Here is a 57,671-nt window from a genome sequence, read left to right on the forward strand (position 1 = left end):
AAAAATGGCTTGGTTAATTCAGTAAACACTGTGATTAACCAAGCCATTTTTATATAAACTTAATAGCAAAAATTGTTATTAACACTCTATCCCCGATAAGAGATGCGGGTCACTTATCTGGTGTACTAATCGTCGAGCCATCGTGATCAACATTATCACTAGTATTCTGACTATCACCCATCGCTTCACTTGTTTGTGCTAATGCATGTAAATCTTCCATCGCCACGTTAATATCACTCTGACCCGCATTAATTAACTCTTCGGCTTGCTCAGCAAATGAAGTCTGTTGATCTATGTCGTGTAATAGCGCTGCTGCATTTTCTTCTGTCACGTTCGATTCTGATAGTGGGTATTGCTGGGTGTTTGCTTGATTCATATCAGCAGATGGTGCTTGACCGCGATTTAGCGCGGAGCTAATTGTCGGCTGCATAACCACTGCCGTAATAATCACAATAGCAGCTACCGCCACCAAGCTAAGTTTTCCCCTAGACATCGGCGTTTTGTTATCTGACATTGAAGGCGTTTGCTGCTGACTGTTTACACGTTCGCTATCAACTTGAGGTAACCCCGACGATTCAGGCCCTTTAGTTCGCATCCCTATAAATTGACCGCCATCATAAATTTCCATTTGATGACTGGATACTTCACCTTCAACAATACCCGAACTGACAATAATGAGTTTATTGCAATGTAGCTTGCCTTTAAATAAACCAGAAACTCGCAGCTCTTGACAAAAAACTTCACCTTCAACCACCCCACCTGGTTCAATTTTTATTTGATCAGTTGAACTGATTTTACCCTTAGTTTGGCCCGCTATCATTGCAGGGCCTTGAATATTCATATCACCTTCCAACGCCATATCGACACCAATATAGGTCATGCCCTTATTTTTATTATTCATTTTGGGTCCTTGTTAGGATTAATGCTCTGAGTTAATGCTCTGGGTTAATAGATTGTTATTTTTATCACAAGAGCTTAAAGGAAAAACGCAGCATAATAAAGTAAGTCGTTAATGGTATACTACCCAGATCAACAATTTACCCTAAGTGCTATGTCGCCATTACAAGCTTACCAACAACGTCTTCAGCACAATATTGTTGAGGATCCTGCCCAGCAGCAAGCAATACTCGCGCTTGATTTGCTTTATCAGCAATGCCTATCGGTTAGCACAAGCAGCTCAGGCTTATATTTATGGGGAGATGTGGGCCGAGGGAAAACCTTTTTGATGGATCTATTCTATCAAAGCTTGTGTGATCAAATTCAGTGCGACCAGATTCAGTGCAACCAGAGCATGAATAGCTCACAGCATCAAACGAATAAAACCGTATTACGCCTGCACTTTCATCGCTTTATGGCCATGATCCACCAGCAACTCAATCAAACATCGGGAATACGAGATCCATTAATTCACATTGGTAAACAGATAGCGGCGAAATATTCTGTTATATGTTTTGATGAGTTTTTTGTCGCTGACATCGGTGATGCCATTTTACTTGGCCGATTATTTGAAACATTATTTCAGTCAGGCGTTGTATTAGTCGCAACCTCCAATGTACCAATCGTCGACTTGTATAAAAATGGTTTACAACGCGATCGATTTTTACACACTATCGATCTGCTATTACAATACACTCAATCGATCCATTTAGACGGTCAGATCGATCATCGTTTACACTCTAACGCCGTAACGTCAACAACATCAGCCCATTGGTTAATATTGCCGTCTGTAATAAAGCCTCAAACGGTGTTTTCACTACTGTGTCAACAGTACCCCCAAGCTAATGCCAGCATAATAAATCAACCCGATCCAATTGAGATTTGTCAGCGCGCTATTGCCATTGAAGCTCAATATGGGCAACTTGCTTGGTTTGAATTTTCAGCGTTGTGCCAAGGCCCGCGATCGGCATTGGATTACATTGAATTAGCGGGGAGATTTAGCCATATATTACTCAGTAATGTACCAAAATTAGGCGGTGAAGTACGCAGTTGGATTAAAGCTCGCGGCACTGAAGACGGCGCACTAGCAACGACCACTGGCGAGAGACAACTGGCATATGCCAGTGAAGACGATCCGACTCGACGCTTTATTAGTTTAGTAGACGAACTGTACGATCAAAAAGTGATGTTAATCCTCAATAGCGACTGTAACTTAGAAGATTTATATGTCGACGGGGCATTACAGTTTGAGTTTAGGCGCACTTATAGTCGTCTTATAGAAATGCAACAATGGGCCTAAATAGACCTGCAGCAATGGAATAAACCGCTAAACAGGCCTGTTTGTGCAGTGGATTATGATGCTTGATAGTTTTCTACGTCAGTAAAGAGACGTAAAAAGTTGTCAAGAGCATCACTAGTTGAGTAATCGAATTGGTACTTATTGTGAAAAAATACCGTCAAGCTAACCTGAGCATCAGCTAAAGTAATGGTATAACCATCGTGATCCGTTTGCGCACTAATACCGCATAACCAATAATCATGACCATGATGACCGTCTTCCAGCGCCCTCTTTTCACCATGTTGTGTGATTTTGTTAAACACTTTCAACGCGCGGTGAATATCAATTTCATTTTTCATATCATGCTCTGCTATTAATTTTTTGTATTATCATTCAAAGATACTATACGCCAATTGCACTTAATAGATCAGCGAAGTACGACATGATAGATCAGCAAAGTACAACACGATAGATCACCCCAGAATGAATAAGCCTAATACGGCAGTATTTTTTCGCTAAAACATTTCCCTTTGTTAACACAACAAGGCAAAATCGCGATACTTTATAACAGACAGAACCTATACCATGCCTGATATTGTGATTGCCTTTTTTGCCCTCGGTTTGCTTGCCGGGTTGATAAAATCAGATTTAAAAGTCCCTAAAGCGACCTACGAAACCCTATCTATCTTGCTTATGCTGACGTTGGGACTAAAAGGTGGCATGGCACTGCATGGTGAAACAGCCAATTTGGCTGTCACCGAATTACTGTCTGTTATCGCACTTGGGTTCATAATCCCGCTTAGCCTTTATCCTCTACTTCGAAAATTGATTCAATTACCGCAAAAAGAAGCGATTAGTATTGCTGCCCATTACGGCTCAGTAAGTGCGGGGACATTTGCCGTAGTGATGACCATGGTCGATCAATCTCAGTGGCCTTTACGACCAGAAACAACACTGTATCTAGTACTACTCGAATTGCCTGCGATTATTATCATGTTATGGCTCCACCGCTACTTACAAGCAAAAGTAGCAGGTGATAGCGAACACTCTTCGGCTGGCAGCGTATTGCACGAGGCACTGACAAGCCGCGGAGTCGTATTGCCCTGTGGAGGGGTGATCATAGGCTGGATATATGGCACTAGTGGCATGGCACCGCTCACACCAATGTTATTGGGTGGTTTTAAAACGTTATTAGCACTGTTCTTATTAGAAATGGGAATTAGCACCGCCAAGGTGTGCTTCCCTATCCCTTACAAACAATGGCGCTTATTGGTATTTGCTGCGGTAATTCCATTTGTTTTAGCTTGGGCAGGTATCGGCTTAGGGGTGTTACTTGATTTGCCATCTGGCAGTATATTGGTGCTTGCTGGCCTCAGTGCAAGTGCGTCTTATATTGCAGCACCGGCCGCAATAAAGGCTGCAATACCAGATGCTAATATTGGTTTAGCGATGTTGGCATCACTCGGAATAACGTTCCCGATAAACGTATTAATTGGTTTACCTATTTATCAAATGTGGATAGAAAAGATACTAAACTGATACACCAATAAACTATTGATTATGAAAATAAATTGATGTTACGGGTGTTGTTAACAATGATTTATTTCGCTGCGGCTAGGTAAATGGATGAGCGTTACGGTAGGTGTATTATCTTTAGCCGCTCAACATTCTTACCACAGGTAACTTATAAAATGAGTTACCTGTGGTAAGAATGTTGAGCTAAGTAAACCAATGTTTTCAGGCAAATAAGTATTATGTAACATCAGTTTATGTTCTCTGATGATGCGTTGCTGTATCAACAAACATGGCCTTATCGACCTTGACCAAATAATCATTTAACGATAATGGCTGCCTGGTTTGTCGATGTCCCACACCCTTACTGTATTTTAAAGGGTATGTTTTACTTTTTTGCAGATTATGTTGATTAACGCACAGTTGAAAACTGTTGTAATACATTATTAACACTGACGTCATCACTTTGGCTCAAAAGTGCCATAAATTCATCACCAGCAAAGCGGGCAATAATATCCGATTCGCGAAAGCTGTCGATCAATAAGCCAGCAAAAGTCTTCAAGATGGTATCACCTGCTTCATGGCCAAACTTGTCGTTAATTGCTTTAAAATAATCTAAACCAAAGAAAATTAAACACGTTTCAAAACCAAGTCTATCACCGTAAGCAATTGCCTTATCCGTCAGTAATTAAAAGCCGCGACGATGAGAAATACCGGTAAGCGCATCTAAGGTATTTTGCTGAATTGACAGCAGTTCTTCTGCAACAATTTTACCTAAGTCTTCTAAAGCAGCTTCATCATCTTTAGAAAATGATCTCGGCTTATCATCGATAAGGCACAAGGGTGACTACTCTCACACCGTTAGGCATCGTTCACGGATAACCGGCGTAAAATCGAATATTAGGAGCCGCCAACACAAGAGGGTTGTCAGCAAAACGTTCATATTTTAGTGTGTGTCGCACAACTAAAACATGTTATTGATTAATAACATGGCCACAGAATGAAATATCACGCTGCGTTTCACATTTATCCAACCCCTGCACAGACTTGAACCATTGGCGTTCGAAGTCGATTAAACTCACCACACTAATTGACACTGAAAACAATCGTTTTGCCAACCGAGTGATACGGTCGAACGTTCCTCAGCGATCGTATCCAGTACATTTAGGCCTCGAAGCGTTTCGAGTCGAGTGTATTCATTGTCAGGTATTGGTGCCAGAAGCATTAAACAAGCCACTCAATAAAAATAACAATGCTCTAAATCAAAGCAGTTAAGTAACTAAGTAACTAAGTATCAACCTAGCCTATTTTTATTAGTGGTTAGTCCGCTAAAATTTCATTATAAATTTCAATTACGCTGTCGATTTTTTGCTGCACACGTTGTACGGGTAATTTGCCGGGCAACTGTTGTAAGGTCAGTTCATGATTCTCGTCACGCAGCCAGCAATAAGTTTGGGTTAAATGTTGGGCTTGCATGATGGGCAATAACTCCAACTCCGCCAACACCTCAAAAATGCGTACATTATCAGACCAAATGGTTAATTCATGATATTGATGAGCATTCGCTAACACTAAGTACTGAGCAATAAACTCTATATCGGCAATACCACCAGCACTCTGTTTTAAATCAAACTGTCCTAGTTCCACTTGCAACAAATGCTCGCGCATTTTTATGCGCATGTCCTTTACTGCTTTTGCTAAAACCCCTTTATCACGCTCTATTTGCAATACTTGCGCGCGTAAATCGCTAAAACGACCGGCAAGCGAATAATCACCAAACACAAAACGTGAGCGCACTAATGCTTGATGCTCCCAGGTCCACGCTTCTTGTTGTAAATAGGCACCAAAATGCTCAATCTCACTCACTAACAAACCAGAAGCACCTGACGGACGTAAGCGCATATCCACTTCATATAACTCACCGGATGTTGTGCGGGTAGCAAATAAATGCACAATACGCTGAGCAAGCTTCAGGTAGAAATGGCCATTATCAATAGGACGCTTACCATCGGTTGCGCCAGGACCTGTGTGGCCGTGTAAAAAAACCAAATCTAAATCAGAACCGTAACCCAGCTCAATGCCACCGAGCTTACCGTAGCCAATCACCGCAAAACCCATGTTACTTGGGCTGGTTCCTGCCGGTATACCATGGCGAGATGCCATCTGATGCCAAGCTTGCAGCACCACTTGCTCTATAATAGCTTCTGCTAAAAAGGTTAAATGATCACTAACCTGCATTACCGGCAATACCCCAGTAACATCAGCAGCCGCAATCTTCAGCTGCTGAGACAATTTAAACTGTCGCACCGCTTCCATCTGCTGTTCCATGTCATCTTCGGGCACACGTAATAAGTACTGGCGTAATTCGCTAGGGTAATCATCAATCGAGGTAATGTCATACAGCTGCGACGGATCAATCAACTCATCGAGCAGCATTGGGAAATTCGCCAGCTCGCGGGCAATCCAAGGGCTTGCACAACACAAACTCACTAATTGCTGTCTGGCACCTGGGTTTTCACATAAAAGCTCTAGATAGGTGGTACGGGTTAATATTTTATCCAGCACTTTGGCTACCGGTTTAAATGCTTGGCTTGGTTTAGTTTGAGTGACTAATTCTTCAAGCAACTTAGGCATTAATTTATCTAAAGTCTCACGCCCTCGCGGTCCGATAGAACGTTTAGACACTGTTTGACGCCACTCACTTAACAGTTGCCATAATTCAGCATCATCGACTTGTTGTTCTTGCAGCAATGCATTTGCGTGTTCATCTTGCTGAACATTCCAAAATAAAGCAGTCCAATGATCATTGTGCTCATGGCTGTCAGTACCACCCACGGTGGCATTGAAATGACCATGAATAGTCGACATTGCTTGGTTTATTTTCTGACGAAGTTCGGCTTCATCTGCCATACCTAACGGATAACATAAACGCTGCCAATCGAGCTCGTTATTAGGCAGGGTTTGCGTTTGTTTATCGTCAATCGCTTGCAACAAGTTTTCAACTCGGCGCAATATAATGTAACTGTGTTTAAGCTCATCAACGGCTAAGTATTCCAACTGCCCTAAGCTGTATAAGGTATCAATAGCACCAAATAAACTTTGCTGACGCAATGCAGGCTCACGTCCACCACGGATCAATTGAAAACTTTGCACCACGAATTCAACTTCACGGATCCCGCCGGCACCGAGTTTAATATTATCGGTTAATTGTCGACGCCTGACCTCTTGAGCGATAAGTTGCTTCATTTTACGCAATGATTCAATCGCAGAAAAATCGATATAACGGCGATAAACAAACGGCCGTAGCAGGTCATGCAACTCATCACAATAGCCAGACCAAGGCCCAAGCACTCGCGCTTTGACCATGGCATAACGCTCCCAATCACGACCTTGTTCTTGGTAATAGTCTTCTAAACCACCAAAACTGACCACCAAAGGACCACTTTCACCGTAAGGTCGAAGACGCATGTCTACGCGGAAAACGAATCCATCAACGGTGACTTGGTCGAGTAAATTCACCAAGCGTTGTCCCATACGGATAAAAAATTGCTGATTGGCCTGAGTCCGACGACCACCTACGGTCTCACCATGTTCTGGAAAGGTAAAAATTAAGTCGATGTCTGATGAAAAATTAAGTTCACGGCCACCCAGTTTTCCCATGCCTAAAATCAGTAACGGTTGTGGCTTACCTTCAGCACTTGTTGGCGTGCCGTATTGCTGACACATCTCTTGATATAACCAATCTCGCCCAGCGATAACCAATGCTTCAGCCAGTGCTGATAAGTCGAGAAGAGATTCTTCTACTGGGGTGTAATTTAAAAAGTCTCTCCATGCTAAGCGCACCATTTGCAAATTACGATAACGACGTAAGGCAGACTTGACCTGCTCTTCTTGAGTCAACTCCGCTAACAGCACATGTAACTGAGCATCAAACTCACTGCGCACCACATCATCTAATAGGCCATCAAATAACTGCACAATCCATTCTGGATGGCGGCAAAGTTGCTCACCCATATAGTCACTTAACCCAAACACGGCCGTTAACTCTTGCTGTTGCATGGCTGTGAGTGCTGTTTTAGCTTCCGGCCAAACGTCACAGAGTCTTAACCAGTAACGATCTGCGCTGTCTAACATCGCTGCAGATAATACTTTGTTACCTTGGTTTTGCATGGCAATAATGACCCCTAAAGAAAATGAACGTTGGACATATTATGTCGTGAATGTTATATCTATCAGTCAGTCCAATGATCAGATTAATATCATTGACACTAAGATTACTATAACCTGTGTCATATTGAATTAGCACATGAAAAATCTACATTTTGGAGAAAACATGGTAGGTCACCTCCCCCGTGTACTCACATTGATAACGGTATTGTTTGTCACACTAGCCCTTGGCGGTTGCGGTGACGACAGACCGGAACAAATTGCTAAGTACCAGCAACTGACCCAACAACGACTTGATCTGTTGGCTAGTTCGCTCGACAACAATCAGTTACGCAATGCGACGTTACTCGAACAATACACTCGAGTTCTCGCTCAGCGTCAATCCGACTTAACCCCATTACTAGAAGAATTGGCTAAAGATGCCAGCACTGAAGGACCAATGTTTAAGTCATTAACGCGTCGTTACAAAGACTTAAACGACAGCGCTAATTTTATTGATTTAGACCAACAGTTAGCTGAAGCACAGAATATTTATCAAGCCGCTGACACCAGCTTGTATAACGATATGCTGTCCGACCCAGTCAATGTTGTTGCCGATATGTCTAAAGGGCAACTCGCCAGAGTGAATGCGATCAGTCGTGAAGCTGAAGCGCTTGCTAATGGGACCGACGGTAGCGGTGCAGGCAGCCAGCTTGTGGGTAATCCTGCTTATGGTAGCTGGCAAAACAATTCAAGTGGCACGTCGATTTGGGCTTGGTATGGCATGTATGCGATGTTTTCTAACTTCACTCGCCCAATAGGTTATGACCGTTGGTCGGGTAATCGTGGTTACAGCTATTATAATGATGTAGGACGTTACCGTTATACATCACCTAAACAAGCGACATCACAAGCCAAAACCTTTGAACAAACCAAGAAACGTTTTAGCAGTCAGGGGAAACGATTCGACAGCCCTTATGCAAAAACTCGAACAGGTTCTACAAGCTTGTCGCGTCAAAGTGCTAGCGCACCTAAAGCCAGTAGTACCACTCAGAGCGCGAGTCGTAAATTCCGTTCGAGCTATTCAAAAGACAGCAGTTTCCGTAACTCAAGCAGCCGCACTAGTCGCGGTGTTAGCCGTGGAAAATAGGTAAGGACTCACCATGACATTTTTTCAAGAATATGGCTTAACTCAACATTTGGCGATTATTTTAGCCATTGATTTAACCATCGCTATCGTTTTACTGGCGCTAATGCGTTATTTGCAAGGCTGGAGTATTAAAGTCAACAGCAGTGCCGAGTTAGCAGAGCGTGATAATTTTGCATTTGGTATCAGTACTGCAGGTGCAATTGCTGCGCTAGGTATTGTGCTTACAGGCGCCATTACCGGCGAGGCTGCACCGTCTTATTTAACCGAAGCCATTGGCATGTCGGCTTACGGCTTGTTTGGCTTAGTATTGATTAAATTAGGTCGCTTTTTGCATGATAAAATCGCCTTAAATGAATTTGCTAAAAACGCTGAAATCCTTAAAGGTAACGTGTCGGTTGCCGTGGTTGACGCCGCTGCAGCCATTGCTACAGCAATTATTATTCGCGCGGTATTAATGTGGGCTGAAGATATTACTTTAGATACCTTCATTGCTATTTTTAGTGCCTTTCTAATCTCACAACTGATGTTAGTGATACTCACTCGATTACGTGAAAAACGTTATGCTAAACGTAATCAAGATGCCTCAATGCAACAAGCCTTAACTCAAGGTCAAACGGCATTAGCATTGCGCCATAGCGGCTACATGATAGCCATGGCGTTAAGCTTCAATGCGGCAAGCCATTTTATTGTTTATGACCCAACAGCCTATGTAACCAACATTATCGGTTGGTGTGTATTCTCATTGATAATGCTAGTGGTGTTATCGCTGCTGATCGCCTTAGTGAAAAAACTGGTGTTAGCCGGAATTAATCTTGCTGAGGAAGTCGAAAAGCAACACAACATAGGTATTGCAGCCGTTGAAATGGCGATTAGTATTGCTGTTGCTCTTATTCTTACGGCGTTAATGGCTTAATTTATGACAACACCTTTGCTCGATGAACTTCCCACCAATACAACACCGGGGGACTCGCAGCAAAGTCCTCTATCATCCCGTCAAGTATCGAAGTTTGATGATGCCTTATTACTCGGCATCATGGCTTCGCTGGCGGGATGTGGCCTTATCTATGAATATTTACTGTCACACTATGCAGGTCGAATTCTCGGCGCACTAGAAGCTGCCATTTACACCATGATTGGATTAATGATTGTGTCTATGGGTGTGGGCGCATTTGCTGCACGTAAAATAAAATGCGCGTTTACAGGCTTTGCCATGCTCGAATTAACCGTGGCACTGTGTGGCTCATTTGCCATTATCGTTACCGCTGCCGTGATTGGATTTGGTCAACAACTGCCATTAACTATCGCCAATACATTGGGCTTGCCGCCCGATCATTTACCCAATGGTGGCTTTATTGCCAGCCTGCAAACCCTGAGTGAATTCTTACCTTATGTGTGGGGAGTATTGCTTGGGTTAATGATTGGCATGGAGATCCCACTTATTGCTCGAGTTCGGCAATCCTTATCTGAAGCACACTTACTGCATAATGCCGGCACCATATATGGTGCCGATTACATTGGTGCTGGTATCGGCGCCGCTATCTGGGTTGGTTTTATGTTGTCGATTGATATTCAATTAGCAGCGGCATTAACCGCCAGTGTTAATTTACTCGCTGGGCTAGTATTTATTTGGCGATTTTGGGCACAGATCCGTCATGCTAAGTGGTTGCTAATAGGCCACATTATTGCCAGCGTTGTGATTGGCTTACTCGCGGTTAAAGGCCCTAGCTGGGAACAGCATTTTAATAATCTATTATATAAAGATCATGTGGTTTACGCTAAAGCAACACGGTTCCAGCAGCTCAACTTTACTGAACGTTTGCGCGGTGGCGAATTGCCTCCAGTTTATAATTTATACATTAATGGTCGTCTGCAATTTTCGAGCAGCGACGAGCATATTTATCACAGTTTCCTAGTGCATCCCACACTGGCTGCCAGCGCACGTCACGATAACGTGTTAATTATTGGCGGTGGTGATGGCTTGGGGCTAAAACAAGTGCTCAAATGGCAACCAAAAGCCGTGACCTTAATGGATTTAGATAAAGACTTGCTGGCACTGTTTAAATCGCCTCCTGCAGATATGCCCAAGCACTTAAGAGATGCATTACTGACGTTAAACGGTGATGCGTTAAACGATCCTCGCTTAACGCTTATGGTCGACGATGCGTTTAACGGTGTCGATAAGCTAATTCAAAATGGCAAAATGTTTGATGCCATCATTGTTGACTTACCCGACCCAAGTCATCCAGACTTAAATAAACTTTATTCAGATTTATTTTATCGCAAGCTCAACGAGTTACTCAGCGCTGATGGCGTGATCACGGTGCAATCAACCTCACCTTATCATGCACAAAAAGCATTTATGTCGGTCGGAAAAACACTGACTGCGGCTGGATTTAATGTAAAGCAGTATCACCATAATGTCCCTAGCTTTGGTGAATGGGGCTGGAGCATTGGCAGTAAAATGGGTAAAAACCCGCAGCAACGATTGGCTGCAATAGATGAAATTCCGGTACCAGAAGAGTGGCTTACCCCAGGGCTTATCCACGCTTCATTTGAGTTTCCAAAGCACTTCTATGGCGATATAGACAATATTAAAGTGAATGAAATTGGTTCACTACAGCTGTATCACTACCATTTAGCGGCTTGGTCAGAAAACGAAGTAATTAATCTTTTTTAATTGGATCAGATAGCGCTTGACATATTATGTCTAGATGCTATCTTTACTCACAGACATAATATGTCAATTAAGGACGAATATGAACATCCATACTATTGCAGGTCACTTAAACGGACTATGCGATCAAAGCAAAACCGGTTTTCAGTTTGATTGTTATCCAATTGACGGTGATGTTGAAGTGTTACAAGTCAATATTGTCGGCCGAGAAGAAATTCCGGTGTTTGTATCAGTAACTGACAACCAAATATTGTGTATCAGTTATTTGTGGGGCGAAAACGAAGTAAACCAAACTCGCCGCGCTGAAATGTTTGAGACCATGTTAGAGCTCAACATTCCAATGCCATTATCATCGTTTGCCAAAATCGATGATAAATATGTGGTTTACGGTGCATTGTCTGTGCAATCAAGCATGGAAGAAATTGAACAAGAATTAGCAGTACTGTCAGACAACTGTCTGGAAGTCATCGACGAACTCGTCGAATTTTTAATTTAAGGAGCCAATTATGGGCATTCTAAACAAGATTCTTACAGCGTTTCGTGGTGGTGCAACTGAAGTTGGCCAAAATATCGTTGACGCAAACTCAACCCGAATTTTTGAACAAGAAATTCGTGATGCAGAAAAACATTTAACCCGCGCTAAACGTGAATTGACTGACGTTATGGCTAAAGAAATGCAAGCCAGCCGCGAAATTGATCGCCTAAAGCGTAGTGTTGTTGAGCACGAGGGTTATGTAACCCAAGCGTTAGATAAAGGTAATGAAGCTTTAGCGATTGAAATTGCTGAAAAGATTGCTCAACTAGACGAAGAATTAGCTGAACAACAAACCGCCAATGACAGCTTTAGCTCACATGCAGTGCGTTTAAAAGATTTAGTGAAGAAGACAGAGCGTCAGTTAAATGATTACCAACGTCAACTTACTATGGTTAAAACCACTGAAAGCGTGCAAAAAGCTACTGCGACTATCACAGACTCATTTGCATCAAGCAATTCAAAACTGCTTAACGCTAAAGATTCACTAGAGCGCATTAAAGCACGTCAACAGCAGTTTGATGACCGCCTAAAAGCGTCAGAAACATTAGCTGAAGAGAATAGCGATAAGTCATTACATGCCAAGTTAGCTGAAGCAGGTATTGGCGAGCAAAAATCAAATGCTAATGCTGTGCTAGATCGCATTAAAGCACGTAAAGGTTAAGCTATTATGGGATTTCTTAGCGGCCTATTCGGCAAAAAAGAAGCCCCGAAGCGTCAGCTTGACCATCCTAATAAACTGCTCAAGGGTGATATGATCACCTTTGATGACAGTTTTGCTTTGCCTACGCAATTGCGTGGGCAACAGCTTAAGGTTGAAGCTATTCATACCTATGAATACCAACGCTCGCAGCTTTGTGAATTCTTATTACGTGGCCATAGCGGCACCGCAATCTATTTATCCTACGTGCAAGAAGACGAATCCTACTTAAGTATTTCAATGAAAATCAATCGCGCTGTGGTTGAACAATTGTTTGATCTTGACGCATTTGCTGAAATATTTGAAGAACCAGGCAAAGCAACGCTGACATTGCAGGCGCTTCCAGCCGAGTTAGCCACTGAGTTCGATAAATGGCTCAGTGATGAATATCATCAAGTTGAATTTGCAGCTTTTGGTTACTTCCACCGTCAAGATTATCGCGATCTAAAGCCGCCTCAAAACGACGATGATGCTCGCGGTGAAGGTTTTGAAGGTTACAGTTTAGCCAATTCGGATGACTCTCACGCACTTGATGTTGAAGTTTACGAAAGTGGAGACACTGAAGTGATGTTGACTTTATATCGCCCACTGACCGATATTAGAGAGTACTGGCCAGCAAGCTGATACAGGTAGGAGACGATTTTCTAATGAGTTCAGGCAAACCGTTACCAGATAAGTGGCTTAAAAACCAACAAGCTGCAAAAGCAACCCAAGTGGCTTTTGATCTGGATGAGAAGTTTCAATACTCAATCCGAAAAGAAGCCCTAGACAAAGGCGTCAGTCCCTCAGACCAAATCAGGACAATACTTGGATTATCAGTATCCAAACGTCCTAAGCGCCCCCGTTTAACGGTGTCATTAAATGCTGAAGATTACGTTATTTTAGCCCAGAAATACGGCTTAGAATCAGAGTCGCAGCTGGAAATCAAAAAGCGCGTATTAGATGATTTGGTTCACTTCGTAGATACTAAATCGTCAAAATAAACACCGTTGTCGGCACATTACCTCAACTAAAAACAACGCACTAGACACTTGTCTTGTGCGTTTTTTGTTATGATAAGCTCAATATCTTACCAAAGCCTCTCGGCGAACGAATGTAAACGGACTTAATATATGCTCGAATCTAAACGTTGGTCGATCAAAAATGTCGATGGTCCAAGCCCATTTGAACTCGCAATGATGGTGTTATCATTGGTCTCCGTGGTGATTGTACTCACCATTACGTTTGGTAAATTAGATGCTGAAACCAACAAAGTGTTGCTGTATATCGACACGACTATCTGCATGATTTTTATGACCAAGTTTTTCCATGGTTTATTCAAAGCACGTAATAAAGCCTTTTACTTTAGGCACCATTGGATAGACTTTGTTGCCAGCATTCCGGCCATTGAAGCACTGCGTATCGCCCGTATATTCCAAATATTAAGGGTTATTCGATTAATCCGCATGAGCCGGTCATTATTAATCCCGTTATTACGTCAGCGAAAACAATCTACATTAGCCAGTTTACTGGTGGCGATGGTATTAATTTTAGCCACTGCATCTGTACTTATTTTATTGGTAGAAAGCACAGAGCCTAGCGCCAATATCCAAACAGCAGAGCAAGCCATTTGGTGGGCATTAGTGACCATATCAACCGTCGGTTACGGTGACTTCTATCCCGTCAGTACTGTAGGACATATTATTGGGGGATTAGTGATCATTAGTGGTGTCAGCTTTTTCGGGGTGATATCTGGTTATATGGCATCTGTTTTCGTCGCACCAGATGAGCAAGAACGGAACGAAGCACAAGAGGCTCAAGCAGCGCATAAAGCGGAAATCAATACCAAGCTAGAACAAGCACTTGAGCGCATGGAACAAAATCAGCAGCAAATGATCGAAGAAATTGCCACTTTACGCAATCAACTCGGTAAACGTAAATAGCATTAGAAATATTGCACTACGATTTTAATTGCGACCAAAGGCAGTCACTTATTTTAGCTGTGTGGATGGTTGGTCTGTTACTCGTTAACGCAACATCGTTAGCGGGAAAAAGATGGTTTTAACATGGTTTATTATCCAAAATAAGGTTAAAAATAAGCCCAAAGTAAGTCATTACTTTGGGCTTATTGTTGGCAACTATATAATGGTTAAGCTAACGTTTTACTCTCCCACCAGCTTCTGCCACCAAGATAATGATTTGCCACAATTGGCTACAGGATGATAGCTTGCGTCTAATGCAGGTAGGCCGATAATGTTGTCACAATTACCTTGTTTAGCCATACCTGTTGTACGATCAAAATAGCCATTAATCACCCCATTTACAGGCATCATTCGTAAACTAAGCGGTGGACGTTCATGTAAAAAGGCTTGATACACGGCCATTGCACCGCTGCTGCCATACAGGCCCGTTTTACTGTTATCGTCTTGACCGACCCAAATAGCCGCTACGTTACGCTCATCAAATCCAGCAAACCAAGAGTCACGGCTATCATTACTGGTGCCGGTTTTACCCGCTAAACGAACCCCAGGAAATGCAGCGCCTAAACGCTTAGCCGTACCACTGCGCACCACTTGGTTCATTGCATATTGAACTAAGTAATCGGTTGCCGGATCAATCGCCATCGACGATGGCACCCGAGTCACTTCCAACGCTTGGTTTTGACTGTCTAATACCGCTGTAATAGATGATAACTTACGATAGCGACCTTCATCAGCAATGGTTTGATAAACTTGAGCCACCATTAATGGTGAGCCATTCACCGCACCCAGTAACATCGATGGATAAGGGGATATATCATCCTCCCAACCCGATTTTTTCAATGTAGCAGCAACCGTTTCAACGCCAACAGCCAAACCAACATTAACCGTTGGAACGTTCATTGAATCTTTAAACGCGTTTAATAAAGGCACTTGACCACTGAATTTTTTATCCACGTTTTTAGGAGACCACGTTTTACCTTGCTCATTTTTAAGAGTGATCGGTTTGTCCTCTACGGGTGTGGCTAAAGTGAACTTATCTGCTTGGCGTAATGCGCTGGCATACACAAATGGTTTTATTAACGATCCAATTGGACGTCTAATTTCAACCGCGCGGTTAAACCCTTCATAACTTGGTTGTTTATCACCCACCATCGCAGCAATGCCGCCAGTATATTTGTCGGTAACAACCATACCAACTTGAACGTTTTTAGCCCGTTTATCGAGTGATGCCATGGTAGACAGCACTGCTTTTTCTGCAGCTTCTTGGGCCATTGGATCGAGTGTGGTATACACTTTTACGCCCGACTGCTTCAGTAACGAATCGCCATATCGGTCGCGCAACTCTTGTTTTACCACAGCAAAAAACGCTGGTAACTTCTGGTGTACCGATTTTGTAGCACTGCGTAAACCTATCGGTGACTCTGCTGCAGCTTTATATTGGGCAACGGTTAATTTATCGCTTTCCATTAGCAGACGTAACACTAAATCACGGCGCTCTTGGGCTCGTTCCGGGTAACGCCACGGGTTGTAATAAGAAGGTCCTTTAATGACCGCAACTAAAAAGGCTTGCTGCGACACGGTCAGCTCACCAATAGGGCGACCAAAGTAGAATTGTGACGCTAACCCCATACCATGCACACCACGAGCCTTGTCTTGGCCCATGTACACTTCATTAAGATAAGCTTCAAGAATCTCATCTTTGCTATAACGAAAATCAATAATCAATGCCATTATGGCTTCGCGAGCTTTACGAACAAGAGAACGTTCACTGCTTAAAAAGAAGTTTTTGGCTAACTGCTGGGTTAAGGTAGAACCACCTTGCACTGTACGGCCAGCAGTAATATTGACCACGGCAGCACGTGCAATAGCCAATGGGTTAACCCCAAAATGCTCATAAAAACTGCGATCCTCAACCAAAATAAGCGCATCGATGATCATCGAAGGCATCTCTGGTGTTCGCACAAATAGACGGTCTTCACCATCGCCGGCAATAATGCGATCAAGTAATACCGGTTCTAAATGAAATACTGCTAATTCACGTTTGTCAGACATCCGCTTAACTGAGCTAACGCCTTCTGAGTCAAAGCTAATCATCACTCGTTGCTCGGCTTGATTGCCTTCGGGATGCAAAAAAGGTCGACGCCATAATTCAATGCGAGTGCTCGAAGCAGAAAATTCGCCAACTTGTCGTGGTTCGGACACTTTACGATAACCCAGTAACTTAAGCTCAGCCATTAACTGCGGATGGTTTATCGCAGCTCCGGGGTATAAAGCCATTGAACGACTAAACACTTGGGCAGGTAAATGCCACTTTTGGCCTTCAAATTTCTGTGCAATAATCTGGTCTAAATAAATCGCATAAAAGCTCACAACTGCAATACCAACGATTGATAATTTCCATGTGAGCGACCACAGTTTTTGCCACCAAGATGAGCCACTTTTTTTTGTGCTGGCTGAAGACTTTTTGGTTTTTTTAGTCATAAATAATGGTTTCGTTTTCCATATAACGCTGAAATAATTGCATGTTATTAATAAGCTAAATGGCTTATTTACACGCCTGGAGTTTTCTTTTTAGTAAATTTTGTTGCCACAGTATTCACTGGGTCGTCAGGCCATAAATGCCTAGGATAACGACCGCGCATTTCTTTTTTTACATCAATATATGGCCCTTGCCAAAAGCTGGCTAAATCTGCCGTGGCGGCTAATGGTCGTTGTGCTGGCGACAATAGCTCCATAGTAACCGTCATTTTCCCGTGTAATATTGTCGGGCTTTGCGCCATCCCTAATGCTTCTTGTAATCTTACACTGAGCAACGCACGACCTTGTTGTTCATTGTTATGGTAAAAGTGGCCGCCTGCATCTAGTGGCATCTGGTAACGGATTGGTGCACGAGTGCCTGTTGCCATCGGCCAATGTGTCGGCACCAGTTGATCTAAGACTTGTTGCTGTTGCCAATTTAGTAAGTTTTTAACTAATCCATAAGCGCCTACTTTAGCCAATGCGGCCAATGAACGAATGTTGTCTAAATGCGGCCCCAGCCAAGCTTCTAATGTAGCCAGCAAGTACTCATCGCTTAAACAAGGCCAATCATGCTCTGGCGCAAAGTATCGAGCTAATTCAACCCGATATTGTAACTGGATTAACAGATCATCACGATTAAGGATTGTTAACCCTTTTATACGGATTTGCGCTAATAATGCGGCGGTAATGTGTGCTCGTTCAGGTGTAATACCGGTGTCGACTTTAATGATAACCTCACCGATTTTGGTGTGTTTTTCAGCAAAGAAACGCCCTTTTGTTTCATCCCAACCACCGTGAATGTGAGTCGTCACTAACGAGGCAAGTTCTGCAGTAAACAAGCGTTCATCTAACCTTGCCGCAAGGTAAATTTGCCCAGCATTACGACCTTGAGTCTCTTGAAAGTCAGCAACCACTAACCAAGGTTCATGAGCCAAGGTATCATCAGCACCGATCACCACGCCAGTTCCATTGCTTAATTGAAAACCTTCATGACCACGTGCTTTGGCAATACGGTCAGGGTAAGCGAGTGCTAACAAATAGCTAATATCACGAGTGGATGCATTACGTATTGCTTCATTTACCTGACCTGATATCGCTAAGGATTGCTGCCATTGTCTAACTTGCTGCTTAACCTGCCCCTGCAGAGCCTCGGTCAAGTAATGATGAATATCAGCGCCTTTTTTCGGTAATCCACGAGCTTCAATAATGCCTGCTAATACACACGCAAGCAGACAAAGTTGCGGCTGATTGTCTTGCTGCCCCTGTTGTTTAGCTTTAAGCAGCATATGCGCTAAGCGTGGATGGCAACCTAATGAATAGGCATCGCGGCCCAGTGGCGTTACCTCACGTTTTAGATCAATTAATTCAAGTTGAATAAGTAATCGCCATGCGACTTGTTCGTGGATCGGAGGTGGCGGTGTGAGTAGCGATAATTCAGCAAATGATTTAACCCCCCAATTGGCACAATCAAGAGCCATCGAAGTCAGTTCTGCTTGCGTAATTTCAGGCTCATCCACTTTACGCATTCGCCCTTGTTCTTCTTGACTCCACAAACGTACGCAATAACCCGCAGCTAAGCGCCCAGCACGACCACTACGTTGAATAGCTGATGCCTGGCTAATGCGCTTAAGCCCTAAGCGTGTCACGCCTGTTTTAGGGTTAAAACTCGCTTCACGTCGATAACCGCTGTCTATAACAAGGGTGATGCCTTCGATGGTTAAACTCGATTCAGCCACATTCGTCGCGAGAACGATTTTACGTTTACCCGGTTCGGCAGCTCGAATGGCTTGATCTTGCTCCGCTGACGACAAGTCGCCATACATAGGACAAATAAGCCATGATGCATCTAAACGCTCACGCAATAATCCAGCTAATTTACGGATCTCACCTTTACCGGGTAAAAACGCCAAAACGCTGCCTTGTTGATATTGCGCTAGATTGGGATCTGAAATGGTATCGATAATCACGCGGGACATGTGTGTTAGCCACAACTGTTGACTAGGGCAAGGCTGATAAGCAATCTCAACCTCAAAACTGCGGCCATCACTGTGTATTTGCGCAGCATCGGGCATTAACGTGGCTAGCGGTAAGCCAGACAAGGTGGCAGACATAGCAATAATGTGTAAATCGTCACGTAATGATTGCTGCACTTCCAATGCTAAAGCCAAGCCTAAATCAGTCGTAAGATGACGTTCATGTATTTCATCAAAAATAATCACATCAATCCCACTAAGCTCAGGGTCTTGTTGGATCATGCGGGTCAGAATACCTTCGGTGACAATTTCTAATCGCGTATCTGCACTGACTTTTGACTCACCACGAACACGATAACCCACTTGCTGGCCAACTGTTTGCCCCAATTGTTGGGCAATAAATTTAGCGACATTGCGGGCCGCGACACGACGAGGTTCTAACATCAAAATTTTGCCACAAATTTCGGGCCAAGCTAACATCGCTAAGGGTAATGCCGTTGATTTACCCGCACCAGTAGGGGCTTCGATAATAATGTGTGAATGGGTAGCAAACTGGACACGCAACGAATCGAGTACCGCGTGAATCGGCAATGTCGTGGTCTTCAATGATGGGTGCTGCAATACTTGTTTTGAGGTCAACACGATTAACTTTTACGGCGATTTTCTGCGGCTCATTTTACCCACATTGTATCAAGGTGTCATTAATTGCTGATATCACTTGCCAACGGCTTAGCCTCACCGAGTTAATCATGGCTATAATAAACATTTATATTAACCAAGGAGTCCGTAAACCATGTTGTAATTCAACTAATCGAGTCGGTTTATTAATGGCATAGCCTTGAGCATAATCGACACCAATATTTTTGAGATATAAACCTATATCTGTGTTTTCAACAAATTCTGCAATAACTTCAAAACCCATATCTTGACCGAGCTTACAAATAGCCGACACAATGGCCTTATCATCGTTATCTTCACATAAATTTACTACAAATTGGCCATCAATTTTAACGTAATCCACATCAAGACATTTTAAATAAGCAAAACTAGAAAAACCGGACCCAAAATCATCTAAAGCAACCTTACATCCAAAAGGTTTTAATAAATCAATTAATCCTGTGGCTTGATCTAACTGACTTACAGCTGCTGTTTCAGTAATTTCAAAACATAATTTACTGACCAATTCAGGCTCAACCATCAAGCGCATTTCTAGCCAAGTCATGAACTTTTGATCGGCAAGTGACATCGCAGATAAATTCACCGACACCATAGAAAGCTGTTCCCATATGGCTAAATTATTTCCGCCCCATTTCAATAAATTATCGATAACCCAACGATCTACTCTAGGCGCTAAGTTATAACGCTCAGCAGCAGGTAAAAATACCCCTGGCGATACATATTGACCATCGTCTTGTACCATGCGAAGTAGAATTTCCATGTGAATGCCAGTATCGGGCTTATCTAGCGGCTCGATTAATTGATAAAAAAGCTCAAACTGGTTTAACGCAAGTGCGCCTGTAATATCCACAGATGCGAGCATTTGGTTATACATCATGTGCATTCGTGGGTCGTCAGGATTATAAAAATGCCAACGATTACGGCCTTCTTCTTTGGCTAATCGGCAAGCTGCATCAGCCTTACTCATTACACCGTAAATATCAGAGTCAACATAATCGACTTTGGCAATGCCAATACTGGCACTAATATTATGTTTAACGCCCTTCCACACAAATTCATGTCCAAACAATTGCTGACAAACTCGTTGAGCGACTTGTTGTGCAGATGAGATATCAGAGTAATGCATCAATAAGCCAAACTCATCACCGCCTAATCGAGCGACCACATCTCCTTTTCGCAACAATTGTTTTAATCTTGTGGCCACTTGCTGTAGGAGCAAATCACCTGCTTGATGACCACTTAGATCATTCACCACCTGAAATTGGTCAAGATCGATAAAAGCAATGCAAGCAGGAGAATGCTCTTCGTCATTTAATAACTCTTCAAGCATGTTTTCAAACTGTAACCGATTGGGCAGCCCGGTCAAAACATCATGATTTGAATGAAAAGATAATTCATCAGCAAGCCGATAGCGTTCGGTGACATCTTCAATCATTAACAGTAACTGTTGTTGTTTATTGAGTGCCTGGCAAAAACTAAACTTATACCAATTAATTTGAGCATCATTGCGCAGTGGTACTTCACACCAAGCTTGACGTAAAATGCCTTCCCTAACTATATGCAATGTATCGGTCAACAGTGGATGATCTTCTTCACGTAACAAATTAAATAAACTCTGCCCTATATTAATAGTCAGACCATCTTTACTAGCATCATTTTGCAGTACCACATTATTGTGTAAATCAATCAACGTACATGCGACTGGCAATAGATGAAAAAGCTCTTGATATTGTTTATCTTTATTATCAAGTAGCACTGCTAAACGACGTAACTCAAGTGAAGATGCCAGTTGGTATGCGGTATCTTCCAATAACTTTTGTACGAATAAACAAGGGTCTTCATGCTGACTCACAATAGGATTAGTATCAGATCCACACAGAGTGCCTAACACAACTTTGACATTGCCTACCTGTAAAACGGGACTTAACGCAAGATGCTTACAATCAATATTTAGATCATTAAAAATACCTAAAAGTGGCATTAATATTGAGTTTCCATCGGCGATAAAATACTGTTCTGGTGAGAGGGGGTAAATGATAGCTTGTTGATTACAAAGTAAAGATTCGCACAGTGCTAAATTGTCTTGTAAGTGTTGCTTAAATAATGGGTCAATTAATGGTGAAGCACCAAAATGACTGACGCATTGTTGCTCTAAAGTGTCGATAATATCAGTATCAATCGCAAATGATTTATCATATTGGCTCGTCAGTACAAACGCTGCAGTACATTCTAGCCTTTGACAGACTATCTGTAGAGCTTGATTAAGCAGTGATAACACCGAAGTATCATTACCCTCAATAGGTCCATTTGTAAAAACACTTTTCATTAGTTGCTGGGTACTGTCGGCCATTCATCAACTCATTCAAGGTTAGCAATTCAATTTGCTTGGGAATAAAAGCATACGCTATATTAGCGTTAACATTAACTTGAGTGTAGTTTAGTCACTCACAAATAACGATATTTTTTATCTCGTGCTTTATTATTAATCTATTCGAGATAGGGTTTCAACTTATTACCCATACAGGATTACCGAATGCAAACTGCGTCTTCGCGAAGATTGTTTGTCGGTTTTAGTTTAAAAAAATCACAGATAGAACAAATATCTTTGCTACAACATAGGTTTAAGCCATTGTTAAATGATGGCGCAATAACCATAGATAATCACAATTTACACATGACGCTCGGATTTTTAGGTCAAGTTAATCAGACCCATTACACCAGTGTCGTCGAAGCAATTGAATTGATGCCTAAATATATTTTTAATCAACAGTTGAATACCGTAGCGTTATGGCAATCAGCACAATTAATCTGTTTAAAAGGGCAAGCAAGCGAGTCACTAGATGCGATGAACCAATCGCTGATATCAATAGCAAAACACCATGGTTTATTCATCAGTGAGCATCCATACACACCACACGTTAGCTTATTTCATCATGTTAACATGGCAAATTCATCTATACTGAGATGGACCACAAACTTACAGTTAACACCAACACACTTACATTTGTACCAATCTACAAATACTCAGCAAAAAATGCACTATTCCATCCTCAAAAGCTGGCCATTAATTGCAGACAAAAAAAAGCCGTCATTATCTGATTAGCCCATCTCTTAACTCGAGTTGAGATCAAATAATAACAGCTAGGTATAAACCGCAACGGGTAACGTTATCGGCTAGTCGTTCAATAACTCAGCGATGGTTAATACGCCATGCGTTGTAGCACCAGCCGCCCATAATCCCGATGCAGAAGATTCAAAAGCTGCCGCTAAGTCAACGTGCAACCAATTTGCTTTTGGTGAAACAAAACGCCATAAGAAACCTGCCGCATTTGATGCACCGCCACCGCCACCACCTTTAACTGGGCGACTGTTGGCTGTATCTGCATAAGCTGATGGGCACATATCTTTATGCCAAGCATCTAACGGTAATGGCCATACATTTTCAGAAACGGCTGCCGCACACTTCTGAGCTAGTTGTAATGTCGCCATTTGTGGTGAAAAAATCGCATTATAATTTGACCCTACGGCCATAACAGCTGCACCAGTTAATGTTGCAGCATCGATAATTAAATCTGCACCCGTTTCTGAAGCTGCTTGTAGACCATCGGCTAGCACTAAACGCCCTTCCGCGTCAGTATTAACGATTTCAACTGTTGTGCCATTTTTATAGGTTAAAATATCACCCAGTTTAAAAGCTCGACCACTGACTAAGTTTTCCGCACAACATAAAAATAGTTTAACGCGTTTATTCAAGCCAGCCTTTATGGCTAATCCCAATGCTGCTGTTACCGTTGCAGCACCGCCCATATCACACTTCATCGCTAACATGCCCTCTGACGACTTCAAACTATATCCGCCAGAGTCAAAAGTAATTCCTTTACCCACTAAAGCCACAGAGACGGGTGCATCAGGACCTAACGGATTAAAATCAAGCTCTAACAATGCAGGGGGACGCTCACTTCCACGACCAACAGCATGAATACCGACCCATTTTTTGGCTAATAATTCTTGGCCTTCAATAATATTAAAACTGACACGATCACCACCAATATCTTTTAACCAAGTCGCGGCTTGATTAGCTAACGATAAGGGCGATAAATCCTCAGGGGTATCATTAATTAATTTACGGGCAAACTGCGCCGCTACGGCACGTTGATTCAACGTTTCTTTGTCGGCGTCACTACCACACCAATCCACCTGGTATCCTGCTTTAGCCGTGGCAAAACCTTGTGCAAATGCCCACTGTGAATGCAAGTTCCATAAACCACCATCTAGTTGAACATAATTGATGCCCTGATTGCGGATTTTTCTTGCGGCCATCTGCACCTGGCGCAACTCATCGTTACCCGATAGATGAATCGTTGCCTGAGTACCTTGATAAGTCACATCAGCTTTACCCCAATGCTCTGCAGCGGTTTCTGTGGTGAGCGTAACGGTCATAATATTCATAATAATCCCTTTAGTAAGCCAAATAACACCAACGCTCGAACATAATCACGAGCTAATGGCAGTAGTGTAGACAAAACATAATCGATAAACCACGCTAAAGTTTGTTAGCATTGTTGTAAATCTACTTATTAGATGAGTCATCGATGAAATTTACTCCCGAATTAGAGTCCGGTGTATTAATTAAACGATACAAACGTTTTCTTGCCGATATCATGTTACCAAACGGGCAAGAAATCACTATTCATTGCCCTAATACTGGTTCAATGAAAAATTGCTTATTCCCTGGTGAGAAGGTGTGGTTTTCCACCTCCAACAATCCTAAGCGTAAATACGCCCACACATGGGAATTAATGCAGACAGATCAGCAACATTATATCGGGATTAATACCGGACGAGCTAATGCACTTGCAGAAGAAGCCATTAATCGGCAAGTGATTACTGAATTGTTAGGTTACGATGATTTAAAACGCGAAGTGAAGTATGGCAATGAAAATAGCCGAATCGATATTTTGCTCACTAGCCAAAACCAGCCAGAGTGCTATATTGAAGTGAAGAGTTGTACTTTACTAGAAGATAAAATGGGTTACTTCCCAGATGCCGTAACAACCCGTGGACAAAAGCATCTACGAGAATTAATCCACATGGTGGAATTAGGCCATCGTGCAGTTTTATTATTCGTGGTGCAGCACAGTGGCATCAAGAGTGTTAAACCCGCGCGGCACATAGATCCACAATACGCAGACTTACTTGAACAAGCCGTAGCAAATGGCGTTGAAGTGCTAGCTTATAAAACAGCGCTTTCGCCACAGGGAAGCCTGATCACTTCAGCTTGTAAAGTCATGCTGTAGATCAAAATAAAAATTAAATAACAGGTAAAAAATTTGCCACGCTATAGAGTTTCTGGTATAGATAGCGGCCATAAATTTAAGACGTCCTTAAAACGCAAATGATTACAGGAGATGCGTAATGCCTCAAGGCACGAAAAAACTTGGCGTACTCGCTATCGCTGGAGTAGATCCTTACCAGGAATCGGCTGGTGAAGAGTATATGAATACCAAGCAACGTGGTCACTTTTCATTGATCCTCGAAGCATGGCGTAACCAATTGCGTGAAGAAGTCGACCGTACGTTAACTCACATGCAAGATGAAGCTGCAAATTTTCCTGATCCTGTCGACCGTGCAGCACAAGAAGAAGAATTCAGCTTAGAATTACGTGCTCGTGACAGAGAACGTAAATTGATCAAAAAGATTGAAAAGACTTTACAGCTGATCAAAGAAGACGATTTTGGTTTCTGCTTCTCATGTGGTGTAGAAATTGGTATCCGTCGACTTGAAGCCCGTCCTACTGCCGATCAATGTATCGATTGTAAAACGCTAGCTGAAATAAAAGAAAAACAAATGGCGGGTTAACCCGTTATTGATTAGGGCGAGGTTATCTCGCCCTTTTTATTTTACTTTATTACCCACTAAAATATTAACAAGACTATTGTGTTGTCGCATTAACTGTCGATAATAACAATACGATGTTAACGAAAAACAACGCTATAACATGATCTCCCCACCCTATATCGGGCGTTTTGCACCATCACCATCTGGCTCACTGCATTTTGGCTCACTCATTGCTGCATTAGGCAGTTATCTTCGCGCGCACAGTCAACAAGGCCAATGGCTTGTCCGAATAGAAGACATCGATCCGCCACGCGAAGTCCCCGGTGCAAGCGATAACATCCTTAGAACACTCGATGCCTACGGCTTACATTGGCATGGAACCGTACTATTTCAACAGCAACGATATCAAGCTTATCAAGATCAAATTGAAGAATTTATCGCCAGTGACCATGCATATTATTGCCAATGTACGCGTAAAATAATTCAAACCAGCGGCGGAGTGTACGATGGTCGTTGCGGCCGCCTTCAGCCTAGACTTACACACGGTGCGATTCGAATACGTAATCACGTCAAAATTGATCGTTTTATTGATAAACTTCAAGGCCCGGTGATGGTTGATAAAGCTTTCGCCGAAGAAGACTTTATTATTAAACGCAGCGATGGTTTGTATGCTTATCAGCTCGCCGTTGTACTCGACGATGCGTATCAAGGCATAACTGAAGTGGTTAGAGGTTGTGACTTACTTGAGGCCAGCTGCAGACAAATTAGTTTGTTTACTGAATTGAATTTTACACCACCTGATTGGTTACATTTACCGTTGGTTTGTGCAAAAAAAGGCTTTAAATTATCCAAACAGAATCATGCTCCAGCCATCGATGTCATCCACCCTCAAGCCAGTATTAATGCAGCCCTTACATTTTTAGGCCAAAAAGCGGTCGATGTCGATTCGGTAGAAGTGATGCTTGAACAGGCAGTTGAACAATTTGACCTAAGCACTATTCCTGCACAAAAAGAAATTGTCTTATCGACAATAAACAACTAGGTATCATCATTAATCGACATAAGTTATTGCATTAAGCTCTTTTTAGCGCAACTGCACGTATACTCATTCGGTCACATTTAATGTATTATACCCGCCAGATTTTTAATCAAATTATTCTAGCATTTCGAGGTGTATTATTTTTCGCCGTATTAGCCAATTCTGTAAACAGCTATTTGAAAATAACAAAGTAGCTCCAGTCCTTGAAGAACCCATTCAAGAAGATGGCTTACGTCTGGATATTATCTCCAGAGATGGTCACTCAATTTCTCGTCGCCAAATTAGTGAAAATGCACTAAAAGTCCTTTATCGTCTTAATAAATCAGGCTACAAAGCTTATTTAGTTGGCGGTGGAGTGCGTGACATTCTATTAGGTCTTGAACCGAAAGATTTTGACGTCGTTACTAATGCCACCCCAGACGACATTAAAAAGTTGTTCCGCAATTGTCGATTAGTGGGCCGTCGCTTTAGACTGGCGCATATCGTTTTTGGTCGTGACGTTATTGAGGTTGCCACTTTCCGCGGTCACCACAGTGAAAGCAATGATAAAGTGTCGAAATCCAACGCCGAAGGTCGTCTATTACGCGATAACGTCTACGGTGAGATAGACGAAGACGCTGAACGTCGTGACTTCACCATTAACGCGCTATATTACGATATTAGTGATTATTCTATTCGCAGCTATGGTGGTGGAATAAACGATCTTAATGCTAGAACGATTAAGCTTATTGGCGACCCAGACACACGTTACCGCGAAGACCCAGTGCGTATGCTTCGAGCGGTTCGTTTTGCAACTAAACTTGATATGCAAATCGATGCCGTTACTGCAGATCCCATCAAAGCACTTGCACCATTGCTAACTGATATTCCAGCTGCGCGGATGTATGAAGAAGTATTGAAACTCTTCTTCGCAGGTAAAGCTGAAGCCAATTACCACATGATGCAACGCTTTGGTTTATTCGCTCCCTTGTTTCCGCAAGTTGGTGCTTTAATTGATGAGTCGCCTAAAGGGCATGCAGCTAAGATGCTGCAAGTCGTTATGCGTAATACAGATCTCCGTGTTAGCGAAGATAAAACCGTTACTCCGGCATTTTTCTTTGCGGCCATTTTATGGTATCCCGTTAAGCAACGTGCGGACGACATTGCCATTGAAAGCGGCTTGACTCATTACGATGCTTATGTTGCTGCAATGGGTGATGTGCTTGAAAAACAGTGTCTGACAATTAGTTTACCACGCCGATTTAGCACTCCAGCACGCGACATTTGGCAGCTGCAGCTTCGCTTAGAACGCGGTCAAGGCACGAGAGCATTTAAACTGCTAGAACACCCAAAATTCAGAGCTGCTTATGACTTACTGTTATTGCGCGGTGAAGTTGAAATGGGGAATATCGCCAAGATTGCTGAGTGGTGGAAAGCGTTTGTAGAAGCTGATGAAACAGACCGTAGTGACATAGCTAAAAGTATCAAAAGCAGCAATAGTCGCAACCGAAATGCACCACAGCGTAAACGTCGCCGTAAACCAGTAGCCAAGCCTGCAGAAGAATAATATTGATGGCTGTTCAAGTTTATATCGCCATAGGGGCTAATTTAGCCGAACCAATACAACAACTCGATGTTGCTGTATTGGCGCTAAAAGCATTGGCAATAAACAATACTTTTACGGTGTCAGCTTATTATGGTTCCAAGCCCATGGGTGACGTTATTCAGCCAGACTATGTCAATGCTGTCGCGGGGTTTCAAACCTCGCTATTGCCCATTGAATTACTCGATGCTTTACAAGACATCGAGCAACAACAAGGGCGTGTACGACTTGAACACTGGGGACCTCGTACCTTAGATTTAGATTTGTTACTCTATGGTCAACAACACATCAACGAACCTCGACTTTGTGTGCCTCATTACGGCATGAAGCAACGCAGTTTTGTGTTAGTTCCATTAGCAGACATTGCACCAGCGTTAACATTGCCTTGTAATACAAGCCTTGAAAGCCTTATAAATGTAGCAATGCGTGATGAATTGCAAAAGCTTATCGATTAAAGTTGATCTTAACAGACAGAACATTAAGCTCAGCTTTTAGTATTTCAATATTGTTTTAAGAGTCTACTATGTCAAAAGTCACCAGTTCGACCCTAATCAAGTTCAAACAAGAAGGTAAAAAGTTCACCGCACTAACGGCTTATGACGCTAGTTTTGCCGGCGCATTTGACAGTGAAGGTGTGGACGTACTTTTAGTGGGTGATTCACTCGGTATGGTGCTTCAAGGTCATAACGATACCTTACCAGTAACGATTGCTGATATTGCTTACCATACCGCTTGTGTCAAACGTGGCGTTTCGCGTGCACTGCTTGTCGCAGACATGCCGTTCATGAGTTATACCACTCCAGAACAAACCATGATTAACGCGGCAATATTAATGCAGGCGGGTGCCAGCATGGTAAAATTAGAAGGCGGACATTGGTTACTTGAAAGCGTAAAAATGCTAACTGAGCGTGGTATTCCAGTGTGTGCTCACCTAGGATTAACACCACAATCTGTGCACGTTTTTGGCGGGTTTAAAGTGCAAGGTCGCGATGCTGATAACGCGCAACGCATTCTAGATGAAGCTAAAGCATTACAAGAAGCTGGTGCACAATTATTAGTGGTTGAGTGTATTCCAGCTCCGCTTGCTAAAGCCATTACTGAGGCACTAACCATTCCAGTTATCGGTATTGGCGCGGGTGCTGACACAGATGGTCAAATTCTTGTTATGCATGATGTGTTGGGCATTTCGAGTGGCTACATTCCCCGTTTCTCAAAAAACTATCTCAAACAAACCGGCGAAATACGTTCGGCTATCAGAGCCTATATTGATGAAGTTGCTAACGGCACATTCCCTGCTGAAGAACATACCTTTAATTAATTTAAGCTTGGGATAATAAAGGTTTATCATAACTTCTGCCCTGCTATCTACGTTGCATTGAAATACAATAAATCAACAATTGATGATTCAATGCACCTTCGTTAGCAATCCAAACCAAAAGTTTGGATTGCAGATGTAACATAAACCCGTTGTTATCGATTACCCCAGCGCTTACCAGCGTTGAGGTTAATCATTAAATCTACATCAATGACTGCATTGTTTTTATTAAGGCTCGAACAAAAATGATTACCACCTCCGCAATCTCAACTATCCGCGAACATGTTAAGACTTGGCACAGCAAAGGCGAAACCGTTGCTTTTGTGCCTACTATGGGTAATTTACACCAAGGTCACATCACCTTAGTGAATGAAGCTAAAAAGCGCGCAGACCATGTTGTGGTATCTATTTTTGTCAATCCGATGCAATTTAGCGCTAATGAAGACTTAGACGGGTATCCACGCACACTCGCACAAGATACCGATAAACTGATACTTGCCGGAACAGAAATACTCTTCACTCCAACACCGGCTATCATTTATCCCAGAGGATTAGCACAACAAACATTTATTGAAGTGCCAGAAATTGGTGATGAATTGTGTGGTGCAAGTCGTCCAGGTCATTTTCGTGGTGTGGCAACCATAGTCGCCAAACTGTTTAATATTGTTCAACCTGATATTGCCTTATTCGGCCGTAAAGATTTTCAACAACTGATGATTATCAAAACCATGGTCGAAGATTTATCAATGCCAATTGATGTTATTGGTGTGGAGACTATCCGAGAACAATCAGGACTTGCGATGAGCTCTCGCAATGGTTATTTAACCACTGAAGAAAAACACTCCGCAGCAACATTAAAACAATCCTTAGACAGTATTGTTAGCGCAATTAAAAATGGTGAAGAAGCGCAACAAGCTATCACCAAGGCAGAAAAACGACTAATAAGCGCTGGTTTTACCCCTGATTATCTTGAAGTGAGAAATGCCAATACATTACGCCAAGTAACAGCAACAGACAGTGAGCTAGTGGTTATTGGGGCCGCATATCTCGGTAAGGCTCGATTAATTGATAATGTGTCATTCTCTAAATAAGCTAACCATATAAGTTAATGTTTAACAAAGGAATAACCCTATCTCGGTTAGAACCAGTAGAACAAAAAAAAATTATTCAATTTTCCATTGCCCAAAAACTGGTTTTATCGATAAACTTGAACCATATTTAAGTAATATAATGATGTTAACTGCGTTATTTTCTCCGTATTGTGAGCAGAAATTGGCTACCGAGTATTGAATATCCGACAACCAACATGGCTAATGTCTTACTTGTTTAGCGTAAAAATATGCTAATCTGCTTAACTACATAAGTTAAGCAAAACATGAACTAATTTAGCGAGTTAATAAGAGACAATAAATACAACAATTCCTGTAATGCAGCCCGCAAAACGGTAGCTAGACACGGTAGTCAGCTATTAGGCTATATACATTATCGAAACGTGTAGAGAAAAACCAATAAACAATTGATACTAAACGAAATAAAAAGGCAAAGGATGTGTAGCTGCATGGCAAAAAGACTGTTATTTATCGTACTCGCCATGAGCACATTTACTGCTCAAGCCAATACTATTTACAAATGCATGATGGATGAAAAAGTCGTTTTCACCCAAACAGTTTGCCCGCAAGAATATAGCCAGCATAAAATTGAATACCAATTAGGGATTACCACAGAGGTCGACACTGACAAGCGAGAAGTGAAAGACGATCCTTTAAAAGCACTACTCAATAAACAAACCATTTCTAAAGAAAAATTACTGCAATTACTTGATGGTGAAATTTATCGTTTAAAGCAAGAAAACAGCTACTTCGAAATCTTACGAGCCAGTGAAATGCAAAAACTAGATCGAAAACGTTACTGGCAGACTAAACCCAAAAACGACCCAAGTTACGGTTTAGAGTTACAGGAAATAAACACCCGCTTCGATGACCTGACTAAAAATAATACCGATGTTATTCTGATATTAACTAAGCATAAAATGAAGATATCTGCTGAAACACAACCAGATGAATATATGAGTAACTAACCTCAACTCTTTATCAGCGTTGAGGCTAAGATTAGTCAATGTTAATCCGGTTTAAATACCCCTATCATGCTGCCACTGGTTTTTTGAGGCACTTTAATATCAGTTTGTTGTTCATGATAATCACAGTCTGTACATTCAACGGTTTCAATTCCATTTTCTTTAAACAATAAAATACTGTCTTTAGCACTGCATTTAGGGCATTTAGCACCTGCAACAAAACGCTTTTTAATTTTGGTCATGATTCACTCGACTTAGTGTTTACTGAATGAGCGGATAACTCATTAAGGTCTTTACCTGATATATACGCCTATTTTGCCATGATTAGCCCACATGAGTCCCGTGATTGTGGGAAATAAATCGTAGATGCGATATTATCTGCACCATTATTCTATTCTTAAGTATCAAGTTGTAATTAATGATCAACATAAGCCAAGCTCAGTTAATTCGCGGCAGTAAAACCTTACTCGATGAAACCTCACTGACGATTTATCCCGGACACAAGGTTGGCCTTGTCGGCGCCAACGGTACAGGTAAATCATCTTTGCTTGCCTTGATTTTGGGTCATTTGCATCTAGATAAAGGTGAATTTAGTTTCCCCTCTGGTTGGCAGGTTGCCTCTGTTGCGCAGGAAACACCAGCATTGGATGTATCGGCACTAGAGTATGTCCTCGATGGTGACACCGAATACCGTGATTTAGAAGCCCAACTAGAAAAAGCGCAAAGCGACAATAACGGTAATGCCATTGCACTTATCCATGGCAAAATTGATGCTATTGGCGGTTATGCTATTAAAGCTAGAGCTGGCGCGCTATTAGCCGGTTTAGGGTTTAAGGATGCAGACCAAAGTAACCCCGTAAAAAGCTTCTCAGGTGGTTGGCGGATGCGCCTCAACTTGGCCCAAGCACTATTATGTCGGTCAGATTTATTGTTACTCGATGAGCCAACCAACCACTTAGACTTAGATACCATGTATTGGTTAGAAGGTTGGATAAAATCTTATCAAGGTACTCTCATTTTGATCAGCCACGATCGTGACTTTATTGATGGCATTGTCGGTGAAATTGTTCATGTTGAAAATCACAAATTAAATTACTACAAAGGAAATTACTCTTCTTTTGAACGGGTGCGCGCCGAGCGAATGGCCCAGCAACAAGTCGCCTTTGAACGTCAACAAAAAGAACGTTCACATATGCAGTCATTTGTTGACAGATTCCGCTATAAAGCCAGTAAAGCTAAACAAGCACAAAGCCGCTTAAAAGCCCTCGAGCGCATGGCTGAGTTGTTGCCATCGCAAGTAGACAATCCATTTCAAATGGCTTTTAGAGAACCTGAAGCGCTACCGAACCCATTAGTGGTAATGGAAAATGTCTCTATTGGTTATGAAGACAACACCATCCTTAAACAGGTTGAATTAAATCTCGTTCCTGGCGCGCGTATTGGTTTGCTAGGAAGAAATGGTGCAGGTAAATCAACGCTGATCAAACTGTTATCAGGCCAATTACAAGCCAAAACAGGTAAGTATCAACCTAATCCGGGATTAAATATTGGTTATTTTGCTCAGCATCAAGTTGAATTTTTAACGCTTGATGACACTCCAATGCAGCACTTAGCAAGACTCGCGCCTGCAAGTGTTCGTGAACAAGAATTACGCAACTTTTTAGGCGGGTTTGGCTTTAATGGTGACATGGCCTTATCGCCAGTTCGGCCGTTTTCTGGCGGCGAAAAAGCGCGTCTTGTATTAGCATTAGTCGTTTGGCAGCGCCCAAACCTATTATTACTCGATGAACCGACCAACCATTTAGATTTAGAGATGCGTCACGCACTCACCATGGCATTGCAAACTTTTGAGGGCGCAATGGTCATAGTGTCGCATGATCGTCACCTATTACGATTAAGTTGTAGTGACTATTACTTAGTTGACCAAGGTGCAGTTACCCCTTTTGATGGCGACTTAGATGACTATCATCAATGGTTACTCGATGCTGCAAAACTCGCACAAGCTAACAACAAAACAGATGCTGGTACTAGCGGTGATGCCGTTGATAAAAAACAGCAAAAAAGAATGGAAGCTGAGCTGCGTCAAAAAGTGTCTCCACTAAAAAAACAACAAGTAAAGTTAGAAACCCAACAGCAAAAAATTAATGCCCGATTAGCAGAATTAGAAATCGAATTAGCCGATGGCAGCTTATACGAAGCGGAGAACAAAGCTAAAATGACCAATGTTCTCAACGAGCGTACTACGCTGACTCAAGCCATGGATGAAAGCGAAATGCATTGGTTGGACATTCAAGAACAGATTGAGCTTTTCGAACAAGATTTTCAATAATCAGTTAATTTTATTCACTGCCTTTATGGTGTTAACTCACGCCATAAAGGTAGCAAGGGATACTGTATGTCGCGACCTTATCACCGTCAAACATTTAGCTTTACAATTTGGCATGATTGCGAACAAAACTACTCAAAAAATCCAAATTTTTACATCAGCTTACAAGATAGTTATCAAGTAAACGTTAACCTTTTACTATTAGCTCAGTACCTTGATCAACAGCATTATGTGTTGACGCAGCAGCAGTGGGAATTGTTAACCGGTGTTGTAGAGCAATGGGAAGCAAATGTGTTACAACCTTATCGACGCTTACGTCGGATTGCTAAAGCACACTTGGGCAGCGACGAGTATCAGAAAATGCTCGATGTAGAACTCATTATGGAACGTAAATCTCAATATATGTTATTGCATAAATTGAATTTACTGCAGGGAAATACATTAGATATTGATAAGCTAAATATTACTGAGCTAAATAATACTGAGTTAGACAATAATGAGCCAAGTAACATACAACACTACCTTAGCTTATTTGGCTTAGATGGCAGTATTATGGCTGAATGACTCCCCTAAACAGGTCTGACTAATACAGAACACATTATATAGTTTAGCGACTTGTATTATAACCTTGATATACCGCCCATCGACGGTATATCAAACCAGTTCAACTAGCTAGTTTGAGTCAGTTTTTGTGCTAAGGCTGTTGCATTTCGAGCCACAAGACCATAAATAGACAACTGCGGATTTGCGCCTAAACTGGTTGGAAAAACCGAACCATCCATCACCGATAAATTTTCAAGGTAATGCGAATTACCAAATCCATCAACCATTGATAGGGTTTTATCTTCACCCATAGCACAGCCGCCCATCACATGGGCCGATGCAACAATGGTTTTTAATAAACCTAAATCGGCATTATTAATCGCTTGCTTTGCTTCACTCCATGAATTAAGAAAAGCCAAGCCATCATGCATTGGTAACACCTTTTTAGCACCTGCAGCAAACTGTAATTCGGCCATCGACAAAAATGCCCGACGAGCACCATCCCAAAAACCTTTATCTAAAGGATAATCTAACGCCAAACTGGTGTCGGTTAACCTTACCTGACCACCTGGACATTGCTGATTGAAACCATCACGAATGAGCGCAATAGTCACCTGCATTTGGTTAAAATTAGCCATTAACTGTGCATGACTTACACCATAACCAATGGTTTTGGACGCTATCAATACCGGATGCACAGGTGCGACTTCAAGTTTATAACCTAAATCGCCAGCCGCGCCGTCACGCCAAACAAATTCATCTGAATAGATAGATTGAGGCGCACCACTGTGACCATTAATTTGTTCCGCAAAAATCCCGCCCGATAACAATGAGGGATGTAAAAAGGTTTTACCTAATTGCTTGTGCGGATCTGGCGTATTAGAACGCATTAATATCGTCGGCGTATGAACAGCACCCGCACTTAAAATATAATGCTTAGCACTAAAGGTAATGTTAACTGATGTCGGCATTAAACCTTCTGTTAATGCCTGTGCCGTTAATCCAATAACTTGGTCACCTTTGTGTTCAAGTTTGACTACCTTGGCGCGAGAAATCAGTGTCGCGCCTTTGTCCAAAGCAGCTGGAATAGTGGTCACTAACATGGATTGTTTGGCGTTAACAGGGCAACCCATGCCACAGTAACCGGTATTCCAGCAACCTTTAACATTACGTTTAATAACGGTGTAATCCCAACCCAGTTTTTCACAACCTTCGCGCAGTGCACCATTATTTCGATTGGGTTCAAACTCCCACGTCTCAATATTGAGCCGCTGTTCCATTAACTCAAACCAAGGCAGTAAATCTTGCGAGGACAAGCCTTTTACCGACTTTTCTTGCTCCCAAAACGCTAGGGTTTGTTCAGGGGTTCGAATTGAGGTAGTCCAATTTACCGTAGTTGAACCGCCTACCGTTCGACCTTGGAATATACCGATACCTTTATCAGCGGTTTTCATTGAGGCTGCTTGTTGATACAAATTCGGATAAGCGTGACGCTCTTCCATATCAAAGTGAGTCGATGATTTAAGCGAGCCACCTTCAATCATAATAACTTTCAATCCAGCTTCAGTGAGTATTTCTGCTGCGGTGCCGCCGCCCGCTCCAGTACCAACAATAACAACATCCGCGTCAAAGTGACGATCGACTTCTAAAGTACTGGCATCGATATGATGCCAGCCTGCGCTTAATCCGGTAATAATAGGGTCAATTATGGCCAAGGGAGAACTCCTTATATGAGAGATTAATGCGCGTTATTCACCAAGAAAGTGGGCTTTACATAACGTAAATTGCCCCAATGTTCTGGACAGGCGTAATAACTTGCCATTATCAATTCACGTAACCCGTTATAAGCGGTCGTTAACATATCCAAATAGTTGTGGCGCCAAAACTCTAACATGTCGATCAATTGCTGTGGTTCACGCATTAACAACGGCGTCATACTGCCACTCAGGAACAATAAACCTAGGCGTCCTTCAAGCAATTCCAACAATTCAGTCAACTCTTGCTGTTGCTCAACAGGCAAATGGGTAATTGATTGTGAAATCGCATCCAATGTGCGGTTTATCGAGATTTCTCTATGACTAGGGACCTCGGGTAATGCGCCATCTAAGAATACTGGCAACAACACACTGAACAACACTCGATGGTGAATATCATCGGAAGATGTCGTGACACTCGGTGAATATAAATTAACGCCAAGTGCTATTGCCGCTGTTCCAGCAAAAGCACCAGTAAGAAAGACACGCCGCTTCATTTACTTCCCCTTGAGTTTATTGTTGTCTCTATTTTTTATGTGGTAGAGTGGCATGAGTAACATTTAAACATACGTTTAAATTTTCACAAACAATTACAGAAACATTCCTTTTATGAAAACCTTGTTCACTCCGCCTTGGTGGGCTGCTAGCCCGCATGTACAAACGATTCTACCGTTCATTTTCAAAGTGGCCAGACCAATAACATTTAGGCAAAGACAAGAGTTACCCGACGGCGATTTTATCGATTTAGATTGGCTGGGCCAGGCCCAAAATGGCGCGCCTATCTTAGTGATCATTCATGGTCTTGAAGGCAACACTGAATCGCATTATGCACGCAGAATGCTCATCGAAGCAAAAAAAGTCAAAATGTCTGCTGTAGTTCACCATCATCGTGGTTGTTCTGGCGAACCTAACCGCTTAGCTCGCAGTTATCATAGCGGCGATGTTAATGATTTAGCCCATACCTTAGAGCAGCTAAAACACTACTATCCAGACTCGCCATTGTATGCAGTTGGCTACAGTTTAGGCGGTAATGTATTAGCAAAATATCAAGGCAGCAAAAAACAACATAGCTTACTCGAACGCGCTGTGGTGGTGTCGGCCCCTCTCACATTAGGAGCATGTGCAAAACGCTTAGAAAGTGGTTTTTCAACTCTATATCAACGTTTTTTAATTAAACGCTTACAGCATAAAATGCTCGACAAAATTAATACTGCTGAATTAACCGATCAAATGCCGATCACTAAAGAGCAACTCAAAATGCTCAATACCTTTTATTTGTTTGACGATAAAGTCACTGCACCATTGCATGGTTTTATTGACGTAAATGATTACTATCAACAGTCTAGCGGTCTAGAATACTTGCAGCATATTACCAAGCCTACATTAGTCATCCATGCCAAAGATGACCCATTTATGACCGATGAAGTGATCCCAAACCAAGCTCAATTGTCACCTATGGTTGAATACGAGTTGCATGAGTGTGGTGGACATGTAGGTTTTGTTGAAGGCGGCTGGCCTTGGAAACCACGTTTTTACCTCGAACGCCGCGTCATCGAGTTTATTCTATCCGCAGGTGATAAAGTAACCGAGCAAGATACTTCCGCTTATTTAGTCAGTCATTAATAGGAAATACACCATGCTTGTGCCTTATGAAGCGTTACTTTCATTACCTCAAGAAGTACTTCAGCGTATGATAAAAGAATATCTGTTATCGCAACTTGAAGATGGCAGTTTTAGTGACGCAGACGAGCAACAACTAAGTCGCGCAATGGACCAATGTAAGCTAGCGCTAAAAAAAGGCGATTTAGTTGTCGAGTATAGTGAAGATGATGAGTCTATCGCTATTAGACAACGCGAGCATATTTCACGTTCATCTTTCGACTAGCTAGTAATAAAAAACAATGGCTTTACCACAAAATGATCACATTGTTACCCGCGAAGAATTGACCCACGGGTGATGATTACCGTATAACTAGTGACTCGATTTTTCGCGTCCATAACATTACCTAGGCAAATAATATGTCAGCAAAACATCCAATTATTGCTGTAACCGGTTCGTCCGGTGCTGGCACAACTACCACCACTACTGCCTTCATACATATTTTTAGACAGCTGGGTATTAATGCTGCATTCGTTGAAGGTGATAGTTTCCATAATTTCACCCGTGCAGAAATGGAAGTGTTAATTAGAAAATCACAGGCTGAAAATCGAAATCTAAGCTATTTTGGTCCCGAAGCGAATAATTTCAAAAAACTCGAAGAATGTTTCACCAGCTATGGTGATACAGGCAATGGACAAACCCGCAGCTACTTGCACACCTTCGATGAAGCGGTTCCATTTAACCAAATGCCCGGTACATTCACTCAGTGGCGTGATCTACCAGCCAATACCGATATGCTGTATTACGAAGGGCTACACGGTGGCGTGGTAACGGAAGATGCCGATGTCGCTAAACATGTTGATCTTTTGATAGGCATGGTGCCGATTGTCAACTTGGAGTGGATCCAGAAAATTATTCGCGACACAAACGATAGGGGTCATAGTCGTGAAAAAGTAATGGGCTCGATAGTCCGTAGTATGGACGATTACATCAAGCACATGACGCCGCAATTTTCTCGGACACACATTAATTTTCAACGAGTGCCGACCGTAGACACCTCAAATCCCTTTAGCGCAAAAGACATACCTAGCCTAGATGAAAGCTTTTTAGTGATTCGTTTTCGCGGTATTAACAATGTTGATTTTCCTTATTACCTCAACATGATCCAAGGCTCATTTATGTCACGCGTTAATACACTGGTGGTTCCCGGCGGAAAAATGTCATTAGCAATGGAATTAATCTTAACGCCATTAGTTAAAAACTTAATGGATAAACGTCTAGAGTTGCAAAACCTTGATGATATCAAACCTGATTAAGTTTGATTTAAGTCAGAACAATTAAGATAGCGGCATCGTGATTTCAAGCGAAAGAACGGCAGTTGATGTGCTTGAAGTACTAATTCCCCCTTTTTTCTGTTAGCGCATTAAGCACATCAACGAAACCAAACAAAGTCGATGTTCAAGCACACACATCAACTATTATCCCTTCTGATAAACAAGTGAATACACTGACTAGTTGATAATACTCAATGACTCACATTGCTCACTCTAAGCATTACATCAGTGGGATAATTTCTCGATAAGCTTGATTATTCTGATACTGTTTCAAACGTAAAATAAACTCATCGCTGCGCACTATCTCCGGATTATCCTTCAACGCATCAATCGCTTTTTTCTGGGTATCTATCGCCGCAGAAAAATCACCGAGTTCTGCATACGCGGCAGCAAGATTATCCAATACCGTTGGGTCATTCTGGTTATGCTCAAGTAACTTTAACGACATAGATACAGCGCGCGAACCATCGCGATATTGGGCTTCAGGGCACGTAGCTAATATCCACGCAATATTGCCCAATGAAACGGCATCACCCGCAACACTAAACTGTTCCATCGCTTTACCACAATTACGTACTACACCATCACCACCAGCAGAATAAATAAACCCTAAACGAAAATGAGCCCACTTATCACCCTGTGCAACCATTTGCAGATACCATTTCTCAGCTTGCGCTAAATCACGTGGTATTAATTTACCGTCAAAAGCTAGATCAGCTAATGTTTGTTGCGCCTTAATGTGTTGTTGTTGTGCAGCAAGATTAATCCAGCTCAACCCTTGCTTGGTATCTTGAGTAACAAATCGTCCGGAAAGGTTCATTAAACCCAATAAAAATTGTGCATCTGCATTACCCTGTTTGGCTTTAATCTGAATATGAACTAGCTTAGTCGCCGCTTGAGACTCTATAGAGGGCGGAATAACAAACGCTTTTACAGGTGAACTAAGTCCACTTAATACAACAATCCAGACAATAATCCCGATTTGACTCAGTTTTTTCACGCATACCTCGACAACTATTTATGAAGCTGATTAAATAACATTAGCTAACTCATGGATCCAATACAATAGACAAATGACATTGGTAATAATTCCATCGTAGTGATGATTAAGACAAATTTACAAAAAAAGTCGACTACCATCACAAACGAGATAAATTTAATCTAAAATTTAACAAGTTAATATACACTACGCACACTTCTAAATACGATCTCTATCAAAGTTTTCACCGTTTCAATAGCGTAGAATGCTTAATTAGACATTACTTACTTTCATTTTTAATCAATCGAGGAATATCATATGGCTCTGATTGGTAAGCCAAAGCCTGATCCAACATTAGAATGGTTTCTTTCACATTGTCACATTCATAAGTACCCTGCAAAGAGTACTTTAATTCACGCAGGTGAAGAATCTGATACTTTATATTACATAGTCAAAGGTTCCGTCGCTGTATTGATCAAAGATGAAGAAGGCAAAGAAATGATCCTTTCTTATCTAAATCAAGGCGACTTTATCGGTGAATTAGGATTGTTTGAAGAGCAATCTGAACGTACTGCATGGGTTCGTGCTAAACAAGCATGTGAAATTGCAGAAATTTCTTATAAGAAATTTAAGCAATTGATTCAGGTAAACCCTGAAATCTTAATGAAACTTTCGGCGCAAATGGCCTATCGTTTACAAAGTACTAGCCAGAAAGTAGGCGACTTAGCGTTCCTTGACGTAGCTGGTCGTATTGCACAAACGCTATTACATCTTGCAAAACAACCAGATGCAATGACACACCCTGACGGCATGCAAATTAAAATAACCCGTCAAGAAATTGGTCAAATTGTTGGTTGTTCACGCGAAACCGTTGGTCGTATTTTAAAAATGCTTGAAGAACAAAATTTGATCCAAGCACATGGTAAAACGATCGTAGTTTACGGTACGCGCTAGATAACTAGGGCTAACAACTAATCAAGCAAAATGTTTATACCTTAAATCGTATAGGTTTCAGCTTGATTTAAGCCAAGATACTTAAAGTGGTGTTCATACTCTGAACGCCACTTTTTTATTTTGGAGCGCCCATGAATAGCTTGTTCTTTACAGCGATAAGCAGCTTAATGGCCATCACCATTAATCAACAAGATATTCCCGCAAAAGAATTCCCTCTGGATCATGACAATGTCCAAAAATTGGTATCTTCTGGTAATATACGTTCATTAGACGATTACTTAACTTGGCTGGCGCAGTATTGTGATGGCCACCTAATCGACGCTCAACTTTATCAACAACAAGATAAGTGGCGCTATGATTTACAATTTAAACTCAAACAAGGGCATGTTGTTAATCTGCAATTAGACGCAGCTAACGGTATGCAAGATTCATTGACTCAATTACCGAGCGAATGTACTAAACATGAAACTGTTACTCGTTGAAGATAACCCTTTACTCGTTGCCGAGCTTGAAAAACAACTCAAGCAAGCTGGTTATATTACGGATGTCACAGACAAAGCTATTGAAGCCGATTATTTGATGAAAGAAACTGATTATGACTGCGTCATTTTAGATATCGGTTTACCTGATGGCAATGGCTTATCATTAGTTACCCAATGGCGTGAACGTGGCATCAGTACCCCTGTCATTATGCTAACGGCCCGCAGTCAGTGGCACGAAAAGGTTGAAGGGTTTAATGCCGGTGCTGATGATTACTTAGGTAAACCATTTCATGCGCAAGAGCTACTCGCACGTATTCAGGCACTCATTCATCGAGCCCATGGACGAGTTAACTCTTCGTCCAAGCAACTATGCTATGCCGGGGTTAATTTAGACGAAAATGAGCAAAAGGTAACGGTTGGCGATCAAGTATACGAGCTGACGTCGATGGAGTTTAGATTACTGAAAATTTTCTTAATGTCACCAAAAAAACTTATTTCTAAGCAGCAACTTACTGACAAGCTTTATCAATTTGATGATGAGAAAGAAAGTAACGTCGTTGAAGTTTACGTAACTCATTTACGTAAAAAACTCGGTAAAACAGCTATCGAAACTCGGCGTGGTCAGGGTTATATCTTCCATGGCATTATTGAATGATCTCGATTCGGTTTAAATTAAGCCTATGGCTCAGTGGTTTAATCATTATTGCCACACTAATAGGCTTATTTCTGTTTGAGTCGATGTTGAGAGATGCCTTTCATGACTCCATTATTAATCGTCTTGAAGAAGATTTAGAACACATCATTATCGCCACAAGGCTTGATGATGGTGAACTTGTTATCGACCAAAGCCAATTATCCAGTTTTTACCAACCTGCCTATTCCGGGCGCTATTTTCAATTAAATTTGCCGGACCGTACTATTCGCTCCCGTTCATTGTGGGATGCGGAATTACAGATTGAACAGCTACAAGCTCAGCAAAAACGAGTTTGGCAAGCTAAAGGTCCAAAAAACAATGATATGCAGCTATTATCTATTGGTATCGGCGCGCCAAATAGCGAAAATACAGCAACATTAACTGTCGCCCAAGATCTCAGTATTGGACGGCGTGTTTTTAGCGAAGTGTTTGGGGCTAAACTAGCAATCAATATCGGCATGCTACTGGCGATGATCGCAGGAATCTTTATTATTTTACGCCAATCGTTTAAACCAGTGAATCAAATCCAAGGGGCACTGGCTAAATTGCGCGAAGGTGAAATAGCATCATTAGCCATTTCACAAATTCCAGCGGAGATCCGCCCTCTTGCCGAAACCTATAATGAGCTATTAGACTATACAGCCAAGCAAATTGAACGTAGTCGCAATAATCTAGGTAATCTAAGCCATGGCTTAAAAACCCCATTAGCCGTAATGCAGCAACAAGTTGAAGCGCTTGGCATCACCCATCCTGATGCCGCAATAGCAATGCAACAGCAATTAGATTTAGTTCATAAAATGATTGAACGTAAATTGGCTGCAGCACGGATAACTGGAGACATGTTACCCGCAGCTCAACTATCCGTGCCTAAAGATTTCGATAGCTTAATTCAAACGCTACATAAAGTGCATCATCAGCGGGATATCGATTGCAACATTATTAATCCGCAACATATTGGTCGCATTCCAATACATCGAGAAGATGGTATGGAGCTGTTTGGCAACCTGCTCGATAATGCCTTTAAATGGGCAAGTTTACAGGTTAAGGTCAGCATCGAAGAATTGCCTTCTGGAGAGATATTCATCCAAATAGAAGACGATGGCAGCGGCGTAAAACAAGAGCAAATCGCATTATTAACATCTCGAGGCACTAGACTAGATGAAGCGACAATGGGCCACGGATTGGGCTTATCGATTGTTAAAGAGATTTGCGACCAATATGGTTTTGTATTGCAATTTAGTCGTAGTAAGGCTTTGCATGGTCTTAATGTCAGTATTTTGATGAGCAACTAAACATTTTTACCAAACGAACCTGACTCGGAATAAGAGATGAGAATGCTGTCTAAAAAATTAGCAAAGGTGAAGTGTTGAAAATGATACGTTTAGTCATAAAAAAGACCTAATTGATTGATCAATTAGGTCTTTTTTGTCCATGCATTAACGTTACATCATTGCATTGGTACTTTCAAAAATTTTGTCGGCAGATGCCGCAACAAAGCCAGTATAGAGCTGACCATTGTCCATCGGATAACGACGGGCAAATTCATAGAAACAACTTGGAATTTCCACATCACCATCGGTAAAGTTCACCACCACTTTATCGGCCATGGTAGAAGACTGTTCTAACAAGACTTCAGGCGACCCTTTAATTTCACCGCCAGAGCTATTTAATACAAACCCAGCCTGCTTTAAAGCTTGGTTTACATCTTCAATACGCTCAAAATCAGGCAAATCGTTAATGGAAACCGTAAAGTGATTGGCTCGGTAACCTAACGCAGCAACCCAAGCAGCATATTCACTTTCAGCAAGTAAAGCTTGGTAAGTTGCTTTGTCCAAATCCCAATGACGACCAGAATAAATGAAATTATCAGCAGTGGTTGCCGCTTCATCAACCTGATCGATTAAACCATGGATGCTCTTTTGCAACTCAGGGCTAAATTCTTCAACTAACAACTCAGAGATAAACACCTTTGGCTGTTTTGGATCCGGATGTTCAAAGTGCTTAGCTATCAGCTTTTTCTGCTCAAACTTATAATCACCACTGTCGACATAACCGATAGAGGTGAAATGTTTGGCCAATACGCTTAAATTTACTTTAGCGATATTAAAAGTACGCAAAGCGATATGGTCATTGATGATTGGCGCGCCATGGCCTAATAGCTGATGAATTTTCGCCGCTGAAGGCGTCATCTTAATGTAGTCTTGCCATAAGGCAGTAAATAAAGCATTAACGTCAGTATGCATGGTTAAATCCTTCTAAAATAAGGCTGGTGAACAAAGTCACCAGCACGGATCATGCGATGAATTTATCAGTTAAATTGATAAACCAGGGCTTAAAGTAGCAGGTAAGCTTACTGAATCGGCTTCCATTGAAGCGACAGGGTAAGCACAGTAATCAGCAGCATAAAATGCACTTGCACGATGATTGCCTGATGCACCAACGCCACCAAACGGAGCAGCACCTGATGCGCCAGTAATCTGCTTATTCCAATTAACAATACCAGCACGAATGCGCGCCAAAAAGTAATCGTAATCTTCACGGCTATCCGCTAATAAACCGGCTGATAAACCATAACGAGTCGCATTGGCTAAATGAATCGCTTGGTCAAAATCGCTGTAGCGAACTAATTGCAACAATGGACCAAAATATTCTTCATCAGGTAACTCAGTGACTTTAGTCACTTCAATTAAGCCTGGAGTGACTAAACCAGTACCAGCTTCCACTTGCACTAACTCAACTAATGAAACACCACCCAATGACTGAAGTGTTGCTTGTGCGGCAACCATGCCACGAGCAGCGGTTTCAGAAATCATCGAGCCCATAAAAGGTTGTGGTTGCATGTTCCAAGCACCTACTTTTATTTGCTTAATCGCTTTTACTAGCTCTGTGATTAACGCATCCCCTTGTGCACCCTCTTCAATATATAAACGACGAGCACAAGTACAACGTTGACCAGATGAAATATAAGCCGACTGAATAATGTCATGTACTGCTGCTTTGGTATCGGTTACACCTTTAACGATAAGCGGATTATTGCCGCCCATTTCTAAAGCTAAAATTTTACCTGGGAGGCCAGCATATTGTTCATGTAAAATATGCCCAGTACGTGAACTACCGGTAAAGAATAAACCGTCAATTTGCGGATGTGATGCTAATGCTTTACCGGTTTCAACTTCACCTTGCACTAAGTTAACAACACCTTGTGGTAAACCTGCTTTGTCCCAACACTTCAACATTAACTCAGCCACTTTAGGCGTTAATTCTGATGGTTTAAACACCACTGTGTTACCAGCCAATAATGCCGGCACTATGTGACCGTTTGGCAAATGCCCAGGGAAATTATAAGGGCCAAATACCGCTACCACACCATGAGGTTTGTGACGTAATACGGCACGTCCTGCTGGTAAATCGTTAGTTTCAGTACCAGTACGTTTATCATGGGCTTTTGCTGACAATGCGATCTTGCCAATCATTGCACCCACTTCAGTAGCGGTTTCCCACTGTGGCTTACCGGTTTCTTGGGCGATGGTTTCAGCTATCTCGGCTTTATTAGCTTCTAGTTGTGAGCGATAAGCTTCAACAATGGTTAAACGGGCTTCATAACCCAACATAAACCAATCAAACTGCGCCGCACGAGCGGCGTCAACTGCAGCATTAACTTGAGTGGCTGTTGCAGTGTTACCTTGCCAAATTACGTCACCATTAGCAGGGTTTTTTGAGTTAATTTCATGACCTTCGCCAGCTAACCATTGACCTTGAATATATTGTGTCATTTCTTGCTCCTACATTGCTAAAACACGAATTTGCTCGCCTTCGCTAACCATAAGACCGGCAGCGATTTCAGGACTGAGCACAACATTATCGTGTTCATCAGAGACCAACAATTTAGCAGCTGATGCACGATAATCAGCTAGCAATGTGTTGGAAATAATAAAATGGTGATCGGCATGTGGCATCTTGCCAACTGAAACCGTTAATAAACGGCTCTTTTTCACTGAACGGATCTCAGCTAGCGCACATTCAACTGTTGGGCCACCATCAAAAATATCGATATAATTACGGAACTTAAAACCTTCGGCTTGTAATAAACGCAATGCCGGCTTAGTGTTTTTATGTACTTCACCAATCACTTTTTGCGCTTTTTTAGGCAACATACAGACATAAACTGGGTTGCGCGGCATCATTTCGGCCATAAAGGCTTTTTTGCCTAAACCAGACAAGTAGTCTGCCTCAACAAAATCGATACCTAAGAAGTGATGCTGTAGCCACTCATAAAATGGTGAGTCACCTTGCTCATCACTCACACCACGCATTTCGGCAATAACTGTATCGCCAAAGCGCTCAGGATGCTGTGCTAATAATAAAAAGCGCGAGCGTGATAACATGCGACCGTTATTGCCTTTGCGATACCCGTCTTTTAAAAACAAGGTACACACTTCCGCAGCACCAGTGTAGTCGTGGCATAATGTGAGGGTTTCAACTTCATTGCGAACAGAAATTTGCTGAGAATGATAGACCTCAGTACCTAAACGGTAATGATAAAAAGCATCTTGCATGCCGACAGCAGCTTCAATACCACAAGTGCCGACAACTTCATTGGTCTTTGTATCTTCAAGCACCATTAAATAACCTTCGTCAAAAGGTTTATCAATTTGCTTAGTAAAAGATGCCTCTGCCCTAGCAATCTTCGAACGCAGTAACTCTTCGTTAACTGGTAAAGATGTAAAACCGTGGCCTGACTCAACTGCGATACCATAAAGTGCATCGTAATCACTTGCACGGATAGGACGTATGATTAACATCTTAATCTCCTCATTGCGCCATAAGCGAACCGCGCTGAAATATATTTCAGCGCGCATTCACTCAGTTGGCGTACCCAAACAAATAAGTGCAAGCTAGGCTCGCACTGATATGTTAATTAACCAGCAACCACTTTTGCTACTGCGCGTTCAAAACGCAATAAGCCTTCTGCTATGTCAGCTTCTGGGATAACCAATGAAGGAGCAAAACGCACAACGTTTGCACCGGCCATCAAACTCATAAGGCCTTCAGCTACAGAAGCAACCAAGAAATCACGGCTACGACCTTCATATTGTTCATTTAATACAGCACCGATTAACAAGCCTTTACCGCGTACTTCACTAAATACGTTGTATTTGGCGTTAATGGCCGCCAAACCATCACGGAATAGCTGTTCGCGATGTTTAACTCCGTCCAACACTTCTTTGGTATTAACCACGTCCATTACCGCATTACCTACGGCACAAGCCAGTGGGTTACCGCCATAGGTAGAACCATGAGTACCAATTTTTAAGTGAGCAGCAATTTTTGCGGTGGTTAGCATTGCAGCAATAGGGAAGCCACCGCCAAGTGCTTTGGCACTGGTTAAAATATCTGGCACGATATCAGTACCCATGTAAGCAAATAACTCACCAGTACGGCCTACGCCTGTTTGTACTTCATCAAAAATCACTAATGCGTCGTGCTTATCTGCTAAACGACGTACTGCTTTTAAGAACTCAGGATCACCATTGATAATCCCACCTTCACCTTGAAGAGGTTCAAGCATAATGGCACAAGTCTTGTCAGAAATGACCGCTTCAAGTGCAGCGATATCATTAAATGGCACGTGGGTAATACTTTGTGGCTTAGGACCAAAACCGTCTGAATAAGCAGCTTGTCCGCCAACCGTTACCGTAAAGAATGTGCGGCCGTGGAATGCTTTATCGAATGCGATGATTTGATCTTTATCTGCGCCATGGTTATCTAATGCATAACGACGGGCTAATTTTAATGCTGCTTCATTGGCTTCAGCACCTGAGTTAGCAAAATAGACGCGCTCAGCAAACGTGGCATTAACTAACTTTGTCGCTAATTCAAGCGCTGGCTCGTTGGTCATTACGTTTGATAAATGCCATAATTTTTCGCCCTGTTCTTTTAATGCTGACACTAAAGCTGGGTGACAATGACCTAAACAATTTACTGCAATACCACCGGCAAAATCGATGAATTCATTACCTTCTTGATCCCATACTCGGCTACCCGCTCCGCGAACAGGAATAACAGCGGCAGGCGCATAATTAGGCACCATAACTTCATCGAATTGGGCACGGGTTAGATTCATTTCTACACTCATTGCATTTCATCCTTCAGGTTGTAAGCGGCTTGAAAGCCGCTGTTTCCGCTGTCTGCTTTATATTCTGTAAGTGCATTAGCGGAAGTTTGTGTTATTTATGCGACATTATTAGCGAAATTGTGATCAAAATACCAGTTCAGTACAATTAACTTCTTTAGGCCTTATTGGCATTCTGCATAAAGATTGATAAATATGACTAAACAAAGCGTTTATAGGGGGGTAAGGAAGCATAAATAGTCATAAAAAAACTTATTAGACTCGAATTTGTGTAGCTATTCATCAAAAGTGAATAATTACACAGATTTAACATTTACACTTTTGATCCAAAAAGGCTATTTAAAGCAAATCAAGCTTGCGAAAATTTTGCCCTTTAAGCCGAATTAACTCTTGCTCTGAAAACTGATAATAATCAAACATAATGCGTTTTTCTTGTGGATCTATTTGTTGTTGTTCTTCTAACAAAAGCACTTTGGCATAACAACTCGCTTTAGCCACAATGGCGGCATCGACAGACAACTCTGTAAAATGGTAATCGTGATCGAGCTCTTTTAACACTTGTGTAATCGGTGAGTCATCAAATTTAAGTAAACTCAACAATTGCCAATTTAATCGATGACTATGGAGTAATACTTGCTCCAATACTGCTTCTGCAGGAAATTCTGTTGCCATAATAGCATCGTAGACTTGTTTTTCTCGACTATGGCTTGCCTCTCGTAACCAAGTCCCCCAAGTGTTATCAAATATTCTTCCACTTTGGCTCAGAATAATTGAGGTAGAATATTGGTACATTAACGCACAGCTATAAGCCAAGCTAGGCTCTTTATTATATAACTCTGCTAAAGTTTGCGCCGCAATGGCACTTACTATGCTGTAACGCCAAAGCTTGCGGGTTATCCATAATAAATTAGCGTTGCCTGAAGGTAACAAGTTACGTAAACAAAAATAAGGGACCAGCAAACGTAAATTTTCAATACCTATATAGTTAAGTACCAACTTAATATCGGTCACTTGAACATCACCATGCTTTGGCCTACGGTGACGAGAAGCTGGACTATTAATTAAATTGATTAAATCTCGTGATAGCCAGCTAATACTTTCGATAATCGGTCGAAGGCGATTAATGTTCAGGTCTGGGTGTAATAATAGGTCAAGCAGTAAAATTTGATTTTCACAAATAGCCGATGCTTCTAATATCGTTTGAGGATTAGCTAATTGATGTTCTATCGCATTATTAACTGTATTGGTTAACAGTGAAGACACCTCAAAATACACACTTTTCTCTTGTGCTTGTTTCTCAAGACGCACTTTTAATGCTTTGCGCTCAATATCAAGTTTATTGGCGCTTTCTTCTAACTCCACGTTCAACTCATCAGGCATAGCATTGGCTTTATGCTTACCCACAATAAGTTGTTTATAAAGTCGGCGCTCAATCTCAATGACTTTTCCGGGCCGAACTCCACCTGCTATTGATATTGACACTCACATTGCCTTTTGCTGTTTTCATCACTTAATCATAAAAATTAAGGCTTCTCAAAGGAAGCCTTAATAGATATTTATTTGTTTTCTTGAACTCAGAGCCGATTACTTCAACTCTTGTTCAAACAGCTTATAAATACGACGATACTGGTCTAACCAACTCGAAGGCTGCTTAAATCCATGCGGCTCGACAGGATAAATTGCGGTTTCAAACATTGGTTTTTCTAATTCAATCAGGCGTTGCACCATGCGCACACTGTCTTGGAAAAACACGTTGTCATCTAATACACCGCTCATGATCAATAGCGGTTTCTGCAAACCCTGGGCATGTTCTATCGGTGAGCTACGCTCATAAGCGATAGGATCAACGTCAGGCGTATTTAAAATATTCGAAGTATAAGGTGCATTATAATGAGCCCAATCCGCTACAGGGCGCAATGCAGCCCCTGCTTGGAATAGCTCAGGTTCATTAAACAATGCCATAAATGTGAGGAAACCACCGTATGACCCACCATAAGTTCCTACACGTTGTGTATTCACGTTAGCATTACTTGCCATCCATGCTACACCGTCTTTTAAATCTTCAACTTCAGGATGACCCATATTACGATAAACAGACGTACGCCAATCACGTCCATAGCCTTTCGAGCCACGATAATCCATGTCCATTACCACGTAACCTTGTTGTGTGAGTAAGTTATTGAACATAAATTTATGTAAGTAACCCGAAAATCCGTAATGCGCATTTTGTAAATAACCCGCACCATGGTTAAACATCACTGCTGGATATTTGTCAGCTTGCTTAGCATCGTATCCTTGAGGCAAATAAACCCGCGCATAAATGTTTCCCGCACCATGGCTTGAAGGAACTGTCACTATCTGCGGTGTTTGCCAAGGATATTGTTTAAATTCTGTGCTGGTATAATGTGTTAATTGGCTTATGTCGCCGCCAATAGGTTGGATGTATAATTCATCAGGTTGCACTGCTGATGAAGCGGTTAATAACAATGATTGTCCATCAGGGCTTAAACTGTAATCTAATGTGCCTAGCCACTGGGTCAATTGCTCTGATTTACCACTGGCAATCTCAACACGGTAAACATTATAGCTACCTGGGTGGTCTTTATTGGCACGATAATAAAGATGTTTTGCATCGGGTGATAACGTCACATTATCAACCACAAACTTGCCATTGGTTAATGCCGATACCTTACCTGCTGCGGTTTTAGTATATAACTGTGAAAAACCTGATTCTTCAGATAAGTAGTACATGCTATCTGTACCTGGTATCCAGCCAAATTGATTAAAATTATAATTTACCCAAGCATCATCATGTAATCGGTGTTCGGTTATCAGCTTACCTTTTTGAAGATCAACACTGGCTATCCAGCGATCTTTGTTGTCAACGGCTTCGAGCATCACCAATAATTTATCGTCAGACTCATGCCACTGAATAGCGCTCTGACTCCATTCCCAATCTTGCATTAACTGGACTAAACGTGGGGCTTTTTCACTTTTATAGATTTTACCTTTCGCTTGAGCATTTTCAGATTTAACGCTCGCCAGTACATCCTCATCAAAACCCGTTAAGCCTTCAATGGTGATGTCTTTTTTACTGTGGTCAACAAGGTCGAGTAACACTAAACGTTGACCTGGAAAGACATCTTCGGCAACCCGAGAGCGGGCTGGTACAGGATCGACATCACCCTCTTGGCCCAAATAATTCGGCATAATGTCGTGTTCAGCACGCCAATCATAATTTTTATCCGTTAAGGCCAATATTACGTAACGTCCATCTGGCGACAAACTAATTTCTGATACCACTTCAGCGTCACCTAAATACCAAGGTTTAGCAGAAAAAGTGGGATCGGCTTTAGCCAATGAATCGCGGTATTGATCACGCGTCAGGCTGTTATCATGTTCCATGGCAACGTATTGAATTAATCTATGCTGTTGCTTAGCTATAAAACTACTTGGCTCTTGCGTCGCTTTTGGTTCGTTTTCCATTTGGATCGCGGCAATTTGTTCCACTAACCCGCTAGACTGGTGTACACGAAAAATATTATTACCTTGCCAGAATGCAAGGTCGCCACCATTTAAAAAACGTACTCCATTAATTGCATCGTTTTGACGGGTAAGTTGCTTTATTTCACCGTTTGATAAATCTTTTACAAATACGTTACCTTGATAAATATAGGCTTTTTGAGTCTTTGCCTGATCGAAGACACCATTACGTTGATCGGCAAGGTGTAGCTGATTGAGTGCTAGTTTGTTCGCCTCTATCTGTCCAACAGCTTGTTGATAAAAATCACGGACCGGAGATTGATGTGCTTGGCGACTGAAATATACCGATTGACTGTCATCACTCCAGTAAGCTCCTTGAGCAAGTATTCCCATCCAATCTGGATTAGCCATAATTTGATTAAGCGTCAAGGGTTGCAGGGCTTTTGGAGGTTGCGCTAATGGCACTGTCAATGTTGTTGCATTTGGCGTTGCGATAACCATTGTATCGTCAGGTTTGGCCGTGGCAGCACAGCCACTTATCATTGCCAAAGAAAGTGCGCTAACCGCAAAGTTTCGCATAAAGCTTGTCATGGTTATCCCTTTTATTATTTTAAGCGCCTATTTATAGCATAAATAGGCGCGAGAATTTAGCCAGGTTAGTTGCAGAAGTTGTAACAGAATACGTGATAATGAACCCGATGATATAAGCTCAATAACACCTTATAAATGTAAAAAGTTATCTAAAAGTTCATGGCCTTGCTGAGTCAAGATAGATTCAGGATGAAACTGAACACTGTAAATACGTAACGAATCATTGCTCATAGCCATAATTTCACGCCCATATGTTGGATCATCAAACCACGCATCCAGACTAAAACCATCAGGTACATGGTTAATCAACAATGAATGATAGCGTGTGACTTGCAGAGGTAATGCTAATTTAGAAAATAATCCCTGTTGATTATGTTGAATCAAACTGGTTTTACCGTGCATAACACGTTTGGCACGCACAATATCAACGCCAAACACCTGTGCGATAGCTTGATGCCCTAAACACACACCAAGAATAGGAATTTTACCGGCAAAATGTTTAATCACTGCAAGTGAAATACCTGCTTCATTAGGAGTGCATGGACCAGGAGAAATAATCAAGTGTGTGGGCGCTAAGGCTTCAATTTGTTCAATGCTGATTTCATCATTACGTTTAACCAGTATCTCTTGCCCAAGTGCTTGGAAGTACTGAACTAAGTTAAACGTAAAAGAATCATAATTATCAATCATCAACAACATTATCGGATCCATTTGCGCTATATACGTTTGTAGCGCATCAATTTTAGCTTAAAAAAAACCAGCCTTGCGACTGGTTTTATGTAATGGCAACTAATTGTTACTTCACCACAGTTAAATGGTTTTTACGTTTAGTTTTATCATCAGGCTTTGTCGATTTAGACGATGATGGCAATGTCGAAGTATCATCAACAGATTTCATTGATGGCGGTACGGATAATAACTCATCATGTTCGCCTTCGATCATATATGCATCTTCCATATCAAACACCGTGCCAGCACCGTTTTCACGAGCGTAAATGGCCACGATCGATGCCATAGGCAAATACACATTTTGTGGTACACCACCAAAACGCGCATTAAACTCTACTGCATCATTAGACATGTGAAGATTAGCCACCGCTCCGGTTGCAATATTCAAGACGATTTGACCGTCTTTGACAAATTGCTGCGGAACCTGAGTACCGTTAACAAATGCATCCACGACTACGTGTGGCGTCAAATGGTTATCCATCAACCACTCATAGTAAGCACGCAACAAATATGGACGATTAGCTGTTATTGGTTTCATTACATGCCCATGCGCATTTCGCGCTCAGCCTCAGTTAACGATGCCTTAAATGATTCACGTTCAAAAATACGTGTCATGTATGCACTGATATCTTTCGATGTACGCGGATCTAAGTGAATGCCTAATACAGGTAGACGCCATAATAATGGGCCTAAGTAGCAATCAGATAAACCAAACTCTTCGCTCATGAAGTATGGCATTTCAGCAAATACTGGCGCTAAAGCAATTAAGCTTTCCATTAACTCTTTACGCGCTGCATCAGCCTTTTCACCTTTACGGATACGCTCTACAAGCGCATACCAATCGGTGTCGATTCTGTGCATCATTAAACGGCTTTGGCCGCGAGATACCGGATATACAGGCATTAATGGAGGATGTGGAAAACGCTCATCCAAATATTCCATAATAATGCGTGACTCGTACAACACTAGTTCACGGTCAACTAAAGTCGGTACAGAGTTGTATGGATTTACTTCAAGTAAATCTTCAGGCATTTCACTAGGGTCAACCTGTAAAACATCAACGGTAACCCCTTTTTCAGCCAATACGATACGTACTTGGTGACTATATAAATCATCGGCACCAGAAAAAAGTGTCATGATAGAGCGCTTGTTGGCAGCAACAGCCATTGATACCCTCCAGAATCTAGAAAAAACAAAACAAACGAGGGGCTAAGCCCCCCGTTTACAAAATGCGGATAATGTATATTAACCGTTATTGATGGCTAGTGCACATCTTTCCAGTATTCTTTCTTCAACAAATACGCAATGATGAAGAAAATAAACAGGAATCCAAGTACCCACCAACCTAAAGCTTCTCGCTCTAACTGAACTGGTTCGGCAGAATAAACTAAGAAGCCCGTGATATCACGAACGACTTGGTCGTATTCTTCTGCCGTCAATTTGCCACCCGTGGTAACAATATTACCATCTTTATCTTTTACAAGAGATACATTACCAGCTTCATCTTTCGTAACAGTAGCAAGACCTTGTAAGTCTTGTAATACGTGTGGCATACCCACTGCAGGGAACACTATATTGTTCACACCAAATGGACGAGTCTCATCTGCGTAGAAACCTTTTAGGTATGAAAACACCCAATCAGCACCACGAACACGAGCAACCAACGTTAAATCAGGAGGCGCAGCACCAAACCATTTAGCGGCATCTGGAGTAGGAATAGCGTTTTCCATTAAATCACCGATTTTTGCACCGGTGAACATGTACTTGTTACGCATATCATCGTTAGAGATGCCTAAATCAGTTGCAACACGCTCATAGCGTTGGTATTGAGTGCTGTGACAACCAGAGCAGTAGTGTTGGAATGAATCCAAACCACGCTCTAATGACGCTTTATCATGTAAGTCAACGTTAGCACTTTCTAAGTGAACACTATGTCCACTAGCGGCCATTGCGAGAGATGGCAGCAATGTAACTAATGCAATAAATAACTTTTTCATTAGTGTGTCACCCTCGTTGGGACTTCTTTTGTTTTCTCATTCTTACTGTAAACCCATAAGGCTACAAAGAAAGCAAAGTAAGTGAAAGTGAATACACGTGCCGCAATAGTTAACTCAGGAGTTGCAGGAACAACACCTAAATAACCTAAAATAATGAACGACACAGTAAATTGTGCAATGTTGATCTTGTGGATCATGCTGCGATAGCGAATAGACTTCACTTTACAACGGTCAAGCCAAGGCAGAATAAATAACACTGCAATAGACAGACCCATACCAATAACGCCCACCAATTTATCAGGGATAGCACGTAAAATGGCATAGAAAGGTGTGAAGTACCAAACTGGCGCAATGTGTTCAGGTGTTTTCATTGGATTAGCCGCTTCAAAGTTTGGCTTTTCAAGGAAATATCCACCGCCTTCAGGCATGAAGAACAACACATAACAGAACACGATTAAGAACCCAGCCACACCCATAATATCTTTTACAGTGTAGTAAGGGTGGAAAGGAATACCATCGATAGGCCATCCGTCCTCATCTTTGTTCTTTTTAATCTCAACACCATCAGGGTTATTTGAGCCCACTTCATGCAAGGCGATTAGGTGTAAGAACACCAACACAACCAATACAAGTGGCAGCGCAATAACGTGCAGTGCGAAGAAACGGTTTAGTGTTGCACCAGAAATAACGTAATCACCACGGATCCACAATGTGAGGTCATCACCAATAATAGGTATGGCACCAAACAAAGAGATAATTACCTGCGCACCCCAGTAAGACATTTGTCCCCAAGGCAGTAAGTAACCCATGAATGCTTCAGCCATCAGCACAAGGAATATCAACATACCAAACAGCCATAATAGCTCTCTTGGTTTTTGATAAGAACCGTAAATTAACCCACGGAACATGTGCATATAGATGACAAAGAAAAATGCCGATGCACCAGTAGAGTGCATATAACGTAGCAACCAACCGTAGTCAACATCACGCATGATGTATTCAACAGAAGCAAACGCGCCTTCTGCTGTCGGTACGTAATTCATGGTTAACCAAATACCAGTCAGTAATTGGTTAACTAAAACTAATAGCGCTAATGAACCAAAGAAATACCAAAAGTTAAAGTTCTTTGGTGTCGCATACTGACCCACATGACGGTTATATGTAGCTGTCATAGGGATGCGAGCATCAATCCAATCAATAATATTCTTAACCATTACGCCGCTCCTGTATCTACACCGATGATAACGTTAGCATCATCAACATATTTGTGCGGTGGTATCACTAAGTTTAATGGTGCTGGAACACCCTGGAATACACGACCAGCCATGTCAAATTTGGAACCATGACAAGGACAGAAGAAACCAGAAGTTACACCTTCAACCTGCTCACCGAATGAATCAGGTAGATAAGTTGGTGAACAACCTAAGTGAGTACAGATACCGACTGCAATAAAGAATTCAGGCTTAATAGAACGTGCAGGGTTAGTTGCATATTCTGGTTGCTGCATTTCTTCTGAAGCAGGATCGCGTAATTTGCTGTCTAATGTTTTAAGATTATTTAGCACAGCTTCTGTACGACGAACGACCCAAACCGGTTTTCCGCGCCATTCGACACGAATTAACTGACCTGGTTCTACTTTACTAATATTTACTTCGACCGGCGCACCTGCAGCTTTCGCTTTGGCGCTCGGATTCCATGACTTGATGAAAGGAACCGCTACAGCGACGGCACCAGCACCACCTACTACGGCGGTTGCGGCTGTCAGGAATCTGCGACGTCCGGTATCGACTGGCGCATTGCTCATCCACTTATCTCCCAGAGGGTGTTGGAATTTTTATATTTCAATACTTTAGCGACCAAAAATGGTGAAACGCTAAAATCATAGTTTGAGGCGGTGCTCATTATAGCGAAAAATTAGAACCAGATCATAGTGAAAACACACATCTATGATGAGGATATTAACATTTTTTTCAAAAACGCTTACAAATCAACCAATATATAACAATTAGTAGTCACTTAATTAGCAATGAAAAGCTTGATAAATGCATTTAAAACAATTAATTATTAAGGATAAATAATAAAATTCATCAAAAATATCCATTGCTGTGATTTGCGACCGCTTTTAGGGAAACTGAATTCGTAGCAAAAACACTATCTTACAGA

The 57,671-nt window shown here is 41.9% G+C and carries 51 protein-coding genes and 1 pseudogene; 28 read left to right on the forward strand and 24 right to left on the reverse strand.

The genetic code is table 11. The features are described 5' to 3' along the window. Nucleotides 1-109 precede the first annotated feature (109 nt). A complete protein-coding gene (locus H5202_RS00630) occupies nt 110-901 on the reverse strand; it encodes a polymer-forming cytoskeletal protein (protein ID WP_182770043.1) in 792 nt (263 codons plus the stop codon). A 111-nt stretch (nt 902-1,012) separates the two neighbouring features. Between H5202_RS00630 and zapE the strand changes: the two genes are divergently transcribed. Continuing rightward, nucleotides 1,013-2,236, forward strand: coding sequence for a cell division protein ZapE (gene zapE / locus H5202_RS00635; RefSeq protein ID WP_182770044.1), 1,224 nt, complete (start codon nt 1,013-1,015; stop codon nt 2,234-2,236). Between the two features lie 53 nt (nt 2,237-2,289). On the opposite strand, the gene H5202_RS00640 is transcribed toward zapE, so the two are convergent. Continuing rightward, the gene (locus H5202_RS00640) at nt 2,290-2,574 is read right to left on the reverse strand and encodes a DUF3081 domain-containing protein (RefSeq protein ID WP_182770045.1); all 285 of its coding nucleotides are present in this window, start codon (nt 2,572-2,574) and stop codon (nt 2,290-2,292) included. A 226-nt stretch (nt 2,575-2,800) separates the two neighbouring features. Between H5202_RS00640 and H5202_RS00645 the strand changes: the two genes are divergently transcribed. After that, nucleotides 2,801-3,754, forward strand: a complete 954-nt coding sequence (locus tag H5202_RS00645; protein WP_182770046.1) for a sodium-dependent bicarbonate transport family permease — start codon at nt 2,801-2,803, stop codon at nt 3,752-3,754. A gap of 228 nt (nt 3,755-3,982) precedes the next feature. Here H5202_RS00645 and H5202_RS24760 read toward each other — a convergent pair. Together H5202_RS24760 and glnE are read right to left on the reverse strand one after the other, a co-directional pair. After that, a pseudogene (locus H5202_RS24760) lies at nt 3,983-4,952 on the reverse strand (sensor domain-containing diguanylate cyclase). A 95-nt stretch (nt 4,953-5,047) separates the two neighbouring features. Then, the gene (glnE, locus tag H5202_RS00655) at nt 5,048-7,897 is read right to left on the reverse strand and encodes a bifunctional [glutamate--ammonia ligase]-adenylyl-L-tyrosine phosphorylase/[glutamate--ammonia-ligase] adenylyltransferase (protein ID WP_182770047.1); all 2,850 of its coding nucleotides are present in this window, start codon (nt 7,895-7,897) and stop codon (nt 5,048-5,050) included. A gap of 163 nt (nt 7,898-8,060) precedes the next feature. On the opposite strand from glnE, the gene H5202_RS00660 reads away from it, so the two are divergent. The 8 genes from H5202_RS00660 to H5202_RS00695 all read left to right on the forward strand — a co-directional run bounded on the left by H5202_RS00660 (nt 8,061) and on the right by H5202_RS00695 (nt 14,851). Then, entirely contained in the window at nt 8,061-9,023 is a 963-nt protein-coding gene (locus H5202_RS00660) for a hypothetical protein (RefSeq protein ID WP_182770049.1), read from the forward strand. A gap of 13 nt (nt 9,024-9,036) precedes the next feature. Beyond that, complete coding sequence (locus H5202_RS00665) at nt 9,037-9,936, forward strand: DUF350 domain-containing protein (protein WP_059746645.1); 900 nt, start codon at nt 9,037-9,039, stop codon at nt 9,934-9,936. 3 nt (nt 9,937-9,939) lie between these two features. Next, on the forward strand, nt 9,940-11,700 hold the full coding sequence (locus H5202_RS00670) for a polyamine aminopropyltransferase (RefSeq protein WP_182770051.1): 1,761 nt from the start codon (nt 9,940-9,942) through the stop codon (nt 11,698-11,700). A gap of 79 nt (nt 11,701-11,779) precedes the next feature. After that, on the forward strand, nt 11,780-12,193 hold the full coding sequence (locus tag H5202_RS00675) for a YjfI family protein (RefSeq protein ID WP_182770053.1): 414 nt from the start codon (nt 11,780-11,782) through the stop codon (nt 12,191-12,193). A 10-nt stretch (nt 12,194-12,203) separates the two neighbouring features. After that, nucleotides 12,204-12,893, forward strand: coding sequence for a PspA/IM30 family protein (locus H5202_RS00680; protein WP_011638705.1), 690 nt, complete (start codon nt 12,204-12,206; stop codon nt 12,891-12,893). A 6-nt stretch (nt 12,894-12,899) separates the two neighbouring features. Further along, nucleotides 12,900-13,553, forward strand: coding sequence for a hypothetical protein (locus tag H5202_RS00685; RefSeq protein WP_182770054.1), 654 nt, complete (start codon nt 12,900-12,902; stop codon nt 13,551-13,553). 23 nt (nt 13,554-13,576) lie between these two features. Further along, nucleotides 13,577-13,912 carry a hypothetical protein gene (locus H5202_RS00690; RefSeq protein ID WP_011638707.1) on the forward strand — a complete coding sequence of 112 codons (336 nt, stop codon included), beginning with the start codon at nt 13,577-13,579 and terminating at the stop codon, nt 13,910-13,912. A gap of 129 nt (nt 13,913-14,041) precedes the next feature. Continuing rightward, nucleotides 14,042-14,851 (forward strand): potassium channel family protein, encoded by an 810-nt coding sequence (locus H5202_RS00695; protein WP_182770056.1) that lies wholly within the window; start codon nt 14,042-14,044, stop codon nt 14,849-14,851. A gap of 219 nt (nt 14,852-15,070) precedes the next feature. On the opposite strand, the gene mrcB is transcribed toward H5202_RS00695, so the two are convergent. The 3 genes from mrcB to H5202_RS00710 form a co-directional block, all read right to left on the reverse strand. Next, entirely contained in the window at nt 15,071-17,371 is a 2,301-nt protein-coding gene (mrcB, locus tag H5202_RS00700) for a penicillin-binding protein 1B (protein WP_182770058.1), read from the reverse strand. 68 nt (nt 17,372-17,439) lie between these two features. Continuing rightward, nucleotides 17,440-20,025 (reverse strand): ATP-dependent helicase HrpB, encoded by a 2,586-nt coding sequence (gene hrpB, locus H5202_RS00705; protein WP_336244772.1) that lies wholly within the window; start codon nt 20,023-20,025, stop codon nt 17,440-17,442. A 124-nt stretch (nt 20,026-20,149) separates the two neighbouring features. After that, entirely contained in the window at nt 20,150-22,411 is a 2,262-nt protein-coding gene (locus H5202_RS00710; protein WP_182770060.1) for a putative bifunctional diguanylate cyclase/phosphodiesterase, read from the reverse strand. Between the two features lie 183 nt (nt 22,412-22,594). Here H5202_RS00710 and thpR point away from each other — a divergent pair, with 183 nt between their 5' ends. Then, nucleotides 22,595-23,164 (forward strand): RNA 2',3'-cyclic phosphodiesterase, encoded by a 570-nt coding sequence (gene thpR, locus H5202_RS00715; protein WP_182770062.1) that lies wholly within the window; start codon nt 22,595-22,597, stop codon nt 23,162-23,164. A gap of 71 nt (nt 23,165-23,235) precedes the next feature. On the opposite strand, the gene pepB is transcribed toward thpR, so the two are convergent. After that, the gene (gene pepB / locus H5202_RS00720; RefSeq protein WP_182770063.1) at nt 23,236-24,510 is read right to left on the reverse strand and encodes an aminopeptidase PepB; all 1,275 of its coding nucleotides are present in this window, start codon (nt 24,508-24,510) and stop codon (nt 23,236-23,238) included. Between the two features lie 143 nt (nt 24,511-24,653). On the opposite strand from pepB, the gene sfsA reads away from it, so the two are divergent. The 8 genes from sfsA to H5202_RS00760 all read left to right on the forward strand — a co-directional run bounded on the left by sfsA (nt 24,654) and on the right by H5202_RS00760 (nt 31,912). Next, nucleotides 24,654-25,358 carry a DNA/RNA nuclease SfsA gene (gene sfsA, locus H5202_RS00725; protein ID WP_182770064.1) on the forward strand — a complete coding sequence of 235 codons (705 nt, stop codon included), beginning with the start codon at nt 24,654-24,656 and terminating at the stop codon, nt 25,356-25,358. A 118-nt stretch (nt 25,359-25,476) separates the two neighbouring features. Beyond that, nucleotides 25,477-25,920, forward strand: coding sequence for an RNA polymerase-binding protein DksA (gene dksA, locus H5202_RS00730; RefSeq protein ID WP_059744573.1), 444 nt, complete (start codon nt 25,477-25,479; stop codon nt 25,918-25,920). Between the two features lie 139 nt (nt 25,921-26,059). Continuing rightward, nucleotides 26,060-26,941, forward strand: a complete 882-nt coding sequence (gluQRS, locus tag H5202_RS00735; RefSeq protein ID WP_182770065.1) for a tRNA glutamyl-Q(34) synthetase GluQRS — start codon at nt 26,060-26,062, stop codon at nt 26,939-26,941. Nucleotides 26,942-27,182: 241 nt separating this feature from the next. Then, the gene (gene pcnB / locus H5202_RS00740) at nt 27,183-28,484 is read left to right on the forward strand and encodes a polynucleotide adenylyltransferase PcnB (protein ID WP_182770133.1); all 1,302 of its coding nucleotides are present in this window, start codon (nt 27,183-27,185) and stop codon (nt 28,482-28,484) included. 5 nt (nt 28,485-28,489) lie between these two features. After that, nucleotides 28,490-28,975: a 2-amino-4-hydroxy-6-hydroxymethyldihydropteridine diphosphokinase gene (gene folK / locus H5202_RS00745; RefSeq protein WP_182770066.1), complete on the forward strand. Its 486-nt coding sequence runs from the start codon at nt 28,490-28,492 to the stop codon at nt 28,973-28,975. Nucleotides 28,976-29,043: 68 nt separating this feature from the next. After that, nucleotides 29,044-29,838, forward strand: coding sequence for a 3-methyl-2-oxobutanoate hydroxymethyltransferase (gene panB, locus H5202_RS00750; protein ID WP_182770067.1), 795 nt, complete (start codon nt 29,044-29,046; stop codon nt 29,836-29,838). A 242-nt stretch (nt 29,839-30,080) separates the two neighbouring features. Then, nucleotides 30,081-30,926 (forward strand): pantoate--beta-alanine ligase, encoded by an 846-nt coding sequence (gene panC / locus H5202_RS00755; protein ID WP_182770068.1) that lies wholly within the window; start codon nt 30,081-30,083, stop codon nt 30,924-30,926. Between the two features lie 467 nt (nt 30,927-31,393). Further along, nucleotides 31,394-31,912 (forward strand): DUF4124 domain-containing protein, encoded by a 519-nt coding sequence (locus tag H5202_RS00760; RefSeq protein ID WP_182770070.1) that lies wholly within the window; start codon nt 31,394-31,396, stop codon nt 31,910-31,912. A gap of 41 nt (nt 31,913-31,953) precedes the next feature. Here H5202_RS00760 and H5202_RS00765 read toward each other — a convergent pair whose 3' ends face one another. Continuing rightward, nucleotides 31,954-32,151, reverse strand: a complete 198-nt coding sequence (locus tag H5202_RS00765; RefSeq protein WP_182770072.1) for a YheV family putative zinc ribbon protein — start codon at nt 32,149-32,151, stop codon at nt 31,954-31,956. 176 nt (nt 32,152-32,327) lie between these two features. Between H5202_RS00765 and H5202_RS00770 the strand changes: the two genes are divergently transcribed. Next, complete coding sequence (locus H5202_RS00770) at nt 32,328-34,238, forward strand: ABC transporter ATP-binding protein (protein WP_182770074.1); 1,911 nt, start codon at nt 32,328-32,330, stop codon at nt 34,236-34,238. A 66-nt stretch (nt 34,239-34,304) separates the two neighbouring features. Continuing rightward, nucleotides 34,305-34,799 (forward strand): TIGR02444 family protein, encoded by a 495-nt coding sequence (locus H5202_RS00775; protein WP_182770075.1) that lies wholly within the window; start codon nt 34,305-34,307, stop codon nt 34,797-34,799. 104 nt (nt 34,800-34,903) lie between these two features. On the opposite strand, the gene H5202_RS00780 is transcribed toward H5202_RS00775, so the two are convergent. Both H5202_RS00780 and H5202_RS00785 read right to left on the reverse strand, forming a co-directional pair. Beyond that, on the reverse strand, nt 34,904-36,493 hold the full coding sequence (locus H5202_RS00780) for a GMC family oxidoreductase (protein WP_182770077.1): 1,590 nt from the start codon (nt 36,491-36,493) through the stop codon (nt 34,904-34,906). A gap of 23 nt (nt 36,494-36,516) precedes the next feature. After that, the gene (locus tag H5202_RS00785) at nt 36,517-37,029 is read right to left on the reverse strand and encodes a TAT leader-containing periplasmic protein (protein WP_182770079.1); all 513 of its coding nucleotides are present in this window, start codon (nt 37,027-37,029) and stop codon (nt 36,517-36,519) included. A 112-nt stretch (nt 37,030-37,141) separates the two neighbouring features. Between H5202_RS00785 and H5202_RS00790 the strand changes: the two genes are divergently transcribed. The 3 genes from H5202_RS00790 to H5202_RS00800 all read left to right on the forward strand — a co-directional run bounded on the left by H5202_RS00790 (nt 37,142) and on the right by H5202_RS00800 (nt 39,448). Then, nucleotides 37,142-38,155, forward strand: a complete 1,014-nt coding sequence (locus tag H5202_RS00790; RefSeq protein WP_182770081.1) for a hydrolase — start codon at nt 37,142-37,144, stop codon at nt 38,153-38,155. A gap of 13 nt (nt 38,156-38,168) precedes the next feature. Beyond that, nucleotides 38,169-38,417 carry a YheU family protein gene (locus tag H5202_RS00795; protein WP_101085255.1) on the forward strand — a complete coding sequence of 83 codons (249 nt, stop codon included), beginning with the start codon at nt 38,169-38,171 and terminating at the stop codon, nt 38,415-38,417. Nucleotides 38,418-38,551: 134 nt separating this feature from the next. Continuing rightward, nucleotides 38,552-39,448, forward strand: coding sequence for a phosphoribulokinase (locus H5202_RS00800; protein ID WP_182770084.1), 897 nt, complete (start codon nt 38,552-38,554; stop codon nt 39,446-39,448). 238 nt (nt 39,449-39,686) lie between these two features. On the opposite strand, the gene H5202_RS00805 is transcribed toward H5202_RS00800, so the two are convergent. Further along, nucleotides 39,687-40,466, reverse strand: a complete 780-nt coding sequence (locus tag H5202_RS00805) for an SEL1-like repeat protein (RefSeq protein ID WP_182770086.1) — start codon at nt 40,464-40,466, stop codon at nt 39,687-39,689. Between the two features lie 297 nt (nt 40,467-40,763). Here H5202_RS00805 and crp point away from each other — a divergent pair, with 297 nt between their 5' ends. The 4 genes from crp to H5202_RS00825 all read left to right on the forward strand — a co-directional run bounded on the left by crp (nt 40,764) and on the right by H5202_RS00825 (nt 43,867). After that, nucleotides 40,764-41,399: a cAMP-activated global transcriptional regulator CRP gene (crp, locus tag H5202_RS00810; RefSeq protein WP_101085253.1), complete on the forward strand. Its 636-nt coding sequence runs from the start codon at nt 40,764-40,766 to the stop codon at nt 41,397-41,399. Between the two features lie 131 nt (nt 41,400-41,530). Beyond that, complete coding sequence (locus H5202_RS00815; RefSeq protein WP_182770087.1) at nt 41,531-41,881, forward strand: PepSY domain-containing protein; 351 nt, start codon at nt 41,531-41,533, stop codon at nt 41,879-41,881. Next, the gene (locus tag H5202_RS00820; RefSeq protein WP_182770089.1) at nt 41,862-42,536 is read left to right on the forward strand and encodes a response regulator transcription factor; all 675 of its coding nucleotides are present in this window, start codon (nt 41,862-41,864) and stop codon (nt 42,534-42,536) included. Before H5202_RS00815 ends, H5202_RS00820 begins: the two co-directional genes overlap by 20 nt. Then, on the forward strand, nt 42,533-43,867 hold the full coding sequence (locus H5202_RS00825) for an ATP-binding protein (RefSeq protein ID WP_182770091.1): 1,335 nt from the start codon (nt 42,533-42,535) through the stop codon (nt 43,865-43,867). Before H5202_RS00820 ends, H5202_RS00825 begins: the two co-directional genes overlap by 4 nt. A 150-nt stretch (nt 43,868-44,017) precedes the next feature. On the opposite strand, the gene H5202_RS00830 is transcribed toward H5202_RS00825, so the two are convergent. From H5202_RS00830 to petA, 12 genes are all read right to left on the reverse strand, one after another. Next, nucleotides 44,018-44,818, reverse strand: a complete 801-nt coding sequence (locus H5202_RS00830; RefSeq protein WP_182770093.1) for a DUF1338 domain-containing protein — start codon at nt 44,816-44,818, stop codon at nt 44,018-44,020. A gap of 69 nt (nt 44,819-44,887) precedes the next feature. Further along, the gene (gene astD / locus H5202_RS00835; protein WP_182770095.1) at nt 44,888-46,348 is read right to left on the reverse strand and encodes a succinylglutamate-semialdehyde dehydrogenase; all 1,461 of its coding nucleotides are present in this window, start codon (nt 46,346-46,348) and stop codon (nt 44,888-44,890) included. 9 nt (nt 46,349-46,357) lie between these two features. Further along, nucleotides 46,358-47,377: an arginine N-succinyltransferase gene (astA, locus tag H5202_RS00840; RefSeq protein ID WP_182770096.1), complete on the reverse strand. Its 1,020-nt coding sequence runs from the start codon at nt 47,375-47,377 to the stop codon at nt 46,358-46,360. 116 nt (nt 47,378-47,493) lie between these two features. Then, a complete protein-coding gene (locus H5202_RS00845) occupies nt 47,494-48,711 on the reverse strand; it encodes an aspartate aminotransferase family protein (protein ID WP_101085247.1) in 1,218 nt (405 codons plus the stop codon). A gap of 336 nt (nt 48,712-49,047) precedes the next feature. After that, complete coding sequence (locus H5202_RS00850) at nt 49,048-50,190, reverse strand: HDOD domain-containing protein (RefSeq protein ID WP_182770098.1); 1,143 nt, start codon at nt 50,188-50,190, stop codon at nt 49,048-49,050. 102 nt (nt 50,191-50,292) lie between these two features. Then, the gene (locus H5202_RS00855; protein ID WP_182770100.1) at nt 50,293-52,782 is read right to left on the reverse strand and encodes a S9 family peptidase; all 2,490 of its coding nucleotides are present in this window, start codon (nt 52,780-52,782) and stop codon (nt 50,293-50,295) included. Nucleotides 52,783-52,911: 129 nt separating this feature from the next. Beyond that, a complete protein-coding gene (locus tag H5202_RS00860) occupies nt 52,912-53,481 on the reverse strand; it encodes an aminodeoxychorismate/anthranilate synthase component II (RefSeq protein ID WP_182770102.1) in 570 nt (189 codons plus the stop codon). A gap of 97 nt (nt 53,482-53,578) precedes the next feature. Continuing rightward, nucleotides 53,579-54,049: a ClpXP protease specificity-enhancing factor gene (locus H5202_RS00865; RefSeq protein ID WP_182770104.1), complete on the reverse strand. Its 471-nt coding sequence runs from the start codon at nt 54,047-54,049 to the stop codon at nt 53,579-53,581. Continuing rightward, a complete protein-coding gene (gene sspA / locus H5202_RS00870) occupies nt 54,049-54,678 on the reverse strand; it encodes a stringent starvation protein SspA (RefSeq protein WP_011638743.1) in 630 nt (209 codons plus the stop codon). The genes H5202_RS00865 and sspA overlap by 1 nt, the downstream gene beginning before the upstream one ends. Before the next feature lie 95 nt (nt 54,679-54,773). After that, on the reverse strand, nt 54,774-55,508 hold the full coding sequence (locus H5202_RS00875; protein WP_182770105.1) for a cytochrome c1: 735 nt from the start codon (nt 55,506-55,508) through the stop codon (nt 54,774-54,776). Then, entirely contained in the window at nt 55,508-56,722 is a 1,215-nt protein-coding gene (locus H5202_RS00880) for a cytochrome b (RefSeq protein WP_182770107.1), read from the reverse strand. Before H5202_RS00880 ends, H5202_RS00875 begins: the two co-directional genes overlap by 1 nt. Next, on the reverse strand, nt 56,722-57,312 hold the full coding sequence (gene petA / locus H5202_RS00885; protein ID WP_011638746.1) for a ubiquinol-cytochrome c reductase iron-sulfur subunit: 591 nt from the start codon (nt 57,310-57,312) through the stop codon (nt 56,722-56,724). Before petA ends, H5202_RS00880 begins: the two co-directional genes overlap by 1 nt. Between the last annotated feature and the right edge of the window lie 359 nt (nt 57,313-57,671).

This window comes from Shewanella sp. SG41-4, assembly GCF_014164505.1.
GTDB lineage: Bacteria > Pseudomonadota > Gammaproteobacteria > Enterobacterales > Shewanellaceae > Shewanella.

What these genes read in the sequence shown, in the direction of transcription:
- H5202_RS00630 (WP_182770043.1), bottom strand. Translation starts at nt 901, where the DNA reads ATGAATAATAAAAATAAGGGCATGACCTATATTGGTGTCGATATGGCG.
- zapE (WP_182770044.1), top strand. Translation starts at nt 1,013, where the DNA reads ATGGTATACTACCCAGATCAACAATTTACCCTAAGTGCTATGTCGCCA.
- H5202_RS00640 (WP_182770045.1), bottom strand. Translation starts at nt 2,574, where the DNA reads ATGAAAAATGAAATTGATATTCACCGCGCGTTGAAAGTGTTTAACAAA.
- H5202_RS00645 (WP_182770046.1), top strand. Translation starts at nt 2,801, where the DNA reads ATGCCTGATATTGTGATTGCCTTTTTTGCCCTCGGTTTGCTTGCCGGG.
- glnE (WP_182770047.1), bottom strand. Translation starts at nt 7,897, where the DNA reads ATGCAAAACCAAGGTAACAAAGTATTATCTGCAGCGATGTTAGACAGC.
- H5202_RS00660 (WP_182770049.1), top strand. Translation starts at nt 8,061, where the DNA reads ATGGTAGGTCACCTCCCCCGTGTACTCACATTGATAACGGTATTGTTT.
- H5202_RS00665 (WP_059746645.1), top strand. Translation starts at nt 9,037, where the DNA reads ATGACATTTTTTCAAGAATATGGCTTAACTCAACATTTGGCGATTATT.
- H5202_RS00670 (WP_182770051.1), top strand. Translation starts at nt 9,940, where the DNA reads ATGACAACACCTTTGCTCGATGAACTTCCCACCAATACAACACCGGGG.
- H5202_RS00675 (WP_182770053.1), top strand. Translation starts at nt 11,780, where the DNA reads ATGAACATCCATACTATTGCAGGTCACTTAAACGGACTATGCGATCAA.
- H5202_RS00680 (WP_011638705.1), top strand. Translation starts at nt 12,204, where the DNA reads ATGGGCATTCTAAACAAGATTCTTACAGCGTTTCGTGGTGGTGCAACT.
- H5202_RS00685 (WP_182770054.1), top strand. Translation starts at nt 12,900, where the DNA reads ATGGGATTTCTTAGCGGCCTATTCGGCAAAAAAGAAGCCCCGAAGCGT.
- H5202_RS00690 (WP_011638707.1), top strand. Translation starts at nt 13,577, where the DNA reads ATGAGTTCAGGCAAACCGTTACCAGATAAGTGGCTTAAAAACCAACAA.
- H5202_RS00695 (WP_182770056.1), top strand. Translation starts at nt 14,042, where the DNA reads ATGCTCGAATCTAAACGTTGGTCGATCAAAAATGTCGATGGTCCAAGC.
- mrcB (WP_182770058.1), bottom strand. Translation starts at nt 17,371, where the DNA reads ATGACTAAAAAAACCAAAAAGTCTTCAGCCAGCACAAAAAAAAGTGGC.
- H5202_RS00710 (WP_182770060.1), bottom strand. Translation starts at nt 22,411, where the DNA reads ATGGCCGACAGTACCCAGCAACTAATGAAAAGTGTTTTTACAAATGGA.
- thpR (WP_182770062.1), top strand. Translation starts at nt 22,595, where the DNA reads ATGCAAACTGCGTCTTCGCGAAGATTGTTTGTCGGTTTTAGTTTAAAA.
- pepB (WP_182770063.1), bottom strand. Translation starts at nt 24,510, where the DNA reads ATGAATATTATGACCGTTACGCTCACCACAGAAACCGCTGCAGAGCAT.
- sfsA (WP_182770064.1), top strand. Translation starts at nt 24,654, where the DNA reads ATGAAATTTACTCCCGAATTAGAGTCCGGTGTATTAATTAAACGATAC.
- dksA (WP_059744573.1), top strand. Translation starts at nt 25,477, where the DNA reads ATGCCTCAAGGCACGAAAAAACTTGGCGTACTCGCTATCGCTGGAGTA.
- gluQRS (WP_182770065.1), top strand. Translation starts at nt 26,060, where the DNA reads ATGATCTCCCCACCCTATATCGGGCGTTTTGCACCATCACCATCTGGC.
- folK (WP_182770066.1), top strand. Translation starts at nt 28,490, where the DNA reads ATGGCTGTTCAAGTTTATATCGCCATAGGGGCTAATTTAGCCGAACCA.
- panB (WP_182770067.1), top strand. Translation starts at nt 29,044, where the DNA reads ATGTCAAAAGTCACCAGTTCGACCCTAATCAAGTTCAAACAAGAAGGT.
- panC (WP_182770068.1), top strand. Translation starts at nt 30,081, where the DNA reads ATGATTACCACCTCCGCAATCTCAACTATCCGCGAACATGTTAAGACT.
- H5202_RS00760 (WP_182770070.1), top strand. Translation starts at nt 31,394, where the DNA reads ATGGCAAAAAGACTGTTATTTATCGTACTCGCCATGAGCACATTTACT.
- H5202_RS00765 (WP_182770072.1), bottom strand. Translation starts at nt 32,151, where the DNA reads ATGACCAAAATTAAAAAGCGTTTTGTTGCAGGTGCTAAATGCCCTAAA.
- H5202_RS00770 (WP_182770074.1), top strand. Translation starts at nt 32,328, where the DNA reads ATGATCAACATAAGCCAAGCTCAGTTAATTCGCGGCAGTAAAACCTTA.
- H5202_RS00775 (WP_182770075.1), top strand. Translation starts at nt 34,305, where the DNA reads ATGTCGCGACCTTATCACCGTCAAACATTTAGCTTTACAATTTGGCAT.
- H5202_RS00785 (WP_182770079.1), bottom strand. Translation starts at nt 37,029, where the DNA reads ATGAAGCGGCGTGTCTTTCTTACTGGTGCTTTTGCTGGAACAGCGGCA.
- H5202_RS00790 (WP_182770081.1), top strand. Translation starts at nt 37,142, where the DNA reads ATGAAAACCTTGTTCACTCCGCCTTGGTGGGCTGCTAGCCCGCATGTA.
- H5202_RS00795 (WP_101085255.1), top strand. Translation starts at nt 38,169, where the DNA reads ATGCTTGTGCCTTATGAAGCGTTACTTTCATTACCTCAAGAAGTACTT.
- H5202_RS00800 (WP_182770084.1), top strand. Translation starts at nt 38,552, where the DNA reads ATGTCAGCAAAACATCCAATTATTGCTGTAACCGGTTCGTCCGGTGCT.
- crp (WP_101085253.1), top strand. Translation starts at nt 40,764, where the DNA reads ATGGCTCTGATTGGTAAGCCAAAGCCTGATCCAACATTAGAATGGTTT.
- H5202_RS00815 (WP_182770087.1), top strand. Translation starts at nt 41,531, where the DNA reads ATGAATAGCTTGTTCTTTACAGCGATAAGCAGCTTAATGGCCATCACC.
- H5202_RS00820 (WP_182770089.1), top strand. Translation starts at nt 41,862, where the DNA reads ATGAAACTGTTACTCGTTGAAGATAACCCTTTACTCGTTGCCGAGCTT.
- H5202_RS00825 (WP_182770091.1), top strand. Translation starts at nt 42,533, where the DNA reads ATGATCTCGATTCGGTTTAAATTAAGCCTATGGCTCAGTGGTTTAATC.
- H5202_RS00830 (WP_182770093.1), bottom strand. Translation starts at nt 44,818, where the DNA reads ATGCATACTGACGTTAATGCTTTATTTACTGCCTTATGGCAAGACTAC.
- astD (WP_182770095.1), bottom strand. Translation starts at nt 46,348, where the DNA reads ATGACACAATATATTCAAGGTCAATGGTTAGCTGGCGAAGGTCATGAA.
- astA (WP_182770096.1), bottom strand. Translation starts at nt 47,377, where the DNA reads ATGTTAATCATACGTCCTATCCGTGCAAGTGATTACGATGCACTTTAT.
- H5202_RS00845 (WP_101085247.1), bottom strand. Translation starts at nt 48,711, where the DNA reads ATGAGTGTAGAAATGAATCTAACCCGTGCCCAATTCGATGAAGTTATG.
- H5202_RS00855 (WP_182770100.1), bottom strand. Translation starts at nt 52,782, where the DNA reads ATGACAAGCTTTATGCGAAACTTTGCGGTTAGCGCACTTTCTTTGGCA.
- H5202_RS00860 (WP_182770102.1), bottom strand. Translation starts at nt 53,481, where the DNA reads ATGTTGTTGATGATTGATAATTATGATTCTTTTACGTTTAACTTAGTT.
- H5202_RS00865 (WP_182770104.1), bottom strand. Translation starts at nt 54,049, where the DNA reads ATGAAACCAATAACAGCTAATCGTCCATATTTGTTGCGTGCTTACTAT.
- sspA (WP_011638743.1), bottom strand. Translation starts at nt 54,678, where the DNA reads ATGGCTGTTGCTGCCAACAAGCGCTCTATCATGACACTTTTTTCTGGT.
- H5202_RS00875 (WP_182770105.1), bottom strand. Translation starts at nt 55,508, where the DNA reads ATGAAAAAGTTATTTATTGCATTAGTTACATTGCTGCCATCTCTCGCA.
- H5202_RS00880 (WP_182770107.1), bottom strand. Translation starts at nt 56,722, where the DNA reads ATGGTTAAGAATATTATTGATTGGATTGATGCTCGCATCCCTATGACA.
- petA (WP_011638746.1), bottom strand. Translation starts at nt 57,312, where the DNA reads ATGAGCAATGCGCCAGTCGATACCGGACGTCGCAGATTCCTGACAGCC.